Consider the following 55591-nt stretch of genomic DNA (forward strand, 5'->3'; position numbering starts at 1 on the left):
CCCGCGGAGCGGGATGTGGAGCGGCAAGCCAATCCACAGAGCACGCCGCGCGCAAGCGCGCGGCGAATTCCCCCGCAAGCGGGGGAATTGAATTCCGCAAGCGGAATTCAAAAAAACCCAATTCGCGCAAGCGCGAATTGGGGGCACCCGCGCAAGCGCGGGTGCTGAGGCTGACTGTGAGGGGTGGGTGCGTCGTGCTCGCGTCTGTGTAGGGTTTGGGTTTCTCCACCACTACCGGGCGACAGGATGTGACGAGCCATCGGCCTGACGGGGTGCCGGCTTCACTGCAGTGACGGGCTCCGCTGCGCTCCACCCGAACCCCTCCCCCGGTCTCGAAACTGTCCCCGACACGTCACTGAGGCCCTGTAAGAATATGGGACGATCAGCCTTTCATCGGTGGGATTGGGTCAGTTTTCACCCTGCAGTCGAAGCAGATGCGTAGCGATGCATCACTTACTATTGCTGTGTAGAGTCTGGAGTTAGACACAACATCCACGGCGCCGCCCACGTCGTACAGGGATTCCCTGTCTTATTTACGCGTGGCATTCCGCGAGAAGGAGAGCACGGGGCATGGCCGTGAAACTGCATGACCACCAGATCGAGGCCGTTGCCGCCATCGTGCGCGGTCTCGATGTCCCGCCGGGCGGCATTCCTGTCGATGGCCTGCGCGGGCAGGTGAACGCCGCGTGCGGGACGGGAAAGACTATCATCGCGGCGGCGTCGGCAAAGCGTCTTGTCCCCAGGGGGCGCGTTCTCGTGCTGGTGCCGACGCTGGACCTTCTGACCCAGACGGTGCAGGCGTGGCGCGCGGCCGGGCATGCGGGGCCGGCGGTTGCTGTGTGCTCGCTCCGGGACGATCCGGAGCTGTGGAACCTGAAGGTGCGCTCCACGACGAACCCGGTGCAGTTGGCGCTGTGGCACGGGTCTGGGCCTGTGACCGTCTTCGGGACGTACGCCTCGCTCGGTGTGCTGGCGGAGGCATTCGAGGGCGTCTACGGGCAGCAGCTGGGTCCGATGGACCTCACGGTGGTGGATGAGGCACACAGGACTTCGGGCTCGATGGGTAAGGCGTGGGCCGACGTCCACAACCAAACCGCCATCCCCTCACTGCGCCGGCTGTACCTGACCGCGACACCGCGGATCTGGCAGGAGCGGCCCGACTGGGAAGTCGCGGAGGGGGTGCGGGAGGCGCTGCCGCGGGAGATGGCGGCCTCCATGGACGACAAGGCCGTGTTCGGGCCCGTCCTTTACAAGCTGTCGCTGGCGTCGGCCGTCTCGCGTGGGTTGCTCGCCCGCTACCAGATCATCGTGCTGGAGCTGAAGGACCCCGTCGTCACCCCGGAGCGGCTGATGGGCGGGGAGCGGCATGGTGAGGAGGTGCGCGGGCAGCGGCTCGGGGCGCTCCAGGCTGCGCTGCTGCACGCCATGGCGGAGCACGGGCTGTCGACGTGCATCACGTTCCATCACCGGACGATGGAGGCGCAGGCGTATGCGGAGGGGTTGGAGCGGGTCGCGGAGCGGCTGCACGCCGACCAGCCGGAGAAGTACCCCGCTGGGATCTGGGCGGACTGGCTGTGTGGCGAGCATGCCCCGGAGCGCCGGCAGGAGGTCCTGGGTGGTTTCGGGACCACGGCGCGGCGTGCGGTGCTGTCGAACTGCCGGGTCCTGGGCGAGGGCGTCGACATCCGGGCCGTGGACAGTGTGGCTTTGCTGGACCCGAAGGGCGCGCCGCATGACATCGTCCAGGCCATCGGCCGGGCGCTGCGGCAGAAGCCGGGTGAGGGCAAGCTCGCGTCGTTGATCGTTCCGGTGTTTCTTCAGCCTGGTGAGAAGCCGGAGGACATGTTCACCTCGGGGTCGTATCGGCCCTTGGTAAAGGTGTTGGAAGGTCTGCGGGCTCATGATGAAGAGGCCGTGGAATTGCTGGCGATTCCGCAGGAGCCTCAGAAGGGCTGGGCGCAGCCGTCCGTCAATATTGGTGCGGTTCCTGAGGAGGGTGCGGACGAATCTCGTCTGCTGCTGCGTTTCGCGGTTCCGCGTGATCCGGTGATGGTCGCGGAGTGGGTGTCGTTCAACGTGATCGACACCGAGCGGCAGGACTGGGCACGCGGCTGGGCAAAGCTGAAGGCATACGTCGAGCGGGTCGGGAACGCGAGGGTGCCCTACGGGCATCGGGAGGGTGCGACACCGCTCGGGCAGTGGGTCGCTGAGCAGCGACGCGCGTACGGGGCCGGGCAGATGAGCGGCCAGCGTGCGCAGCGGCTGGAACAGTTGGGCATGGTCTGGTCGGTGGCTGATGAACGGTTCCAGGAGAACCTGGAAGCCGCGAAGGCGTACTACGAGGAACACTGGACGCTGTGCGCGCCAAGGACGGCGTCCGCGCTCGGCAAGCCGGTCGGGCAATGGCTCGCGAACCTCCGCCGGCCCGGCGCCCTGGACGGCAAGACCGAGTGGCAGACCGCGTTGGAGGGTGTCGATGCGGACTGGAACCCGGCGTGGCCTGCGCAGTGGCAACGCCACTACGCCGTGGTACGGGAAATGCTCGCCGAGGAAACCATCCTCGCCTACATCGAACCCGGCGTCACCGTCCACGGGATGGACATCGGCAAATGGCTGACCCGGCAACGCTGGCCAGACGTGTGGGCGGGCCTGTCCGACGGGCAACGCGAACGCCTGCAGGCCATCGGCATCCACCCCCACGCCCCTGAGCCGGAAGCGGTCGCTACGCCGTCCACAGCACCCGTGAGCGCTTTCGAGAAGGGCGTGACAGCCCTGGCGCAGTACCTGGCCCGCGAAGGGCACCTGCGGGTGCCAAGGGGGCACGTCGAGCAGCTGGAGAACGGGGCGGAGGTGAAGCTCGGAGTGTTCCTGAGTAACTGCAAGAGCAGGCGAGGGAAACTCGCCGCTGACAGGCTCGCCGCACTCGCCGCACTCGGACTCGACTGGGCCGTGGCGGTCTAAGCCGCATGCGGACGAGGCCGGGGCCGGGGCTGTATCCCGCCGCCGCTCCGGACTCATGCTGCCGGGCCATCACCGGCTCACGGAACGGCGCAGCACCGGTCGCTGCGGGAAGGGAGCCGTGCCGCTCGGGGGTTGGCACGGCTTCCCGGCAAAGGGGCGCAGCCGGGCCGTTCACGCCATCGGATGCGGCTGTTCTTCCATGTTTATGGCCCGCATCCGGTGCGGGCGAGGGGCGCTGGGCGAGTTGGTGACCGGGCTCCCTCGAACGGATGGTTCTCCCCCGGTCGGTGAACCACGGTCCGGGCCAGGCCGTCGGTGAGGGCACGTGGATCGGCAGGCAACACATCGACGAGCCCGGCCTGGCTGTCCTGGACATCGCAGCCGCGGATGAGGAGGCCAACGGCACGGTGATGTCGCCCTCCAGCAGCAATGGGCGGCCTACCTCTGGCATCACGGCCGTGGTGGCGTGGGCCAAGCTCACCGCAGACAGGCTCACCGGACTCGCCGATCTCGGCAGCGGACTGACGTCGCCATCGTCAAGACGGGCTGTGCTGGCAGCGGGTCGACAGGGCCCCCTTCGGGCATCGCGCTCCAGTCACTCACCGGATGAGACCTCTCGCTTTCGCGTCAGTACGTCACCTGCGGATCTGATCTCTCACTCGATGACAGTGGAAAGCTCCTGTCTTCTCACTTCCATGACGGTGAGCACGAAGAGCAGAACCTCGGTCCGACTTGCGCCTCCGTCCAACACGGGAGAGAGCCAGTACTGTCATTCACCGCACTGACACGAAACCGAGAGATCGCAGCTTGCGAAGCAGATCCGCGAGGTGTGTCAGGTGCGCTTCTCGGAGGTGGTGCGGAACTGCAGGGCGATTTCGGCGGCACCGGGAAGAGTCCTCTCGTCCGTCAGCATCACGCTGCCGGAGGTACCGCCGTCGGTCCAGGCGCACACGATCAGGCGGCCCCCAGCGTTCGGCGCGATGAAGCCGCAGCTCAACTGGCCGCCCCAGGGGCCTGCCTCGAAGGCGGTGACCTCACTCGCCTTCGCCCCGGCGAAGAAGTTGCGCAGCTCTTGCGTCATGGTGTCCGAGCGCTTCTCCTCGGCCAGTCCCGCGTCCCATTCGACGGCGTTGATCTGGAGCAATGCGCCCATCGGCCCTTGGCCGGGACCGTCGTAGAACCAGCGCTTGCCCGACGGTGTCTTCCCGGACGTCATCATTCGCTCGTGCTCGGCTGCCTCCTCGCCGGTGAGCAGCCGGTAAGCGCCGACGCGCGGAGCGGCGGCGATGACACGCTCCTGCGCTACGGGAGCCTCCTCGGCGGTGGGCGACTGCCCCTCGTAGCTGCATGCCCGTGCCAGGCCCGCGGCGGCAACGGTGAGCAGTATGCCGACGACGATGTTGCGCCGGCGCAAGGCAGCCGAGAAGGCTTGGTCAGCTTCGACCGCACCAGTCGGTACCGGACCACGTCGCCACGTCCGGGTAGCGAACCAGATGACGGCTATGACCGCGGCCGTGACGAGAAGCGCCCCCAACGCCTGGCCAGCGGCGAAGCTCTGTGAGGTGGGGTCGACAGACAACGTGATCATGCCGGAATCATAAACACCCTCGCATGCGTGTTCGTATCAGTCGGCTGTCACCTGACCTCCTGCGCCTGAGTTCAGTCCGGGCAGATGCGGCCGCTGTCACCCGCCCTCCTGACATGAAGCCGAGAGATCGCACCCAGCCGATCGCGCTCGATGGGGGTCGTCCCCGCGTGTGGGGAGAGCAGCCGAGCCGGTCTCGCAGGTCCACGCCGTTCTGGGGGCCATCCCCGCGTGCGCGGGGAGCAGACTTCGTGAGCTGCGGTTTTACCTCAACTCTGGTCCCGTCTGGACCACCTTCACCGAAGCCGGCAAACGGGGCAATACATGCTGGGGTCGTGCGGCCTGCATCTGTGGGGTCAAGTCCCGGAGCCGCCCTGCTCACTTTCAGCCGGCCGCGACATCGGTCGTCGCACGACGCCCAGCATGTCCACGCCCCATCTGCCTTCCTCGTACATGGGCCACGAGGTTGGGGGCGGGAGGTGCCGCCGACGGCCACTCCGGAGGGTGTCCACCGGCGGCACCTTCTACCCAGCCGCTCCCGGGCCCGCCGCATCCTGGGAGCCGGCACCAGTTGGTGGAGCCGATGTCAGAGAGTGAGGCCGTCGCCGGGGAGGTGGCCGCCCACGCCGTCTTCTGTCTCGTACGGCTACCGCCCTGGCCTTTGGCAGGTCCTGGTCGGCCGGAGCGGTCTTGATGGCTCCGAAGGTGTGGAAGGTCCCCGGCGAGGGCCTTGTCGACGGCCTTGGCCTTGGCATGGGGTCGTAGCGCGGCCCCGCGCAGTGCGGGGCCGTGAGGGTCGTCGGGTCCAGGAGCACGTATCAAGTGGTTGCCTGGGTGGAGGCGTGGGTCTACAGCAGTCCGATCACGTCGGCCAGCCATGTCGCGCCGGGCTGGTCCACGAGTGAGGACAGGACGGCGCTGATGAACTGCGCGGCGACGCCGAGGCAGACCAGGGACAGCGGTCCGTTTCCTCCCGTCCTCCGTCGCCTTTGTACCGCCCCGCCGATCACGAAGGCGTCATTGAGGAGACCTAAGCCCGCGAAGAGCAGGAGGTGCGCTGCGGATGGTCCCGGGTCGGCCCGAAGGGCGGCGCCGTATGCGGTTCCGAATCCGGTCAGGAGACTGACGAGCAGGAGGCATCCGACGAGCATGCCCAGCGCCTGTGCGCTGTCCCGGGCATCTTGGAAGCGGCGGATGAGCGGGGCGGGGTCTTCCGTCGGGGGCGGCGCTTGCTCGGTCACGGTGGTCCCGGGTTGGGCGGGCCGCAGCCCGGAGCCGGAATGGTTCGCAAGGCCGGGGCGGGCGGAGTGTGCTGGGAGAACGGGGGGCGGGGTCGAGGTGGCGGCATCGGCAGGGCGGGGGGCTGTCGTGTTCTCGTGCCGGTCGCTGCTTTCCCGGCCATGGTTCCTGCCATCGTCGCCGGTGGTGGTGACGGTGCTGGTTTCGTGCTTGTCCAAGGCGGGGTTGGACAAGTCCTGGACAGGCCGAGATGGCACCGGCCCGTCGTCCGGGCGGGTTTCCTGCCGTGCGGGCGGCGCGGCTCCGAACTCGGCTTGGTCTTGCTCGCCCTCCGCCGTGATGTGTTCGAGGCGGATGAGGAATTCGGTGTCGTCCATGCTGTCCCCGGCGACCGGGGCGTCGGCCCTCTCCGGCAGGGCGATGTCCTGGACCTGGCCCTCCAGGTAGGCGATCTCCTCCTGCGCGGCCAGAACCTCGCCCATCCAGAACTGCTGATGTTCTTCCGCCGTGAGCCGTCGAGTGCGAGCACGCTCCTGCTGTTCCTGTACCCGGCCCAGGCGTTCCCTGGCCAGGCCGAGCTGGTCCTGAAGCCGGGCCCGCTCCCGCTCGCCGGCGTGCTGCAGCTGAAGCTGTGCGTTCTCCAGCCGGACCCTGCTGTAGGCGAGCATGGGCCGTAGCTCCGCAACGTGCTTCTCTGCCTTTGCCGCCAGCCCCTGGTACTTGATCACCTGCTCCAGCGCGTCCTCGAGGCGCTGGTGCTGACGCACCAGACCGCCACCCGCCAGGGCCACTCGGCGCTCCTGGTCTGCGGCGCTCCACAGCTCGCTGGCTCGTCGCACCGCGGCGTTGCGGGCCGGGCCCTCGGCCGTGTACGCCACGATCAGCCGTCCCAGTTCGGGTTTCGGAATCACCTGCGAGCCGTTGAGGTAGTTCCCCCATGCCGAAGTACTCCGGCCGAACTGCTTCGCCAGCTCGCGGAGCGTCGCGCCTTTCACCAGGCCGACCAGGTACAGCGCCAGCGCGCCGGCGGCCGTGCTCTCGTCAATCACCCGCCTCGGAGCCAAGCTCCCCCTCCCCCCGGGTCGCCCTGTCCAACGACGACCACCCGCTGACCAACCCCATACCCACCGTGAGCAGGCACAAGGCCTTTCCCCTGCTCTGGCATGCACCGTTCTACGTCACGGTCCCCTCAGCAGCACGACCAGTGACCACTTGGGGAGACCATGACGCTGTCCACGCTCTACGACTTCCTCCGCAACGACCTCCTCGGCAACCTCCTCGCCACGCTACTCGTCGCCGGTACCGGCTACACAGCCAAAATGATCCGGACCCGCCTCGGCCACCGCAACAACGACACCGACCAGCCCGACAACTAGGGCGTTTCTTACCGATCATCGGATCGTTGGTCTGGCCGTGCCGTTGACTGACGCGCAGTGGGCGCGGATAGAGCCGTTGTTGCCGGACCGGACACCGAGGCGGGGCGGGCGGTGGCGCGATCACCGACAGGTGATCGACGCGATCGCCTGGAAGTTCCAGACCGGCTCGCAATGGGTGCACCTCCCCGCGGAGTACGGCTCGTGGAAAGGCGTATACACACGGTTGAGGAACTGGGCGATCGATGGCACCTGGGATCGCGTCTTCACTGCCCTGCTCGCCCAGGCCGATGCGGACGGCGAGCTGGACTGGGTCGTCGCGGTCGACTCCACGATTGTGCGCGTGCACCAGAACGGCGCCGGGGCCCGTAGAAAGGGGCCCCGGCTGATGAGCCCGCCGACCACGCGATCGGACGGTCGCGTGGTGGGCTGACCACGAAGGTCCATCTCGCCGCTGACAGTCGCTGTCGCCCGCTGTGTTTCGTGCTCACGCCCGGCCAGGCCGGAGACGCGCCGGCGTTCGATCGCGTGATGGCTGCCATCCGGATCCCACGTCGTATCGGCAGGCCCAGGACCAGGCCCTTCATGGTGCTGGCCGACAAGGCGTATTCGTCACGAGCCATCCGGGACCTTCTGCGAAGGCGCGGAGTACGGACTGTGATCCCGCAGCCTGCCGACCAGATCGCCAACCGCAAGCGCAAGGGTCGCAGCGGCGGGCGCCCGCCCGGATTCGACCGCGAAGCCTACAAGCAGCGCAACACCGTCGAGCGCTGCATCAATCGCCTCAAGCAGTGGCGCGGCCTGGCTACCCGCTACGAGAAAACCGCCACGGTCTACCGCGCCGGTCTCCTCCTTGCGGGCATCTTCCTCTGGTCCGCCCGCTGATGAACAGCCAGCTCAGGGGCGGAGACATTCGCCCTGCGGATCGAAGCAGACGAGGCCGTGCTCGCGGGCCAGTTCAGCGGCGTACTCGGACACTTCCTCGGCCTTGGCGTAAGACATGACCAAGTACACGATCGGGCCCGACGCCTCATCGATGACCGGTGTCGACGCCCACACGACGTTGTGGTCGACGTCATCCGGGTACCGCGCGACGAGGGCATCCACGTACGCCACGATGCGCGGCGCCGGAGGCACAACGACATCGTCCGACTCCAGGTAGCGCTCGTAGAACCCGTCATACATCGAGCCCGCTTGGCGGTCATCGACTGGACGGTCACCGTCCCATACAGCAAGGTCATAGCTCACAGACGCATCGTTGCAGGCGGCAGTTCTGCCAACGCGAGCAGGTCTGCACTCGGATCTCCGCTCATGATCCGTAAGAGAGCTCCTAGGCCATCCGCTGCCTCTGAGCGACATCCCGCGCCTTCAGCCACTTCCGCAACACTCCCCGACGAGGTCGTGCACGGTTGGCGGTCGAACCGTGCACGAACTCGTCAGGTGCGCTCCTACGCCGAGTCTCTTCTGAGCACTTGGCCGCAGGTTCGATTCCTGCCGGGGTCGCACGACGGTCCCTGGCGAGGCAGGGGCACGTCCGCTCGCCGTGACGGCTCGGCCGGCCGGCCGGGGGTCAGGAGCTCACGGGCCTCGGGGTCACTTCGTGCACCGGACCGTGGCGTTCGACCAGTACATGTACTGGCTGGTCTGCCGCGTGTACGGGATGCCGGACTGGAAGCACGTGTAGCGGGGGTAGCCGGCGAACGACGCCTTCGTGTAGGCGTCGTTGTAGGCGGACGACTCGGCCGTCCACGCGCTCGACCCGGTGCCGAAGCCGGAGAAGTACTCGGTCGTGACGGCCGCCGTGTCGGTCGCCGCCGGGACCGCCGCGGCCGTGCCCACGCTGCCGAGGCCCGTCAGGCCGAGCACTGCGGTGAAGGCGAGCGTCAGGCGTACGAAGGATCGCTTCATTCTTCCGTCTCCCTGTTCTGGAGCGTGCCTCGCCCCGCAGGAGAAACTAGCGACGCATCGGGGGCTCGATGGGCAGTCCTCCAGGAACTGCCCATCGAACCGGGGACGGAGTCGGCCGGTCCCGCTCTCACCGTCCGGGGCTTTCCGGGGGTGCCGCGGGTGGGGGAAGCGGGCCAAGGCGGCCGGGTCGCGGTCGGTCGCCTGCACGGGGGCCAGGCCCGGTGCTGGACGGGCGTGTCGGTGGGGCGGGTGAAGCGGATGGCGCCCCGGGTCCCCTCGACGTCACGCGGAGCCACACTCCTACCGCGCTGCTGCGAGGAGCGATGTACGGGCGAAGCCGAAGGCCTCCCCTCCCCCGGCCCACAGCGGCAGTGGTGCGCGGCGCACGAAGGGTGCCGCACACGGGGCGCCCTCACAAGCGGCAGCCTCGCTCCACACGCTGGAACCTCGGTAGACGACGGAGCCGAGCTCGTCGTCCAGGTGGCTGCTGGTTGCCGCTGCCACGCGTTGCCGCCAGGAAGTAGGCGTGATTGTTTCTGAGTGATTCCTGATGGCGCACAGTGCCGGTGCCAACAAGCGTGCGGTGTCCGCGTACTCCGTCGAATGCCCAGGCAGGTTTGGACGAACGCACGTGCTCAGCTCGACATTCTGGAACGCGGGGGCTTGGAGGAATTCGGGAGGCCACGAGGTGCGACGATCTAGCCGTTTCCGAGGAGCTGTCGGGCTGATTTCGAGGCCGCCTGGTGGTGGGGCCGTTCAGGCCGTTCGAAGTCGGTGAACTTGCAGGCCTCGCAAGGGAGATCGCTCCGCCACTGCCACCTTCCTACCACTCGTTCCTGGAGGCGGCTGGCGGGAAGAGCTTCACAAACTCTGTCCGATTGCCGGTCTGCGACCCGGAGCCGCTCCAGAGTTTCGACGACCTCTATCAGCTCGGCCATGATGACGACGGCGAATAAGGGTGCGGCACCTTGCTCGGCGAGTACCGTCGCAGCCGTGATGGGTGGCTCGCCCATGAGGTCTCACTGGCCGGCCTTCTCCCGATCGCCAGCAACGGCGGGAGCGACACCCGTTCCTGGGCCTGACCCCGGTCACCCATGGCCAGCTCCATGCATGCGTGCACGCCATCCCTGACCCGGGATACCTGCCGAAGGGGTCTTCACCAAAGTCGTTGACGCCTTCGACGCCTACCTCGACAACCTCGTCGTCGATCCGGACGTCGCTGAAGGCACTTGGACCGATGTCGTGGACAGTGACTCCACCGACGCTTGGCGGCGCACCGTCGAGGAATGGCCGGACAAGGAACTGCGGGGCCGGCGTGCTGAGCCGTGGGCAGCGGCCTGAGTGGCCGGGCTGGGCGATCGATCACGCGACGTTGGTGTCGGGTGCGATCGCGGCGAGCCGGTTCTTCACCCGATAGCTCGAGCCGACCGGCGTAGTGGTCCACTCATCGCACCGGCGCCCCGGAGGGGCCAAGCCCACTGCAGCCAATTCTGTGCGCGCAGGGAACACCTGGACGGCGCTACCGGACAAGCATCGTTTGCAGAAACCCGTAACTCCTACCCCGCAAGGGGCCCGTCTGCAACTGACGGTCCCGCGCGCTGTACCAAGGGAGTGAGTCATGAGTTCTCAGGTGAAGGCATTCGGGTTCGGCATGCCGTGGGAGTCGTTGTACAGCTACAGTCAGGCCACCCAGGTCGGTGACACGGTTTATGTGCCGGGGCCGCTTTCTCATGACCGTCACGGCAATTTCGTGGGTGCCGACGACTTCGAACTACAGGTCCGCACCACGTTGAAGAATCTCGACCTGGTGCTGCAACAGTTCGGGGCCAGGCGTAGCCAGATAGTAGAGACCACGGTTCTGGTGAGGAACCTACGGGAGAACTTCGACACGACGGCACGCCTCCACGCCGAGTACTTCGGGGAGCACCGGCCCGCCAGCACGGTTATGGGCGTTTCCGACTTGGCGCTGCCGGACCAACTCATGGAGATCGGCGCGCTCGTCCGTCTCGACGTAAAAGCATAGGTGAGGAGATCGGCCCGAGCCGCTAACCGGCGGCGAAGCCCGACGTCGTCGGGGCGGCCGAGGGGGTGCGCGTACTACGCCGTGAACTTCGTGACGATCGGATCGGCCCGGGGGTGAGGCCGGGTCGATACCTGCGGTCGGGGCCGGGCCGGCCTGGTCACGGACGACTGTCGTGGTGTCGCGGCGCGGGACCGTCACGTCGCTTCGGGTCGCCCGGCCGTCTCCTCCTCGGCCATCCGCCGCCCGGGGGCGTGCAAAGTCGGCGTCGTACCGCTGGGCTCGGCGGGCTCCAGAATGTCGGCGGCCAGCGCCCTCCCGGCGCAGACACCGGGAGCCGCTGCAGCCGTACCCGCTCGGCGGACTGCTATGCGCCAGGCGCCCGATACCGGATCTGCTCAGCTCTGCGCAGGGCATCCAGCGTTTCCTGCACGCTCAGGAGAACGGTCGTCTCGAACGAGCTGAGGGCGCCACCTCCACTGATCGCCAGCGCAACCGAGGCCATGGACACGTTGTCAGGAGCTTCCCAGAGGTTGTAGCCGTCGTGCGTACCGAAGGCGTACCAGAAGCCGTGGAGCTTCCCGCCGACGGACTCGATGTACGACTGAGCGGCCTTCGCACGGTCCTCGGGGTGGCCCATCAGCCTGGCCCACGTCTCCGGTGTGTAGCTGAACCTTGATAGATAGAGCGGCATCGTGTCCCTCTTTTCGTTTCATCCATCGATGCCCGCGCTCGGGGAGAGGAGCCTGGCGTGGCCCCCGGTTCCCCCCAATAGCCGGAGACACTGACCGCCATGGCCCAACGATGACCGGACCGCCCGGTAAAGGCCGTTCTTTCGGCTGTCGCGCCCTGCGCCGCCGCCCGCCTTCAGGCGTCGTTGTCACGGAGGAGCGGTCGGAACCCGATGGCGCGCTCCGTCACACGGCCGGCCGCGACCACGAGGACATGCCACGTTCGTGAGACTGGGCGGCTGTGCCATCGACCTGAGGCTGCGCAGGAGCTGCTGGTCAGCAGGCACCTCGTGTGTCACGGACAGCGGGAATCACACGGGGATGGGCATGACATTGCGTGCGCTTATCGGTGCGTCAGCCTTACGCCGGCGCCATCAGCCACGGGGCGAAGCGCTGCGAGAGTCGCAGCCCCCGATCCCCGGGGCCGCCCTGGGCACCACCATCCTCATCCACGCCGCACAGCAGGCCCACCCGTACGGCTTCACCGTCGCCGGCCTCGACGGGCATGCCGCCGCCCGGCGGTGCACGACGCGTGCGGCCGGCCCCCAAAGTCCGGCCGCACGCGGCAGTGAACCGGCGGCGGGACACACGCCGCGTACAGCGCCACACCCGCAGCCGGGAGGCGTCGAGAAGCTGCGCCAGGCGTTCCAGGTGCTCCGGGGAGAGAAGCGACCGGCTGGACCGTGGAGACCTCGGTGCGTCGGGAACCGGCCCTTGCACCCTTGCCCCTTCTCCGGCCGTCTACGGACCGCGGGCGCCGGTTGCCTCCCGGGCGATGCCCAGCGACTTCGCGCGGCGTCCCGCCGGGAGAAACCCGATACCCGCCCCTCCCGGCAGTAGACCCCAGCGCCCAAGGGGGCTCCCCTGCCCCGGCCGGGTCCGGGAGCCGGAACTTCTGCTGTCAGGCCGACCAGGCTCAACCCTGCTCGCCACGGGCGGTCCAGGGAGGCGGCGCCGTCGAGGCGGTCCAGGCAGCCAGCTCCGTACCATCGACGCAGACGATCCCGCAGGACGCCGCGTACTCCAGGGCCGGGCCGGTGAAGGAGCTGGTGGTGACGAGGACGGCGACGTCGGCCTCGTGCACGGCGTAGCAGGTGCCGCCGAAGCGCTGAAGGTCCGGGGAGCCGACCCGGTGGCCTTCCGCGTACTGCTTGCACTGCAGGACCACACGGACGCCGTCGGGGGTCGTCGCGATGACGTCCGCGCCCAGATCGCCCGCGCCGCCGACCACCTCCACCGGGGAGCAGCCGTCCCGGGCACACAGCGCGGCGACGGTGTGCTCAAAGCCGTCCGGGTCGACCGCCAGATGGTCCAAGGCCTCGGCATCGACGGCCGGCGGGGCCGTGCACGGGGCGGCGACCGCCCCGGCGCCGGCCGCCGGGACAGGAGCACCGCCGTCCAGCAGGAAGGTGGGCACAGTGCCGTCGGAGCCCTGCACAGCCGGCGCGGCGCGGGCGGCCCGGACACGGCCGCGCGGCCCCTCGGCACCGCGCCGCCAGGCGGCCAGCGTGCCGACACCCACCAGGAGAACAAGGCCTGCGAGGACCAGCGGGAGGTACGAGCCGGCCGCGCGGGCTGTCCTGAACAGAAGGACCGCACCGCCGATCAGCACGCCCGCGAGCCCCACCGCAAGGAACAGATCCCGCCCGAATCCAGACGGGATCTTCCTTCCCGGCGCACCTTCACCATGGTCGTCGACCGCCGCCATGAGCCCTCCCTGGACCTGATGCGCATCCCGCCGCACGGCGGGCCTCCCCCTGACAGGGACCCACCTCACCCCGAACAACCCCACCGAAACCCCGACCGGGCCACGAAGAACCACACCACCCGCCAGACCGGAGGCCGGCCCACAGGCGCAGCAGACGTGCTCCACCGCAGCCAGGAGCAGACCCGTGAGGACGGTGGTCATGCGGTGTCTCCCACACCGGCAGGGCCATGAGGATGTGCGGCACCGGCGAAGAGACACCGCATGACCACCGCCCTGCACGACCGCTACCCGACCAACCTCCAGGCCGTCGTCGATGCCGACTCACGCCCTGTCGTCTCCAGCAGCCTCGAAGATGCCGAAGGTGTCGAAGGTGTCGATGGTGTCGAAGGCCCAGCTGGGGAGTGCCTCCAGAGCGCGGGAGGCCACGCCCCGCCCGCGAGCGTGCACCGCGGTCCAGCAGCCCACCGCGCCTGCCGGTTTGCCACACGTGACTTCCTTCAGAACCCCGTTGCCCACCAACTGTGCACGAACTGAACCGGGTTGTGCCTCAAAGACGGCGTACCGGTCCCCCGCTGCCCGACGCTGCTGCTGAGCCTGCACCCAGCGCGTCCCGTCGGCATCGTTGTCCACGACAGAGCTCGCCGACTGGCTCAGTGCGGGATCCCGGCTCAACTCAACCCATGCGGCAACGTCCTCCATGAGCCAGGGGCGGAGAACGAAAGCGGGAGAGACCAGCAACGCGGCCACCTGAAGTACGACCGGGGCACTCATCAACCGATCGTATGTAGCGGCGCTTTCACCCGACGCCGGCCGCGTCCGCCCACCGGCCGCGTCCGCCCCATGCCGCCATGCGACCGCCGCGTCATTGCTGTGTCCGGACGCGCAGAGCCCGGACGGACCAGTCGAGCACCGGCGCCAGACTCTCCGGGGCCAGCCAGCCATTGACCACAGCGAGCAGCTGCAGGTACCGCTGCCTGCGGGGATCGTTCACGCTCTCCAGCCGAGCCGCCAGCCGGCGGCGAAGCCCGACGTCGTCGGGGCGGCCGAGGAGGTACGCGTAGTGCGCCGTGAACTCCGCGACGATCGCATCGGCCTGAGGTGAGGCCGGGTCGATACCTGCGGTCAGCGCCGGGCCGGCCTGGTCACGGACGGCTGCCGTGATGTCGCGGCGCGGGACCGTCATGTCGCTTCGGGTCTGCTCAGCCGCCTCCTCCTCGGTCATCCGCCGCACCACGGCGCGGAAACCCGGGTCCAAGGACATTTCGGCCAGCTCCACCCACGCCCGGACCTGCTCCGCCTCCGGGATATCGGGCAACTCGGGGGTCATCGAGCGCATGACCCCCGCGAATGCAGGGGCGGCGTCGAGACCGCCGAAAACGGCGTCGAGGAAACCGCCGATCAGACGTCGGCGTTCGTCCTCGGAAAACTGGGCCAGCCGGTGCATGAGTTCCATCTCCTCAGGTGTCGACCCGCGCTCGGCCACCGCCGTCAGCACCGCGCGCCGCAAACGCAGGACGCGGATCTGCACCGCCAGCGCTTCGGCGTGCGCCGCGGCAACCTCGGGGAGCGAGAGCTCGCGATCCACGACCTTACGGATCGTGGAAAGGTCCAGCCCCAGCTCACGCAGAGTCCGCACAAGGTCCAGACGTGCAACGGCATCGATGCTGTAAAGGCGGTAGCCGGCCGGGCTACGGTCCGCCGGCGCCACGATCCCACGATCGGAATAGAACCGAATCGTCTTGACCGTAAGACCGGTCCGCCGAGCAAGCTCACCAATCGAGTAAAGCGCGTCACCATCCATGCCCCCCACCATCGCGTCTCCCCCTACAGGAGACACAAGCCCCCCACTCCCGCCAGCAACCAACCACACCTCACCCACACACCCCCGACAACTCATCCCGCTTCAAGCGGGCGGCGTACAACCCTCATCCAGCCGTCGGGCAGCTGCCGAGAGCGTGCAGGCGGCATTCGATTTCCTGCTCACCGTCCGGCAGGAGAACCCTCTCCAGCGTCGTATCGGAGGGCTCTGGGGAGGGTCAGCGATCGGCGCCCTCCCGGCGTAGGCATCAGGATCCGCTACGGCCGTACCGCCTCACGCACACACGGGCGCGTCCCTCCTGAGATCACCAGTAGCCAGTGGGCGGCGCAGGGAGAGGCATGAGGTATGGGAGGCAGGCTGGCGGTGCTGGTATCGGCCGCTCTGGGCGCGAGAGGCGTGCCCGTTATCTTGGCCCGAGCTGCGCGCAGGGAGACAGAGAAGGAGAAAGCTCGCCCGGCGGAGTACTGCGAGTCGAAGGGCAGCGGGACAGCACCATGGGAGTTCGTACGCGTTTCCTGTCCTGGCGACCCCCAACGCCTCCGGGACACGGCCGTGGCCCGATGCCTGCTGCACCTCGCGGAGAACCGACATCTGACCAAGGTCGACGGACAGGTACGTGCTGCTGACGAGGCAGCACTGCGGCGGTTCGCCTCTGTGCTGCCCGAGAGCTCCGACTACCTCGCCAAGACACCACCGCTGACGCTGGAGGTACCCGAGGACACCGCCGAGCAGACCTTTGAGGAGGCGTTTCGTAGGGGTGCTGGGCGATGCTCCGGTGGGAGGCAGGGCATGGTCGGCCGGGTCCTTCGGCTGCCTGGACATGCCGCCCGCGCGTGTGCTGGCGGAGCTGGCCGGGGCGCTGCGAATGGGCGCCGGACCCGGCATGGTGATGGGTGAAGGGCGGTTTGGTGGTACTGCTCCCAGACAGGCTGAGCACCGGGCCTCACCCACGCACGCCATATCGGCGTGGGCTGTCGCTGACCCTGTCTGCCGGCTTCCTCCGTCAACAGGGGCGGAAGGCGGGGGCGCCCTGTAGCGCAGGTGTAGCAACCGGTTGGCCCGAATAGCCACATCAGGGTCGTCCGGCAGGTGCCGCGAGTGGACCGGTCCGGCGAACGCTTGCCGCATACCAGGCGTCGGCGCTACTGGACGGTGAGCCGACTCACGCCGATCTGAGTCGGGTAGGAGGTGAGGAGTTCCTCGGCGAAGGCCGTCTCGGCGTAGGTGTTGACGACCGACTCGGCCATGATCGTCTTTGCTGTGGCGTTCGGGGTGAAGACGTGGCCCGGTGGGTCGTCTGCCTCCCGGTTCCCCCGGTTCGCCCAGTACCCGTCGGACCAGGAGGACTGGGGGTCATGCCCGGGGGTTTTGGAATGCCACGTCGGGCAGGCGTCGTTGAGCCCCAGGCAAACTGGCGGTAGTGAGTACCGCCCCCGAGGTCGTTTGCCCGCGACGGACTTTCTCCACCTCGACACCATCGGCCTGCACCGCTTGTACGCCCTACTCGTCAAGGCATCGTGCGAGCCATACCGACGGCAGCCCTTCGGCATCGGAGTCCGCCGATCATTCCGGGCGACAGTCCGGACCAGCGGGTGGCACCATTCGGCCATGCGCGAAGACTGCCTAGCCGGCTACACACGCTGTGTCCACGTCACCGCTGACGCCGCCGACGCGTACCGCCAGGCCATGCGGCTGTGGGCGCTGATGGAACACCGCGGCGAGGAGACGGAACTGCTGACGCACCTGGAGAGCGTCGACGAGGTCCGTCGCATGGCGGCGGCACTGCCGAACTCCCGCTTTGTGCACCGCCCTTACCCTGGCGCCCGACCCTCTTGCGGCGCCGACGGCTGCGAACCGGACGTGCCGGTCATGGACGACCGTGAACTGGAGGCACACCTGCCGCTCGAGATGTCGGCACGGTTCGCACCGGGGACGGCCGAGAACCGGGTCATCGCGGCACTGGGCGACAACGGCAACGCGGTCTTCCTCGTATGGCCGGGCCGCTGGCCGGACAGACCCGAGCACGGCCTGCACGGCTTCCGCCACGACGCGGTACAGGTCGCCTTCCACGGCGACCACTCCGACCCTGCACTGCCGTCCGGCCGGCACGCGGTCCACGTCCACGTGTCCAAGGAGTCCGGCTACCGCGGCGTCGAGTATCTGACTGCGCAGGCGGGCGTCCACCCATGACCAACTCGGCGCTCGTGCACGCCGCCGTCCGGTCCGCATCACCGCACTCGTCCAAGCAGTCCTCGCCCTACACCTGACCAGCTCAGCGTGAAGTTGGAAAGAGCTCGATGTCGAAACCGGCAACCAAACAGTGGGGCGCTAGATTTGCACGATGACCGCCCGAGTGTTTGAATGGTAACAGAAAGTGCAAGTCTTGCACCGCGCGCCTAACACTTTCGAGAGTGCTCAGAGTCCTTGGTGAAACACTCTGGCACCTCGCCTTCTTCAATCCACCAACGCGCCGGTCACGCACCTTCCATCAAGCAAGGTTGCCGGCCACTCAGTCGTCTCGCGTTTCATCACGTCAAGAAACCCCTCTAGTCATGCCTAGCATGCGATCTGACGGAGCGGTACGAAGTCGGCTTCGGGTGTCCCCTCATTGATGGCACGTTGGAACAGGCCACACCGGAAGGTAAGCAGGTCATGCCAACGTCCGCCCCCTTCCCTGTTGCGTTCAACGGAACTCTCGACAGATTCGTCGTCACTGGGAGTACTAGTACCATCTTCCCGTTCTTCCGTGCCCTCATCGTCATCACGCGAGACGGCAGGGTGTTCGGGCACGACGTCACCAGCGGCACCGTCGGCCCAGGCTTCGCATTCAGTGGGTCGAAGGTTGCATACAACGGTGACATCGACCGATTCGTGGTCACCATGGGCAACCGCATCATCGTCATCACACGGGACGGCAGGGTCTACGGCCACGACATCTCCGGCGGCACGATCGGCCCAGGCTTCGCATTCAGCGGGTCGAAGGTTGCATACAACGGTGACATCGACCGATTCGTCGTCACCATGGGCAACCGCATCATCGTCATCACACGGGACGGCAGGGTCTACGGCCACGACGTCACCGGGACCAACGTCGGCCCAGGCTTCGCATTCAGCGGGTCGAAGGTTGCATACAACGGTGACATCGACCGATTCGTCGTCACTTCAGGCAACCGCATCATCGTCATCACACAGGACGGCAGGGTCTACGGCCACAACGTCACCGGGACCAACGTCGGCCCAGGCTTCGCATTCAGCGGGTCAAAGGTCGCGTACAACGGTGCATGGGACCGGTTCGTCGTCACTTCAGGCAACCGCATCATCGTCACCACGCAGGACGGCAGTGCCTATGCCCACGACATCCTTGGCACCAACGTCGGCCCAGGCTATCCGATGAACTTCGTGCTCTCGCACTTCACTTTCGCCGGAGACATCTCTGCGGCAAACCGAAACAGAACGCTCGAGCGACACAGGTTTGCGCTGACCCGCATCGCGGGGTGCAACAACCTTTCAGCACAAGAAAAGGGGAAGCTCTACCAGGCCTACGATCGTGCCATCCACCATACGACCAGCACCGAGCCCAACACGAACGCGAGCGCGAACGTCGGGGGATCTCAGATCAACATCAACTTTGGGGTGCTTTTCCCGCAGGGCGACCGAGAGATCTCCCAGACACTCATTCACGAGATGATGCACTGCGCAGGTTTCGACCATCCAGAGAAGCGCCGCCCTCCCACGGGGAGCAGCTGCGCGTCGCCCAACCCTGCTGTATTCGACTGCCCCGGAGACAATGGGGTGTACTTCGGCACGCCTCCACTGAGGGCGGAGACCTGTATAGCGGGTGTGCAGAGTGATGTGCGCGCTCGGATTGAACGTAAGGAATCCGTCGAGAGCTGCGTGGTAGACGAAAACGGAGCGGCCACGCTCTACACGGACGCTGCCAACGTAGGCCACGTCCGAACTTGACCGTGATCCGATGCCATCACGGCCTGGCGCCGGTCCCGCAAAGTCTTGCCCATCCGGCCCGGCGCCAGCCGCGGAGCGATCGACACCCACGAGTCGTCCGTCACAGTTCATGTCGACGTATTGCGGACGCGGTTCAGAGTTCCCGTGGACCGGTCGCCCCCTTCCTTTCGCGTGTCGTCGCGAGAGCCAGGATCAGGGCCAGCCGCCGGAGGTACTCAACTTGATTGGGTGATGTCGGGTGGCGTGCGCCATCGGTCACCTGCGCCGGTGACCGCCGACCCACATGGGCCGGCCCTCGGTGTGCATACTGTGACCGGCAGAGGGCCGTCGTCCGACCGACCGGCGATGGGTGGAGCCGATAGGCACCGGGCCGGACCGGACGATCAGGGAGACCAGTGATGGATGTCGAGGAATGCTGGCGCCGCTATGGGCTGCGTCCCGTCGACGCGGACCTCGACGAGATCCGTACACTCCTCCGGGAGCACACGGCGCGTGAGCGACGCTCCCAGGGCGAGGGCGACACCGAGCTGATGAGGCTCTGCTGCTTCTATCTGTTCAACAGCGGCGACGTCGACGACGTGCTCCTGATCTGGAGTGCGAAGCAAGCCAGCTTCGACGCAGCGTGCTCGATCGACATCGAATTCCTACTCGGGCACGGGCTCGACGCGACGAAGGCCCACCTCTCGGCCAACTGTGCACCTGCTGCGGCAGCGGCTCTGGATCGACTGCGCGAGCTCGAGGCAGAAGGTGAATTCGAGGGCTTCTCAGTGGAGGAGCGCTCCGCCTCCTACGACCGGTACTACGGCGACTGACGAATCCGCAGCGCCGGTCAGTCGTCCGTGATGAGGCCGGTGCCCGCAAGGCAGCTGTCGACGAGATCCGGGCGGTACTGGATCTGCTTGAGCCTGTGCTTCACGGCCCTGGTGATCTGGCCCAGGTCGGCTGCGGCGAGGTTGCCGATGTCGCGTTTGACCAGCGACCAAATGCCCTCCTGCGGGTTCAGGTCTGGCGTGTAGGTGGGGAGTTGGAACACGGTGAGCCAGGCGGCATTCGCGGCGATGAACTCCCGCATCCCGGCGGTCAGGTGGAGGCGGACGTTGTCCCAGACCAGCACGATCGGTCCGCCGAGCTGGATGCGGGCACGCACCAAGAGGTCGCGGAGGTCCCGCCAGCCGAAGCCCTTCGGCTCGCCCCTGCGCCCTCGGTACTCGCGGATGGCGTAGATCAGCCGGGACCGCTCGCCCGGCTTGTAGCAGGTCATACCCGCCATCGACACCCGTCCGGAGCCTCGGCCGCGAACCCGGACGACCGGGGTTCGGCCGATCCGTCCCCAGGTGCGAGAGCGCGGCGGCGTCATCGACTGGCCGGCTTCATCCTCAAAGACGATCCAGCCGTTGCACGCCGCCGCACAGCTCTTACCCGTGGCCAGACCTCTTTCTTCCACAGGTCAACCGCCGCATCGTCGCGCTCGATCGCCCGGCGGGTGGGCTGCTGCCATGACCAGCCGTGCCGCTTCAGTAGCCGCCACGTGCCTTCCACCGTGTAGGAAACGTGGAACAGTCGACCGATCAGCGTCTTGACTCGCGCCAGCGTCCACCGCTGATCGGCCCAGCCGTGGGGAAATGGTCCACGCTCCAACTCCCGCTCCAGCCGCGCGATCTGAACGCAGCTGAGCCTGGGACGTCCGGGCGATCCCTTCGACAGGATCCCGGCCTCGCCTCGCTCGCGCCAAGCCCGGCGCCACCGCTCCACCGACCGCTCGCTCACTCGCAGCGCGACAGCGGCTCCGTGGCCGGGGCCGCGGGGGTGGGGAGTGCGGGCTCACCCGTGGCGAGGATGGTGATGTGCGCGATGTTCTGGGGGCAGGTCTGGCAGACCTCGGCCAGGGTCCAGACCTGGCCGAGCAGCCGGGTTGTCGGCTTGGATTCGGTCACGCCCCCCGCCACCGCCTGGCCGAGTCGCCGGAAGCCGGTGTGCGGCCGCGACTGCACGAGGTTCTCCCGGCGAAGCAGCGGGGCGCGAACACGCGGGACTTCAGCCGGACGGTGGTCAACGGCTCCCACATCCGGGCGCTGGAACGGGGAGGCAAGTCGGGACGAAGCCCTGTCGACCGGGGAGTCCATGTGGTGGTGGCGCCTCCCAGCGGGAGCCGGGGAACACCGGCGACCGACGACAACGCGGTGAGCAGGCGGGCCAGACGTCGTGAGTTCGGCGAGACACGAGCGGCACCCCTCAGCCGGGGCGTCAGGTCCCGCTCGGGGTGACGCAGTGGCCGGGGCCGCTCGCAAGGACCCGATTCTCGTCGTACAGATCGGCTTGGGCTACCTGAGTCCCCTTGGCCGCCTGGGCTGCCTTCCACCGCCCTTCGGCGAAGAGTGGGTGGAGGTAGCCGTCCTTCGGTGCCGAGCAGTCGTGGTTGGCGACCTCGCTCGCGTAGGCGCCGAGCATGAGCTTCCCGTCAGTCGACGTCACCGTGAACTGACGCCGTACGGCGATCCGTGCCACCTCCGGGGCGCCGGGGACCACCTCGTGACCAGCCTCGGCCCGCACCAGCGGGTAGACGAAGACCCAGTCGACGCGCACCATCAGCTTCCCCGCCTCCGAAACCCGGTAGGTCATCGTGCCCCGACTCCGGATGCCGCTCTCGTCCAGGTACGCCTCCTCAGGGTCAAAGCGGGTGACCAGGTCCTTCCGAACTGCCTCGCCGGCTCCGCGCGGGTCGAGCAGGGCGAGCGCCGCCGTAGGCTCGGCGCCGGCCAGGGTGTCCTCCGACACATTGGTCCCGACGAGCAGGGTCCTCACGTCCTCCAGTACGGCAGCGATCTCCTTCGCGGTGAAGTCGCCGGAAGCCATCGGCACGGGGGCATAGACACCGTCGGCGCCCTCCGCCCAGCCGGAGGCGGGCGAATTCCGGAACGGCATGTCAACCGTGTACGGCCATTCCAGCGGCCAGACCTCCTCGTGGATCACCTTTGCGCCGTAGGGCTCGTACGGCGGCCGCTCCCCCGTCACATCGGTCAGCCAGAACCCGAACCCGCCGAGGACCACCCCACCGGCAGCGGTCACGAGCCCGATCTTGAGGCGCCTCGCCCTCCTGTCCCGCCGCAGCGCCTCCTCGCGTCCCGGATCGCTCGCCTGAGCGCGCAGCCGGGCGACGTAATCCCTGGGTTCCACCGACACTTCTCATCCCTCCCCTGCTCCGCCAAGGTCGACGGAGCGGAGCGGAGCCTCTCACATCGACGCACCCGGCGTCATCGTGGATTTCGCTCAGATGCAAGGCCTCCAGGCCTAAATGGTGGTATAGGAGCTCGTCGCGGAACGCGGCTGCGGGGTGACGAGCGCGAGTACGCCCAAGGCGTCGGGTTCGGGCGGGGTGCCCAAGCTGTCGCTGATCGCGCGGTCGGCAGAGACGAGGTCACCTCGGTGGCAGACCGCACGGTCCCTCAATCTCGGTGCGCGCCACGGCAGGAAGCCGGAGAATCCGGGTCCATGAAACCGGCGACCGACGTAGCGGCATCTCCCGGAGGCCCGCGTGATCGAGGCGCGCCCTGCACCCGGGAAATCCGGACGAGAACATCGGCGGCGCGGGCTAGGGTGCGCTACGGGACTGTTCGAGGGGGGCGTGTGGGGCAGCGGGTGCGGGTGTCTGAGGTCCGCTTGGGTGGGGTTGGGGTCAGGGTGGTCCGGCCGGAGGTGGTGCCGGGGCGGGTCGTGTTGCGCGACGACGGCCACTGGCTGTCGATGTATGTCGATCGTGACGGGGCTGAGTGTCTCACCGGTCTGTGGGCGTTGGCCGCTCGCTCCGCCCGATCTCTGGTGCACTTGCCGATACGGGGCAATCCGGTGCCTGGTGGTGTGGCCGGTGAGGGTGAGCCGGTCGCGCTGGACCTGGTTCTGGCTCATCACCGTCTGCAGTTCCGTACTTCCTCGTGGAAGGAGGTGCGGGCGCGGCTCGGGCGCGGACAGCTGCAAACGGCGGCCACCCCGGTTGGTGACTTTCCTGATGTCGGGGAGATCGACTACGAGCGTCGGTACCACCGGTCGTATCGTGATCATCTGGGGTTCGATATTGCTGCTCACACGTTGTTCGTTGTGGGCAGCGCGACGGCTTTCCGTGAACACGGCACGGTGCTGCGGGGCCTCGTCGACGAGGCCCCGTCGCACGGGAGGCGGTATCCCGGGGACCGGCATTACTGCGTGGAGTTGACGTCGGGGTTGTGGTCGCGGCCGCGGACCCGGCGGAACGTGCCGGGCTCCCTGCACATCGAGTACTGCGACAGCTGGAACGACTGACCGTCACCGTCACGCGTCCGGGGCGAACGCCGGGAGGGACCGGGACTCCTCATGGGGCGGAAAGTCCCGCCGCGGACAAGGCCGCTGGGCAGTGTCCGGCGGATCATGAGGCCATAGTGCCTGACCGTGATTGACCTCCAGGTCCGAGGCGAGAACGGCACGATCGAGGCTCTCGCGAAGCACGGTGTGGTCTGGGGTCCTGAGCTGGCTGACCTTGATCAGTCAGTGCTCCCCATGCTGGGACACCTGCCGCCGCACGCGGACACCGTTTTCAACCACCGGCAGGTGTCGACCCTGTTGGAGGAGGTGCCACGGCTGCCTGCAGGCGTACTGACTGATGAGTTCACACGCGAGCTGATCGAGAGGGGTCAGGCAGTTGTTGACGGGCAGGGCCTGTACTTGTGGTCCTTAGAACTGCTAACAGAATGCGTCGTGTGGACGTGGCTGGTTCCTTCGTGGCCCGAAACCGAGGTGCCCTAGAGTCGCCGCATGCGGCGACGGACGGGATTGGCGATAGCTGGAGTTGCAGCCCTGGCCTGGGGTGAGTGGTTGAACTGGCGCTGGTCTCGAGCGCTCGTGGGGAGTAGCGAGGGCCCCTCCGCGGCCGTGGTGGTGTTGGGGTACCGAAATCCCCAAGTGACGGCGAACTTGATCAACCGATGGCGAGTCCGTGCTGGAATCAGGTCCATCGCCGCTGACGGTGCGCATGAGACCTGCGTGATCTTCAGCGGCGGTGCAACCAGTAGCGGCGCCACTGAGGCCCAGCTGATGGCTGGCTACGCGAAGTCGGTGCTTGCGTTCGACGGCACGGTGCTCCTCGAAGACCAAAGCGCGACGACGTGGGAGAACATCACGAACGTGATCCCATTGCTTGAGGACGTGGATCGCATCAAGATTGCCTCCCAGCCAGCTCATGCGCTCAAGGCCCGTGCGTACCTGCGGCGGCAGCGGCCCGATCTTGCAGAGAAGCTGGTGCGCGCGGACGACTACCGTCCTGGCGAGTGGATGGTCGTCAAACCGTTGTTGGCTCTGTACGGACTTTGGACACTCCGCGGCCTCAAGGCCGAAGAGCGGAAGATCTCGCTGTAGACAGCCGCTGTCGCCTGGGCTCAAGCCTGATGGTTCTTGAGCCGGCGCCAGCAGATGATGCTGCACCCCAGAGTGAGGAAGGCTTCGTGGATGTCGTCGCGGATCTCCCAGCGGATCCGCAGACGGCGGAACCAGTGCAGGTGAGCGAACGCGCGCTCCACCACCCAGCGTTGGGCGCCCAGACCGGAGCCGTGCTCGATGCCGCGGCGGGCGATCAGCGGCTTCACGCCGAGATCCCAGACAAGACGGCGGTACTTGTCGTGGTCGTAGCCGCGGTCGCCCAGCACCACGTCCGGGCGGCGCCGGGGGCGGCCGCGCTTGCCTCGTACCGGCGGCACGGCTTGGAGGAGTGGGATCAGCTGGGTGACGTCGTTGCGGTTGCCGCCGGTCAAGGTGGCGGCGAGCGGTATGCCGGTGGCGTCAGTGATCAGGTGATGCTTACTGCCCGTCCTGCCCCGGTCGACAGGGCTTCGTCCCGTCTTGGGACCCCCTTTAATGCCCGGATGTGCGAGCCGTCGACCGCCGCCCAGGAGAAGTCCAGGGCGTTCGCGCTGCGGAGCTTGGCGAGGAGAACCTCATGCAGCCGGGGCCACACCGCCACCTCAGTCCACTCGGCCAGACGGCGCCAGCAGGTCATACCCGAGCCGAAGCCGAGTTCCTGCGGCAGGTGTTCCCAGGCGATCCCGGTATGCAGCACGAACAGGATGCCCTGGAACACCAGCCGATCCGGATGCCGCTTACGCCCGGTATGGCGGGCCCGCCGTTCAATCTTCGGCAGCAACGGCTCGATCACCGCCCACAGCTCGTCGTCAACTTCCCACGGCTTCGACCGCGCCACCCCGCACCCCCAGATCATCAGTTTGGGAGTGATCCAACCACCTCGAAGATCATTTCGTTAGGAGTTCTTAGGAGACTGAGGCTCCAGGCCGGCTCAGCCCCGGAGCCATAGCCGGACCGCGGCGGTGGTGACGGCGCCGTGGAAGACGTAGGCCCTCTCGTCGTAGCGGGCGGGTGGCCGCGGCTCGGGAGTTCTTGCGCCGGTTGACGGTCCGCTCGACTTCGTTGCGGCGTTTGCAGATCTCGCGGTCGAAGCCGGTGGGCCGGCCACCCCCACTGCCGCGGCATTTGCGGTTGGCCCGCTGGACCTTCGGTTCGGGAATGGCGTGTTCGGTCTGGCATCTGCGCAGGTAGCGCCGGTTCCGACGAGAGCTGTACGCCATTGTCCCGTGTGTCCCACTTCAAGCGCCAAAGGCCCGGGAACGCCGTTACCGGAGCAGGCCGAAAAGACAGCCAGGCGCCGAGGAAAGGCAGCAGGGCTGCAGCAGTCAGAGTCAGGGTCGTGTTGATGACAGCGAAGGCCGGCCGGGTTTGGTGCAAGGCCTGATCGGGGCGGCTGGGGTCGTAGGTGACGGGGAGCGTGGGGGCACCCGATCCACCCGAGTACTGGTGGGGGACGCCTTCGGCGTCGTTGTCGTAGTAGAGGGCCCGACCCACTACGCCCGACCCGTTCGGCGTCCACGGTGACGCCGTACCGGGCGAGACGGACTCGGAGAGCTCCCTTCGCCACTGCCATGGCGCACACGGCCAAGCCGACGAAGTCGGCCGTCGAGGCCGCGCCGACCCCTTCGATGTGGTGCCTCTCCCCGTCCGTGAGCACGATCTCCATGTCACGGGTGTCTTGTGCGGAGACGCGGACGTCCCCGATGACCGCGAGAGGGATGGCGAACACACTCGTGGCCCGGCTGATCCGGAGTGCGCCGGTGCCAAGCGTCAGATACACCCGGCGGCCGTCGAACTTATGTATGGAGCGCATGCAGTTGCTCATGATGCAACCAGGTGCGGCCCCGCCTGCTGCGAGAGGAATCGATGACGTGACGATTCCCGTACAGCCCTGCGCTCTTCATGGGATCGCGGTCCGCGGTGATCCGGAAGACAGGCCCCGGCTCCGGATGCGGTCTCGCGGTTGTGCAGTTGTGCGGTTGTGCAGTTGTGCGGTTGTGCGGTGGGAACAGTGGCCTTGCTTTCAATGACGGACCAGGCAGAACGGATGGCCTGCGGGATCGGCGTAGATGCGCCAGGTCCGACCGTCGGGGCCGTTGTCCAGCACGGCCGCGCCCAGAGCCAGGACCTGTTCCTGGGCCTGGGCGAGGTCCGGAACACTGAAGTCGAGATGGAACTGCTGGGGGCGGGCGGGGTCCGGCCACGCAGGCGGCCGGTAGTCCGCTGACCGCTGGAAAGCCAGCACGAGACCGGAAGGCGTGTGCAGGGTCGCCCAGTCGTCACCGACCGCCCATCGCCGATCCTGCCGGTTGACAGTCCCGCCGAGCACCGATCGGTAGAACCCGGCAAGGGCTGCCGGGTCCGGGCAGTCCAGCACCACACATTCAAGAGCAGCGATCATGCACGGATTTTAGACAGCCCACCCCTACAACCTCCCGCCGGATTCCACGACCGGCCGGACACGTCCTCATGCATCAGCTCGAAATGGGGGTGCTCGGGTGCTGCCGGGCAGACGTAGAGCGCTGCCTGTAGCCGCTGCCGATCTGCACCGTGGTAGGCGTGCGGGACCCGAAGTGACCGAAGCCCGGATGTGATTCACCTGCCGGTCCCTCGTGAGGCTTTGTTCATGAGAACGGGTTCTGGCTCAGCTTTTGTGCACGGGGCGGGAAGAGATCGTCCCACTCGGCTACACAGGCAGCCATCAGCGCGTCCGCGCCTACCTGCACAAGAAGCGCACGTCGCAGCGGCCGGTGACCACACGGCCGCACTCACCCCGAGCCGTCGCCCGATGGATCCTCCGGCACCCGGACACCCTCACCGAATCCGAGCAGCTACAGCTCAAGAGTGTGCGGACACACTGCCCCGAACTCGACGCGCTCACCAGGCATGTACGGTCCCTCGCGGCCGTGCTTCCCGGGCGTCAAGGCGAATGCCTGCCGGATTGGCTCGACGCCGTCCGACAGGACGAGCTGCCCAGCCTCCACACTCTGGCTGCTGGCATCGACCGAGAACGCGACGCCGTCATCGCCGGCATCACCCTGCCCTGGAGCTCAGGTGTGGTCGAAGATCAAGATGCTGAAGCGTCAGATGCTCGGCCGCGCGCCGGCTTCGACCTCCTGCGCAAGCGAGTCCTGCTGGCGTGACGACCTATACCGGCTCCTCGTACACGTCGATCTCGGAGGGCACACGAGCCAGCAGCGGTTCGAGGTGCCCCTCCATGGCAGCAAGCCACTCGTCCAGGCCCGCGTTGGCGTCGTGGAGGAACCAGGAGTTGAAGCTTCCCAGGACGTCCAGGGCGGGTTCGCACTCGTAGCGGAGTTCGCAGTGAATCTGCACATAGTGGCCGTGCTCACCGCCGTCGTCACTGATGTCGAACTGTCGCGTGAGGTCCACAGTGAACATCGGACGCCCGCTGAAGGCGTACGTGCCGTACTGGAAGAGCCAGCCGTCTGAGTCGGGCGTCGGCGCGGTGGCAAAGCGCCGTCGCGCGAATCGCCTGAAGGCCAGCCACGCAGCCCGAGTGGCCAACTCCGTCGTCGACCGCCCGACCTCCAGTTCGGCACGTAGGGCATCAAGGGCTTCCTCGAACCGCGGTCTGTCGTACACGCCAGCTCTCCTCGGTGCGGTGAATCAGCACCCTAACCTCATCGAGCCGAATCAAATCCAGCCCTGACCAGCGAGGCAACCGCCTCCCGGCCCGCGACGCTCAGTCACTGCTGCACGGAGCCTGTGCCAGAACCCCGAAGTCGTGAACATCCGCCGTCCGTTCTCGGTTCTGACACAGATCTTGCGGAGCCGTCGCGGAGCGTAACCTCACTGTTCGAACGTGCTCGTTGATCGGCTACTCAAGGGCTAGGTAGCCAGGTGACGGATGAACCAGCTCGGGGTGTTCCACTGCGTACCGATCGCCGTGGATCGACAGCATTGCCCAGTGCCATGACTCGTCGTGAAAGATCAGCCCGCGGAGCGACGTCTCAGCCGACTCGTACGGATAGTGCGCCAGGGCGGCCTCCCTCGCCTCCTCCGGCGCCAGCCCGCCGTGATGCTGCATTACCCATGCATAGCCACGCCGCTCGGACTGCAGGTTGTCGAGATATTCGGCTTCGTTCCATGTCACGGCGTAGGGGTAGACCGGTCGCCGAAGGGGCGGCGCATGACTGAAGCAGGATCATTTTTCGGAGCAGGTCGAATCCGGCTCGTCCGTAGAGCTGCCACTTGATCTTTTTGATGCGGTTCACGCGCCCTCGATGCGGCTGCCGGAGCTCCGGTGGAGGGTGAATCCGGCTGTCAAGGCGTCGAGGTCCCGGAGCAGGTGGAGTGCGAAGCCGGTGAGGCCGGGCAGTTGGCTGGCGTCGACCGCCTCGATCCAAGCAAGGAGCCTGGCACCGAGGCGGCCGCTGAGGATCTCGCCGAAGTCGCGGACATGCCCGGCGACCGTGCCCAGTTCGGGGCAGCGGGCCAGGACGTTCTTCAGGGCGGCGTGGTCGTCTTCGGTCAGCGCGGTGGGGCGCCGGGTGAGCCGGCCGGTCACTGCCGCACTGTCGGAGGCCGGGGCGGCGCGTCGACCGGAGCCGTCCGCAGGCTGGCGATGTGGGCGCGGCCAGTCTGGTAGGTGACTGGCGCGCTGTCGGCCAGGAACTCGCGGTGGAGGTGGGTGACGCTGGTGCATCCCTCGGCGAGTCGCCGTTCCAGGTAGGGCTTGTAGGGGTCCAGCCTGCTGGGACGGGGCCGGTTCCCGCGGATGGTGTCCTGCCGTCGTGCGGCGGTCGCGTACCGGAGCACGGTGTTGAGGCCCCAGCCCAGGTGCTGGGCGATCGCCCGGCGTGAGTGGCGCTCACCGATACATCCGAAAAGTGGATCAAGGCAACGCACAGCGACAAGCCGTTCTACTACGACGATCTGAACGACACGTTCTCGTCACACGTGCACCCCGTCTTCTGGCGTTTGCATGGCTGGGTCGACGACCGCATCGAGGATTGGTACGCCGCGCACGCCGCCACGCATCCGGGGCAGGTCGCCCGCAAGACCGTGGGGGACGTTCCGTGGTTTGCCAAGGGACCACAGGTCAGCGTCGAGACACCGTGGGTGGGGCCGGTAGTCACCGGCCATGACCGGGTGACCACGCCGGCGATCACGAACACGGAGGACACGGAGGACACGGTCGCCCCGGACACGACGTCGCCGTCATGCAGCGGGTCTACGATCTGATCTTCAAGCCCGAGACGACAGCCGCGGTTGTGACGTCAGGAACGATGGGAACGCGCAGCGTCCAGTTCACGGCCAAGATCAGTGGTGGGATTCAGGTTGGCGGCCAGCGGGGGTGACCATCCCCTCGGCAGTCACGTGGCGTTTGCTCGGTAGCCTCGGCGTTCTGGAGGCGGTCGGACGGTCGTGCGCCTCCATCCGAGACGTGCGGGGTGCCGATGAGCCTGCGCAGGCCGAGCAGGGGTGTCCTGCACCGGACCACCCGGGCATCAGGTCGACGCCTTGCACCGGTCGCTCACCGGCTGCCCCCCCCTCTGCCACTTCAAGACAAGGTGCTCCGTCCCCTCGTTTTGCCTCAAGCGGCTCCATGGTCCAGTCCGGTTCGCGTGTGGTGTCACGCGTTGAGCCGCAGGATCAGTAGGCGAGGGTCACGCGCAGGAGCGCCCGATGGGCGGGAGGATAGCCGCCCATGTAGATGCACGCGTAAGAGACCCTGTATCCCCGCGACGCGTAGTAGTACCGGTAGTACTCGCCGCGGACCAGGCATGACGGCCACAGGTACACGCCGACGTTGTACGTCCGCGTACGGGTGAAGGACGCGGCCCTGGGCGCGGCTGTCGAGGCAGCCGAGACGCTCAGCGTGGTGGCTGACTGGATTACGGACGCCGGTGCGGCTTCAGCGCTGCCGGCGGTGCTGATGGTGCCGAGGGCCAGCGCGGTCGCGAGCGTCGCGACTGTGGCCGCGTTTCGCAGGCTCAGTCTCATCGGGTCTCCTCTGATCTCGGGACGTGATGGTGTAAGGCGGGGTGTCGCGATGGCCTACCAGGTGGGCCCGGAGTGGGGGCGCTCTTCCGCGCGCCGTCGAGCCTCCTCTTCCGCGATCCGGGCCTGGTGGTCGGCCTCCTGCTCGGCGCGGAACTGGGCGTGCTCCTGCTCGGCGCGCCGTCGGTCCTCCTCGATGATGCGTACTTCGTCGTCGCTCAACGGCATGACGTCGTCCTCTCTGCCGGGAGGCGCTGTTCGGCCCCGCTGCCTCGAGTTTTCGCTGCGAGGAGGTTGTTGCGCAGGCCGGTTCCGGCGGGGAAACAATCCCGCCGCGGCTCTGCCGCGCGGCGTGAAAGCGTCTTGTCGTGCGGCAGCGGGACCGGTTGGGTGCGTGATCGGCAGATCAAGGACAGATGGTGCCGTCGCACTGGACGGGGGTGGGTTATGGGGCGTCAGGAGAAGCCGCTCGATCCTGAGCAGGGCCTGGTGGCGCGGCCGGCCCATGCGGGGAGGGCGGCGGTGGTCCAGGTCGCGACGGCTCCGTCGGCGAGGAGGCCGCGGCGGCGTCCGTAGAGCCCCCCCGAGATCAGGTCGCTGGTGGGCCACTGCTTCATTAATGGCGACAGAGGATGTCGGGTTTACGGCCGACGATGGACTTATGCGCGAAACCCCAGAAGAGCTCGACAAGCTCCAGTCCCTCCTCGACTCCTCCCTCTCCGGCTCGACCACACACCTCCGCTCGATCGTCGAGGGCCGCACCATCACGGCGGCGCAGCTCACCGGGATCCTCACCGGCATGTGCACGCTCAGCCTCTCCACAGTGACCGCAAAGGGCGAACCACGGATCAGCGGCGCCGACGGCCACTTCCTGCACGGCCGATGGCACTTCGGCACGGCGCGCAACGCCGCCAAGGCCCGTCATCTCGCGGCCCGTCCGGCCGTCAGCGTCGCGCACATGCGCGGCGAGGACCTCGGCGTGTTCACCCACGGCACGGTGGAGGAGCTGAACCCCGAGGACGCCCAGACCACGGCCGACTGGCAGGAACTCCTCGCCTACTTGAAGGGCTTCTACGGCAACGACGACGCCTTCGACTGGAACCGCGAGGTTGTCTACTACCGGCTAAACCCGCACTGGATGACCGTCTACGCCGCTGACCTGGACAAGCTCACCGGCCCGTGACGCTGGGCCCGTCGACGAGGTCCTGCAACCGCGCGTACGTGGGTGCGCAGCCGGTCGACGGCGCCGTGGCCACGGCCTCGCCCAGCGCCCGCCGGTACAGCAGCGACCGGAGGCTGCCCCGACACCAAGCTCTCAACTCGCTTCGCTGCGTTCGAGCAGGGCGCACGCCCTTCGCCGAGGTCGAGCAGCTGCCTGTGATGCGCTCGTCGCCGGCCTCGACACCCCCGGCCTTCGAATGCTCCCCGCCTGCACGCGCGCCGAGGCGGGCTACGACGTCCTCGGACCGGCTTCCTGCAGCACTCGACGAACTCCGCCTCGTCTACTCTATCCGGTCGGCAGCGAGGCCGGTCAGGAAGCCGCCGCCCGAGCCCTCGCACGATGCATGCTCGCCGGAGAGCTCACACCTCGGGAGTTCACCTTCCGGATTCACCAACGCCATGGACATGAGCTGTCCCTGACCGAGCGCCTCGCTGAACTCGACGACGAGTACGACATCCTCGAAGACGGGGACAGAACCTTGGACCAGGTCGATGCCGAGGTCACCGACCGAAGCCCGCCGCCTCGCAGCCCACCCCACGGTTCCCGTCGAACCCACGGATTCGCCCAGCTGATGCACACGGACTGACCCGCGAGTTCCCGCTGAACAGACCTCGGTTTCCCTGAACCCACGGGCCTCGACGACCTCGGGGAACATCGCTACAGCGGTTGACGCTGAGATCGATCATCGTCAGGCCGTGAGGGCGCTGACCCGATTCTCGTACTCGCGGCGGGCCTTGCGCTGGGCCTGGACTGCGGGCACTCCGCGGCCGCCATCGAGCGAGCAGCTGGCGGCGGGCAAGGAGTCGGCGGTGTACGGCGGGGACGGCGTTGCCTCGCAGAGCTCACGGGCGGGGCCGGGGGTCTGCCGCCGGCCCCGTCCGCGTCGCTGACGCGCAGGGCGGTAGCGCTCGGTGGCTCATCGGTCGTCACTGGATCAGGACGAGGTACGGGTGTTCCAGAGACGTCGGGCACGCGTAGAGGTGGAGGTTGTTGCCGTCCGCGATCTGAACCTTGGTCGGCTGTTCAGGGTAAGGGTTGAGGCTGGATGCCGAGACGTCTCGGTCCTCGTGGGGGATCCAGGACTTGCTCGTCTCGCCCCATTCGGACGAGGCGACGGTCAGCAGTGAATCCATCTGAGCACCGCAGGCACCGCAGAGCCGCGGGTGCGGGTCGGTCAGGCCCCAGCGGGTCCAGCCGCCGATCTTCCAGCCGGGTGCTACTGACAACGACGAGTTGTAGACGTCCTCCGGAGTGAGCTCGTCCTCGTCCCACTCATCCGGCTCCGCGGCTACCTGCCAGGTGCGGCACGTCTCCATCTGTCGATGTACCGCATGCTCCAAGTCCTCCGAGTCGGGATACTCCGTCACGACCTCAGGCGAGAGCAGGCACGGCTGCGGAAGGTAGTCGGCGGACTGGATCACGGAAGGCTCTGGCGGCGTGGTCAGCACATCGGTGACCGAGGCAGCAGTTCGCCAGAACACCGCTGTCCTGGGCAGTGCGGGGTGATCGAAGGGGCACCACAACACCTGGAGCAGGTCGGCTGGGCCCGGCGGGCGCAGCGAGGGGACGTCGCGCAGGTGGATCTGGGCCACGGGAAGCAGGGGGATCGGCCCGTCGGGCCAGGGGTGGCCCGACGGGCTCGCTGGAAATCCGCCAGTTCCTCGGGGGTGTACCGGAGGGAAGCAGGGTCGCCGTCCGCCCGGCGGACCGCGTCTTCCGTGATGCGTCGCTGCAACCGAACGTCATCCGGCGATGGCGCCGGATTGTGCTGGTCCCATACGTGCGGACCGTCGCAGTGCGGCCACGGCTCGTCGGCGGGCCACAGCAACGGTCCGCCGATGGAACTGTTGCGGTGACGGAAACCCGGGGCGGGGGTGCAACCGGGTCGCCGTGCGTGCCAGTGGAGCCAGTTACGGGAAGACTGCGGTGACGTCGAACGGCCGCGGTGGAGTGGTCGGGGTGCTGGTCATGGCCGCGATCTTGCCAAGTGACTCTGACAACGGGTCTCGCGGGCACCTCGGGGCAGCCCTCCTCGCCGAGCTTTAGTTCCTCGTTCGGCTGACGCCGGGCTGTCCCGCCGTGGACCCGCTGCCAGTCTCCGGCTGACCGGGCGCAAGACGGATCTGCTCGACCGGATCGCCATCGAGGAGGGCCGCCCCGAAGCAGCCGTCCAGGCGGAGGAGGCCCGGGCCCTCGCCGCCCTGCTCAGGGCCGAGATCGAGGGCACCGCGTAGCCGCGAACACGTCTCGCCGTCGTCGTCCGCGTCCAGCTCCGGTGTGTCCGGGTCGCGCAGCGGGCGCAGAGCACCGGCGGCCGGGACGCGGGCGGTGAAACTGTAGCGGCCGAGCAGGTTCAGGTTGCGGCCTGAGTAGGGACAGTCGGCGATGTCCTCGTCCCGGATCTCGTGGCCCTCGGCGCGGAGCTGGGCGACAACGGCGTCGATGACAGCCTCAACCTACCGAGCCGGTACGCGCCGATCTCGTCCGCCCGCTCCAGCGCACGGGCGAACGCCGTCCCCGTCGCCCGCGTCGGCGGCCGGCGCAGCCGCTCCGGCTCCGAGAACCGCGAGCCCTCCGACGTCTTCAATTTCGCCACCAGATGCCCGGGCAGCGCCGGGTCCGCGCGGCGGGCGGCGCCCGCGACCGTGGCGTGCAGCCGCCTGTCCGCGACCTTCCGCGCCTCCGCCACCTGCCGGGCCAGCACGGACACCCCGGGCAGCAGTACCCGGTGACGGCGAAGCCAGCCCACCGCGGGGTCGAACAGCGCCTTCGGGCCCTCCGCGTGCGTCCACGCCCGCCCGTGCAGGAACGTACGAAGCCGCCTGTCCCACGCGGCGTCCTCATAGGAGTGGTAGCCGTAGGCGTCCCGGATCTCCCACTCGTGGTCGTACTGGGTCCGGCGCCGCTCCGTGTACCGCTTGACCACCGACGGGTCCTCGATGCCTCGAACGTGAACCTGCGGTCGGGTGCCGGGAACCGTCACGCCTCGCTCGGGTACCTGACCTGCGGGGACCAGGTCGACGTCGACCGGAAGTCAGCCGGCTGGTACCGGGTGACGCTCTCGGCACGGTCGCACTCCGGCATCCGGGCGGGACCGTCGGACGGGTCGCCGAGCGGTAGCTCAAACCCTCGGTTTGCATGCAGCTCAACGACTGGGCCGAGCGCCGCCGCGCTCCTCGACTCGGGCCCTGCCCTCCGTCGCCCGAGCGGAACGCAAGGGGACATAGACCCCTCAAACGATGGGAGCGCGGCCGTCGCACCGAGGGGCGGCACAAGGGGAGGGGGCCTCCTCCCCCTGCCCGATGTGAAGATTGGCCGGAGCAACACTCGGCGAGGAGATCGACACCCGAGGTGTCGATCGGACTCCGAGCGCCGCTCCGGCGAAGAGACCACTACCAGGACAGCGGCTAGGACACCGGCTCCTTCTCGGGAGCAGAGGCGACGGCCGACTGCGTCCCCACAGCCGGGTCGGTCGCCGCGCGCGCCCGCAGGCCCAGGCCCGCGATCACCGCGACCAGGGCGAAGGCCGTGGCCCCGATCCAGAAGGTGAGGGTGAAGCCCGACTCCGTCGGCAGCGGCGGGACGTCGGCCGGGAGGTGCTCGATGGTCTGCGAGGCGAGGATCGTGGTGACGACCGCGCTGCCGATCGCGCTGCCCGTGGAGCGGGAGATGGAGTTGATGCCGTTGGCGATGCCGCTCTGGTGGTGCGGGACGCTTGACATGATGACGGCCGGCATGGCCGCGTAACCGAAGCTGACGGCCGCGCCGACGACGATCCCCGCCCCGATCACCGACGCCGTGTGGCCGTGACCGAGGGCGAGCCAGGCGAAGCCGGCGGCGCCGAGGCCCGCGGCCAGGGCGAGTGCCGTGCGCGGTCCGCGGTGGCGGACCAGCTGGCCGCCGATCGGTGAGGCGAGCAGCGAGACGATCGCACCGGGCAGCAGGAACTGCACGGAGGCACGCAGGATGGACGCGTCGAAGCCGTAGCCAGTGAGGGCCTCGGGCATCTGGACGAGGTAGGAGACGCCCAGGAAGTTCGCGAACATGCCGAAGCCGACGAGGATGCCGGCCAGGTTGGCCATGAGGACAGGGCGGTGGACGAACATCTTCATGTCGACGAGCGGTTCGCGGACCTTCCGCTCCACGAGGACCCACACGACGGCCATGACGGCAGCTCCGGCGAAGCTGCCGAGCGTCCGGGCCGAGGCCCAGCCCCACTCATGGCCCTGCGAGATGGGCAGCAGGAGCAGCAGCAGCGTGATGCCGAGGGTCAGCGCGCCGAGGAAGTCGGTCCGGCCGCCCGTCTTGTGGCGGGTCGCGGGGACGAGGAACACGACCGCGAGCAGGGCGAGCGCGGCAAAGCCGGTCGCCATCCAGAAGGCGCTGCGGTAGTCGGCGTCGGAGCCCGAGGTGAGCAGGCCGGTCGCGACGAGCGCGAGGCCGCTGCCGAAGGCGAGGGTGCCGCTGACCAGGGACATGGCGCCGGGCAGCTTCTGCGGCCTGACCTCTTCACGCAGGACGGAGAGGGCGAGCGGGAAGATCGCGGTGGCGGCGCCCTGGAGGACGCGGCCCAGGATCAGCAGGGGCAGCGAGGTGGCGAGGGCGGCGACGACGGAGCCGACGACCATGACGCCGAGGACGGCGACGAGGGTGGGCTTCTTGCCGTGCTGGTCGCCGAAGCGGCCGAGCAGCGGGGTGAAGACGGCGGCGGAGAGCAGCGTGGCGGTGGTCACCCAGCTCACGTTGGCCGTGGAGGTGCCGAGGTCGGTGCGGATGAGGCCGAGGATCGGGACCGGCAGGGTCTGCATCATCGAGACGACCATGGCGGCGAGACTCAGGGCGAAGACGATGACCGTCTCGCGCCGGGCATCGGCGGCGGGCGGTGCGGGGGCATGACTCATGGCAGGGAGGGCCTTTTCCGGTGATGCAGGAGCTTCAGATCATCGATGTTTGATGTCATCAAGTACTCCGCCGAAGGTAGACCCGGATACTTGAGGTAGTCAAGTAAACAATTGATAATGTCAAGCATTCTGAGTAGGCTCGCCCCATGAGCACGACGACCTCCGGGACCCCCACCAAGCTCCAGCTCATGGAGCTCCTCTCCGCCATCGGCACGGCCCAGTGGCGCGACTTCGCGGCCGCCGCGGCCCACCACGGTCTGACCTCCACCCAGGCGAAGGTCCTCGCACAGCTCAACGGCCCGCTGCCGATGCGCGCCCTCGCCACCCTGCTCGTGTGCGACGCGTCCAACGTCACCGGCATCATCGACCGCCTGGAGGCCCGCTCCCTGGTCCGCCGCGAGCCCGATCCCTCCGACCGCCGCGTCAAGAACGTCGTGGCGACCGACGAGGGCCGGGACATCATCCGCCGCGTCCGCGAGGAGATGCAGGCCACCAGCGGCGCACTCGACACCCTCGACGCGACCGAGAGCACGACCCTCTACGACCTGCTCGCCCGGCTGCGCCCGGGCATGGAGAAGAGCGCCTGACCGGGGCGGCCCAGTCATGCCGCGGCATGCGAGCCCGATGCCTCAGCAGAGCGTCCGGAAGCGCTCCCCCGAAGCCGCGTCCTGCCACTGGCGGGCGGTCATCGAACCGCCAGTGATCGAGCACACAGCGCCGTCAGCCAGCTACGCGGGCCCACCGACACAGACGACACGTCCCCGGGGCTTCGCCTGGCTGCACCAGTTCAAACGGCTCCGCACCCGCTGCGAGTGACGCGCCGATCTCCATCAGTGCCTTCTCGAACCGGCCTGCAGCCTCATATGCCCGCGCCGCCTGCGCACCTCATCCTGAAGCGATCAGGTGGCGACGCTGAACCATCCCGGTCGAACCCCGGTCAGAAGCGGTTGCATGGACCGCACCGCGCTCTGCAGGTCCTGATCCGTGACCTCAAGAGACTCCGGCAGGCTCAGCCCGTGACAGCGCAGCCGCCAGAGGTCGAAGACTTCGCTCCCGTCGGCTGCGAAATCGACATCTACCTCGGTGCCGTTTTCGCTGACGAAGCGGTCGTGAGATGCGCGCAGGGCGGTGGGCTGACCGACGCCGAGAGAGCCACACGCGAGCGGTTACGGCTCCGGGCCGTTGAGCGTTTCGGGGGCGGGCAGAAGAATGCGGGGATTGCCGCTGACTTGCGAATCAGCGTGCGGTCCGTCGAGCCGGTGCGCCGAGCCTGGCGCGAGAACGGCGAGGCCAGGGTCCTGTCGCAAGGGGTCTCCGGGAAGACCGCGGCTCAGGGAAGCCCAGACCACCAGGCTGGAGCGCGAGTTGGAGCCCGGACCGCTGGCGCACGGCTGGGCGGACCAGCGGTGGACGCTGGCACGAATCAAGACACTGATCGGTCGGCTGTTCCATACCTCCTACGCGGTCGAGGGCAGTGGCGACTGCTGAAGCGACACGGCTGGAGCTGGCAGCAGCCCACTCGCCGGGCGATCGGCCGCGATGACAACGCCATCGAGGTCTGGAAGATGGAGACCTGGCCGCGGGTAAGACCACCGCGGCGGAGCGCCGGGCCTGGATCGTCTTCGAGGACGAAGCCGGGCAGTCGATGACTCCGCCGCGCGCCAGGACCTGGGGCCGGATAGAAGCTCCTATAGATCGTCAAGCCAGGCTGCCAGGTCCATAGGATGCGTTTGTGGCTCGGTTTGATGAGGTTAAGGCGACGTTCTGAGGCGAGGGTCTGTATGGGGTTCAGCCACCGCTGACCGACGCGGTCGTTCAGGATGCCGAGCACCAGCTCGGTGTCCGTCTGCCGGCCTTGTTGCTGGACATCCTGCAAGTGCAGAACGGCGGTCTGGTAGCGGAGCTGTGGAACGCGTTCCCGACGGACGTGCCGGCGTCGTGGAGCGAGAACCACGTTCCGCTCGACGACATGATGGGCATCGGTCGTCACGACGGTCAGCCGTCGTTGCTGGAATCGCCCTACTTGGTTGAGGAGTGGGGTCTTCCGTCTCCTCTGGTTCTGCTTTCCGGTGATGGTCACTGCTGGATAGCTCTCGACTACCGGGTCTGCGGAGAACGCGGGGAGCCGTCCGTGACGTGGTTCGACGTGGACGGCGACACGGAGATCCCGCTGGCCGCGGACTTCCCGACGTTCATCGAGCGGCTGACTGCGGCCGCTTCGTTCGACCTCGATGACGCGGACGGAAGCCGGTCGGTGTCATGATCTGGCGTCGGCCGAGCCTGCCGTGTTCAGGATGCCTGTGGTCCTGAGGTGCCTGTAGACCTCGCGGGCGACGAACCGCTTGAGGCAGCGCATGATGTCCTTGGTGGACATGCCCTCGGTGGTGCGTCTGGCGACGTAGTTCCGGGTTCGTTGGTCGTGTTGCATGCGGACCAGAACGATGGTGTAGAGGGCACTGTTGGCGTTGCGGTCCCCGCCGCGGTTGATGCGATGCCGGTTGGTCCGGCCGGACGAGGCGGGGATCGGGGCGGCCCCGCACAGGTGCGCGAATGACGCTTCGGACCGGAGCCGGTCGGGGTTGTCTCCCGCGGTGATCAGTAGCTGGCCGGCCGTCTCCGCACCCACCCCGGGCAATGCGACGAGGCTGGGTGCCGCCCGGGTCACGAGGGGACCCAGGTCCGCGTCGGCCTCTTTGATCTCCTGTTGAAGGGCCTGATAGCGCCGGGCCAGGCGGCGAAGTGCCGTCTTGGCCGCGCAGGCCGGGTCCGTGAGATCACCGGCAGGCCTGGTCCGGGCGAGGGTGTCGATCAGCATGCTGGTGGGCAGCCCACGCAGCTTGTCTCGCAGGGCGGAGGGGGCCGTGACCATCAGAGCGCGGATCTGGTTGATGGTCTGCGTTCGGGCCTTGACTGCGCTCTTGCGGACCACACGCAGGGCGCGGATGGCCCCCACGATCCCGTCCCGGCTCTTCGGTGTTCCGCTCGCTCGGCCGGACAGGACGGCGGTGGCCGCCGCGTAGGCGTCGATCGGGTCGGACTTGCCGTGGGCCCGCCTGGCCTTTCGGTCCGGCCGGTCGACCTCGACGACCGTGACGCCGCTGGCCGTGAGGAACCGGGCGAGTTCAGCGCCGTAGGCGCCGGTGCCCTCCATCCCGACCGCGATGACGTCACCCTGAGCCCGCAGCCAGGCCAGCAGCTGCTCGTAGCCGGCCGAGTTCGTTTCGAACGGCCCCGTGTCCAGGTGACGGCCGACCGAGTCGATCACTGCAGCCTGGTGGGTGTCCGTGTGCGTGTCGATTCCGCCGATCACCGCTATCTCGGGCGCTGTCATGCTCGGCTCCGCCGTCCTTCCGTCTGAGACGTGTGAACAGCGCGTGCTGCCCGGGCCGACGGACAAGACAATGATGAGGCTGGTGGCCAAGCTCCTATGAGGTCACGGACACCCGCGAGCACACGCGGTGGCATCCCTCGAAGGCCGACGATTCAATCCACGGACAGCCAAAACGTCAGTCAGACCCAGAGTCAGGCCCCCGAGGAACGCCGAGTACATCCTCACTGTCAGACCCCGGTCGTGAGGGCCGGGGCTCTGGGCGGGTGCGATGGCGGGCATGGCCTGCTACAAGCCCGGCGAGAGGACCCGGCTGTTCTACACGATCCGCAAGTACCGGGGCCTCAAGGACGAACCGAAGGGCTTCGGCTGGCGCGACTTCCGCGACCTGATCGTCCGCGCCCGCGTCCAGCTCGGCGGCCCGATCGTGCTTGTCTGGGACCACGTCCGCCTGCACCTCCCTGCCGACATGCGGGAGTTCATCGACGCGTACGCCGAGTGGCTCACTGTGTTCCGGCTGCCCACGTACGCACCGGACCTCAACCCGACCGAGGGCGTCTGGTCGGTGGTCAAGCGCGACATCTGCCGCGGCCGACCTCGGTCAGATCACCCGGGCCGTGAAGCGCCGGCTCAAACAGATCCAGTACCGGCCGCACGGGGTCGACGGCTGCCTCGCCGGCACGGGCCTTGACTTCGGTACGGACGACCCGGAGAACCACGGTTAGCGGCCACCCCGCCGCCCTCGGACGAGCGCGCCACTGCGATCAGTTTGCTGCGCTTGTATAGGCGCCGTGAGCCCAGAACCCGCCTTCGAAGATGTAGCCAATCCAACGTCTGAGGAGATGACCGCCTGGGCCTACGCGCCCGGAGCGCAGTCCCCGGTCTCCCAGGACTGGGACATCCTCGCAACACGCCCAGCCTTCGGCTCACTGTTCGTGACCCTGGCCGCCGACGGGCAGTGCCCCACCGCCAGTTCTTCCTCGCTTGCCTGTGCTTCCTAGCTGGCGACACCGTGCGCACGCGCTTCCGGAGGATGCCTGAAGTAAGCCTGCGCGCACTGCCCGACGAGGCGACGTCGACCGCAGAAGCCTGGGTCAGCACCTGGGCGGCACGCACCCGAGCCCTGGTTCGTACCCCTGAGTCCTTCGACTACGAGGACTGGTGCGACTCACACGGTCTGGCCAACACGCCATCGTGATCAACTCGGCGCCGACATCACCAGTTCAACCTCAGTAGCGGGCCGTGTTGCTGTACTCGGACAGTGCGGGCATCCGGAGTGCGGCGTAGATCACTATCGGCTTGTCTCCGTTCCACGCCATTCCCGCCCTGGCTCTGCTTGGCTGATGACTCTGACGATCACAGGAGGTCGATACGTATGGCGCTCACACACTGGGGGTTCATCTACACGGCGAACGGCAGCGCGGCGGGTGGCGATGTCAGCGTCGTGGACACGGGTACGTGCCGCAGTGTGTTCGTCGGGGTGGAGAAGCCCGAGGAGGTCATCGAGGCCGCGCGCCGCCTGGTGGGCGAGGGCGTGCAGCTGATCGAACTGTGCGGGGGATTCGGGCCGGTATGGGCCGGGCGTGTGATCGAGGCGATCAACGGCGCAGTCCCCGTGGGCACGGTTGGCTACGGACCCGAAGCGGTCGATCAGGTGCACGCGATTTTCTCGTGACGGGTGCCGGCTCCTTCGCACCGACAGACAGGGACCGGGGCCAGAGCCGAATGGCTGCGACGGTGACGTGCCGTTGACGATGTAGGCCCTCTTGTCGTATCTCCTCGTGACCACCCGGGAGTTCTTGAGCGCGTTGATGGTGCGTTCCACGCCGTGCGTTTGTAGATCGTCGTGTCGAAGCCGGTGGGCCGACCGTCCGCGCTGCCGCGGCGCTGGCGGTTGGCCTGCTGGTTCTTCGGTTCGGGGATGGTGTGCTTGGTCTGGCGTCGACGCAGGTAGCGGCGGTTCCGCCGGGATGAATACGCTTTGTCACCGCCGAGATGACCGGGCCAGGTCCGGGGGCGCCCACCGTCCGGGCGGGCAACACGGACACACGACCAGCCAGTCGACCTCCGCACGTGTCTGTGCCGCGGCCAGGAGGCGGCCGAAGTTGCCGTTGGCGGCCCAGCGGGCGAAGCGTCCGTGGACGGTCTGCCACGGGCCGAACCGCTCGGGCAGGTCCCTCCAGGCCAGCCCTGTGCGGAACTTGAACACGATGCCCTCGAGGACCTGGCGGTGATCCCGTCATCGGCACCGCCCCATGAGGGCGGTCAGCGGCTTCAGTAGAATCGTTGCCCGAGCGCTCCGGGCCGCCACACCGGTGGGTGCGGCGGCCGAGGGTGGGATCGGCTCGTGGTTCGAGTCGATCCGGAGCGCGGCACATCAGCCCGGCTTCACCGCACCCTCTGGCACTCCGAACCACTCCTCCAGGGCTTTCGCCAGCCCGGCAGTCGGCGCCTGCGCCCCCGTGTCGGCCGCCCAGGCCGTGATGCCGTCCGGACGGACAAGGACCGCCGCCAGGTCCGGGCGGTACGGGCAGCCGGTCGTCAGGGTGTCGACCCGGCCGGCATACCCCTCAGCCAGGGCCCGGACATCCGGGTCGTCGGTGAGATCGAGCAGGAGCGCCCGGCCGCCGTGGAGGTGGTCCGCGAGGCGACCGCCGTCGGCGAGTTCGAGGTCCGGGGTGCTGCGGCCGGTCAGCGGGTGTTCGCCCGGCAGCTCGTACCGCACCCCTGCGCTGTTGAGCCGCGCGGTGAGGTACGTGGTGCCCGCGACCGTCCCTGCCAGGTCGCTGACGATCTCGCGCAGGGCCCGGGACTGCGGGTCCGGGCGCATGGCCGCGACCTGGGACCGGGTCCAGTCCAGGACCCACGCACCAACCGGGTGCCGCTCGGAGGTGTACGTGTCCAGCAGCCCTTCCGGGGCCCGGCCGCCGATCACCGCCGCGAGCTTCCAGCCGAGGTTCATCGCGTCCCCGATACCCAGGCTCAGGCCCTGACTCCCGAACGCTGAGTGCACATGCGCCGCGTCGCCCGCCAGCAGAATGCGGCCCTTGCGGTACTCGGTGACCTGGCGGGCGTGGTCGGTGAAGCGGGTCGCGGTCCGCACCCCGGTGATCGTGACGTCCACGCCGGATACGCGGCGCAGCCGAGCCTGGAGGTCCTCGGCGGTGACCGGCGCGTCCCGGTCGGTCGGCGGGCCGTCGAACTCCACGGTGACGACGCGGCCCGGCATCGGCCCATAGGCGTACACCCCGGTGTCCGTGGCGGTCCAGCCGACCTTCAGGTCCTCGGCGCCGATCATCTCCACGACCGCCTGGTGACAGGTGATCTCCGGGTCCGTACCGGGAAAGTCAAACCCTGCGAGCTTGCGGACCGCGCTGCGGCCGCCGTCGCAGCCCACGAGCCAGCCAGCACGTATGGCCCCGTGGCTGGTCTGCACGGTGACGGCTCCCTCGTCCACGTCGAAGCCGGTCAACTCCACTCCCCTGCGCACGTCGACGCCGAGCTCGTCCGCCCGCCCGCCGAGCAGCCGCTCGATGTCCTGCTGCGCCACGAAAGCGATGTCGGCGGCGGGTCCGGCGTCGCCGAGGCCCGGTTCCGTACGATCGACAAGTTCGGCGCGCAGCATGATTCCGGCGAAGTGCCCGACGATCCCGAGCCCTTGACCCTCGGCCCCGCCGTCTCGCTCGCGCATGAATGCCTGGAAGCGGTCCATCGCCTGCCGCTGCACCTCCGCCAGCGCGGGCAACATGCCCCTGCGGTAGAGCGCCTCGGCGCTGGGCGTGGTGATCGCCCCACCCTTGATCGTCGGGTTCACCTCGGTGAGGCGCTCCAGGACCGCCACCCGCGCGCCTCCGAGCCGAAGTTCGCAGGCCAGCATCAGTCCGACCGGGCCGCCTCCGGCCACCACTACGTCTACGTCATAGTCCATGGCGCCGACTATGACCGAGGGGCAAAGAGGCCAAAAAGGCGCCGAGGTGTCAAGAGACCGGCCCCACGCAGAGAATGAGGCCAGCACAGTCGACGCCGAGAACGATCACGCGCCCAGTGTGACGGTGCCGATCTCGGAGGCAGCCGGTCCCTGCTCGCGGAGTCGCCTGGCAGCGTGAAACGCGGTTGGCCAAATGCGCCGGGCTCGTGCCCGCCCGACCGGCGCGGCCGACCGTAGAGCCGTCGAGCCTCACTCTCCTCGGGTTGGTCCGGCCCATGGCAGAGGTGGAGCGATGGTGGTTCCGGCGCAGCTTCGCGGGTGAGGATGTCGGCCATGTCTTCACCGGGGGGGCAGATGGCACTGAGGGACTCGACAGAGTGTGCTTCAACCGACACGGAGAGGGATTTCGCGCTGTTCCGGACTGAGCCCGACGGATGCCACGCTGCAGTGGCTGGGCATGACCTCGACGAGACCTTCATGTCCCCTCGTAGAGTCTCCCTCAGCCTGCGCCGGGTCTACGTCTTGATGATCCAGGAGTACACCCGCCACAACGGCCACACCGACTTCCTCCAGGAACGGGACGACGGCGCGACGGGCGACTGAGCTTCGAGACGAGCAGTGCGCCCCGCTTCGAGACGGCGATGGCGGTCCTGGCAACCGGCGGTGCCGGGCAGACGTCCCGCCTCGGTGCGCGCCTCTTTCGACTAACGGCTTGCCTGTGAATTGCTCTGGGCACCACGTGCCGGGTGCCCTCGGTGATCGGCACGGTGGGCTTCACCAAGGTGTACTGGAGCACATCGCCAGTGTTCGCATCGGCGACGGCGATCTCGATCGTCTCCCCGCAGGACAGCGTCAGCTCCACGTGGTCATCCTCCCGCAGGCCAGGTCCGCGGTTGCGGGGGTGAAGTCGGGGGTTTGTGCGGGCGGACTTGGCCCCCATGCTGTAAGGGAGCTTGCGACTCGCCGGGCGCTTCTGCGCCCTTCCTACGCGCCCCCAACACGTGCCTGAATGAGTGATGCGCCCGCCAAACGTCGGGCCACCTTAGGGAGGCGCTATGTCCGAGCCCTGGTACGAAAATGCCGAGAAGGTCAACGAACGCTATCGGGAAGACCATGATCTCCCAGCGCCCACGCTGAAGGACGAGCTGACTGCCGGCGGGGTGGCCGTCTACGCGACACTCGGCGGCCCGCACGCACGCCGCCAGCTTCGCAAATCCCTCAAGAAGGCCATCGACGAGTCCTGAGCGAGCTGCCGCAGGGCCGCTTCCTCCTTGCTCCGAGAGGTGGCGGATCAGCGGCTGGCGAGCTCGTGCACGGTAAGCGGTGAGACGTCGAGGTCCTCAACGGGGCCCGGCTGGCTGCCGGGCCGCAGACACAACCTGACCGCCGCCTGCACCCACCGCATCATCCGGATCTGCGAGCGCCAGGGCGTTCCCGTCCTGGCCGATCTCGCCTACCAAGGCGCAGGACCGTGGCTGACGACCGGCAAAAGACACAAGCCGCTCCAGGAACTCACTCCCACCGAGAAGAACCTCAACCGGGCGCTGGCCGCAGCACGAGCCCCCGTTGAATGTGGTGTCGCGAGCCTGAAGTCCTGGCGGATCTTCCGCGGGGCCCGATGCAGCCCAACCGCCGCCAATCGTCAAGGCATCCTCACAACCCATGAAGCGCTCGCCCGGAACCGAAACCCCAGGGTTCAGTCCTGATCTTGGCTGTACTGGGCCGCGTACCAACTGGAGTCGATGGCGGGGTTGCGCAGCGCTCCCCAGAATCGGTCGTCAGGTATGGGTGGCAGGGGCTGACTGCCCAGGTCCGCATGTAGGTCCGCACGCCAGTCGAGAGTGAAGTGACTCCGGGTCTCCGCGCTCTCGCACACGGTCCTGTAAGGGGACCCCCAGATCCCGAGGGCTATTTTCTCTGCGGCCCACCTGCGTGTGGGGTTTCGGCCGGCGTCGGCCTGTGCGAGCACCGCGCGGAGTCGCAAGGCAAGCGGGCCGGTCTGGTCCGGCTGTGGCGGGGCCACACCGCGTTCCCACGCGTCCAGGGCTGTCTTGACCTCCGGGTAGTTGTTCAGGCCCGTTTCGACTGCCAGTCTGCGTAGCTGCTTCCGCGCGGCGTCGACCACCTGCTCATACGGCAGGACTGCGATCAGTGCACCGAGTTCCTCATGCCCGTCCAGGTGGCTCACGTGGAGGAGGTCGGTGGGACTGTAGGACAGGTCCAGCTCTGGCAGCTGCTCATCCGGTGCGGGAAGGGGCTCGTCGGCTCTGTACTGCGGTCTGGCAGGCGGGCGCCCTTCCCAGAACAGCCGACCGTTGAACGTGACGACACCGGCGTCCTGGCCGCGCTCAAGCATGCCCGCCAGTTCGGCCAGATACTCCCCCAGCGAATCGGCCTGGCCGAAACTGGTGCCGGTCTCGTCGAAGAACCGTCCGATCACACCGAAGGAGTCCCGCCCGGTACGGCAATCCATCAGAAGACCGTCCGACGTCACGTCGTAAGAACCGAACTTCACGTAATCGTGAAGCCAGTAGCCCTCGGTCTCCCCGTCGAGGCCTTGGTCGATGCCGCGCAAGAACTCGGTGTCCTTGAGAATTCCGCTCACTCCGAGCAGCCGGTCGCCCGTGCTGAAGCGGAAGGCCTCAGGTCCCTCCAGCGCCCCGTTGTGCCGGAGGAGTGAAGCGACCAGGTCGGGAGGAAAGGTGACCCCAAGTTCCTGTTGCGCTGCGGCGATCTCCTCGTCTCCTGCGGGCGGCCGAAGCGTGGCAAACGTGCGAGGCGCGTACTCGCGCAGCCAGGCGTCGATGCGAGTCCATGAGTCCTGGACCAGGTCTGATGTCATAGGGCCGACCTTAGAACCAGCCGCTGACAACAGCTTGATCGCCGCTCACCAGCCTTACCGCCGGGTTGGCGCTCAGGTCGGCAAGCTTCGACTGGCCCCCCTTGGCCCGGCCCACCGTGCTCGCACCGGACACTGCAGCTGCCCACTCGACACTGAAGCGCTCAGTCGCAATCACCCGATCGGTGGCCAACTCGAAGAAGCTCCTTCCGTGAGGAGATCTTCGTGCTGGAGCATGGCCGGCACCGCACTCCTGACTACGGTCGGCTCGGGACCCGCGGTCGCGGCCATCAGGGGGTGGCTTTGTTCTTGAGAGCGGGCTCTGGCACCATTTCTGTGCACCTGCGGCAGCCGTTGCGGGCGACTCAGATAAGGATTCCTGCGCAGAAAGCGGTGTCTCTGCGCTCGCTCAGAGCGTAGGTGCGCCCGTTTCCGCAGGTTGCGGTGGGGTTGACGGAGCGGTTTCCCGCGATCGCCGTGGGCGAGGTCCCTCCCCCCGGCGACAGAGAGGGGCGGGGCGGGACCTGCTCTCTACTCTCTCTCGATTTCACATCCCGTCGGCACCGCAGCCGACCAGGACACAGTGCCACGCACAGACCCGCCTGCTGCCTCGCCCCAGGCCCACGAAAGTTGTGCCAGAGCCTTGGGAACGGACAGCAGATGTTCCCGCTTACTGGTCGTTTCAGCTTGAGTTGACCTGGGTGGTCTTGTGCTCGGCGATCTTGGTTGGCAGGGTGTCCGGGATGAGCGCCCCCGACCTAGGGTCCGGGGGCTGACGCCGATAGCGGCGGCCACAGTGAGCAGGCGGCAGGTTTGACGGCTTGGGGGAATGGGATGCTGACCGGGGTCGTGTTCGACGCGGTGGATGTCGCCCGCATGGACCGCTTTTGGATGGATGCGACGCGGGGCGAGACGGGCGGCCTGCAACTGCGGTTCATGCCGACCGTCAAGCCGAAGACGGCGCACAAGAACCGACTCCATCTCGACCTGGCCGGAGGGCCGGACTGGGAGGCCGAGGTGGCGCGCCTGCTCGGACTCGGTGCGACACGGGTCGACATCGGCCAGGGGGACGTCCCGTGGGACGTGCTGGCCGATCCGGAGGGAAACGAGTTCTGCGTGCTGCGTCCCGGGCACCCCGGCGTACTCGCCGACACGGGTCTCGTCGCGATCTGCCTTGACGTTGCAGAGGAGGACCGCTACGCACAGGTGTCCTTCTGGCAGTCTCAGGCCGACTGGCACACGGTCGAGTCCCATGACTGGGGTGTCCGGCTGCGCCGCAGTCCCGGCAGTACGGTCTCCCTGGTGATGGGACCGCCGGCAGCGCCAAAAGAAGCCCGGAACAGGCTCCGGCTCGAGGTCACCCAACCCGACCCGGACACCGGCGAGTTCAACGACCCTGCCGGAAACGAGTACCACGTCACGAGGTAACCCTCCTCAGGCCAGCTCCTGTTGCACCGATCCATCAGAATGAGTCGAGCTGTCGGGCCTTGGCGATCTTGGCCGGCAGGGCAGCCCGGGGTGCGTGCCGGTCTTGGTCCAGACGACCTGTGGGAGCGGGTGGCTCCGGTGGTGCCGCCCGCTCCCGAACGGCACGTAGCCGCCGCGGGCGGCTACGTGCCCCCGACCAAGGTGCACGGGCCGGGGCGTCATGGATGCGCTGCGGACCGGTGTCACCTGGCGCGACATCCCCGCAGAGACCGTGAGCTGCTCAGGGACGAGCCGCGCCGAACGCGAACGGCTCTCCTATCGGAGGTTCCTGGCCGAGCTGCTGATGTCCGAGAGCGAGGACCGGGGCCGCGAACGGGCGGAGCGACGGATCCGGGCGGTCGGCCTTCCCCGCCAGAGCCGGCTCCCGGACTCGACTACAGCGGCAGCCTCAACGTCGTTCCGGCTGTGGTCAACAACTTCGCCACCTGCGACGGGGGCAAGAACGGCGATCCGCTCTGTCTGATTGGGGACTCCCGCACCGGAAAGTCCCACCCGCTGGTCGGCCTCGGGACGGCCGGCGGCCATGATCGACCGGGACGACCCGCAGAACTCGACGGGCCGGTGGAAGGTGCACGGCCACGTGTCTCTTAGCCGAGGCCAGCGGGTCAGATGCCGAACTCCGCCGCCGACAGGCCAAGCGCAGCGCACGCCTCGCGGATGATCTGCTCCTCGGCAGGCTCGATGAAGCCGTCCGCACCCGCGACCACGATGCCGGTCTGGATGACAGCCCGTGCCTCGGTGGGCTTCTTCGCCACCTTGACAACCTCCTGAAGCACTGACGCCTTACCCATGACGAAGCCGGCCGACAGCTGGTCGACGTGCTTGTTGAAACGCTGGCGGAGCTGGTCGGCGGGGAAGTTCTGAAGGACGTCGTTGGTGAGGATGAGCGACTCGACGTGCTGACGCTCGGCCGGATCGATCCGTCCGTCAGCGGCGGCCACCAACGCGCACATGGCCATGCTGGCGTCCCGGAAGGCGCCGCTCTTCAGCTCCGTCTTCAGCGTTGTGAGCTGCAACTTCAGCGCGCTCACGAGCTCGGCCCTGGAACCGCCCGCGGACCGTGCGCCGGACGGCCCATGGCCGCCGGAGCCGCCGCGCACACCTTGGGCCTGCTGCAGACCTCTGGTCGCCTGGTCCTTGATCCGATCCCACATCGCCACTCGTGCCACCTCAGCTTCTGTCGCGTCGTCCCTCGTTGGACACGCATCATCGTGCTAACGCATGCCGCACACTGTGAAGTTCCACCACCACGATTGACACGGCGCCTTCAGTACACATGCCCCCGACGCAGGCGCAGGCCGGAGCGACGCAGCACGAGGACGACCGAGACGGGAGGCCGGGCAGGACCGGCGCCCCGCCGAGGAGGTCGAGTACCGCCAGGGCAGGCTCGAGGGCGGTGCCGCGGGGCCTTGCGTGGAGGGTGGGTCCGGCTTTTCCACCGAGATGCGGCAGACGACGGTCTCGTCATGGCGACCAGGGCGCCGATGGTGTGCAGCCCGTACCTCCGGAGCTGGGCGGTCTGGGCGGGCCGATGCCGTGCAGGGCCTGGATGGGGAGGGGGTCGAGGAAGTGTGCGACCGCGCGGTGGTCGGGGAGGTGGAGCACTCCGAACCGGCCGACGCGGGCGGAGGCGGTGGTTCGGTCGCCCAGGTGTCGGCGACGCCGATGTGCGTGTCGACGCTGGTCTGTGCGAGCGCCTGCACGCTCCGATGATTCGTGATTTGCAGGAAACAGGGCCGGGCTTCGTGCACTACGGGCAGTCGTCACGGTGTGTGAAAGGACGCGCAGGGCAGACGTGGCACTCAAAGAAGTAGACACCACCAAGGTCGCCCAGCACCAAGCCTGGACCCGCCGAGGGAGTGTGCCCCACTTCGACCGGAGTCCAGGCGCGCCGAGACACGGCGTCGGCTTCCGTGCTCTCCACTGTCAGCAGGTGTTCCATTCGATTGCCACGTTCGACGCGTTCCGGCCACTGCGGGTCCTGGCACCAGCCGGGGTATCCAACCAGTTTTGTCCCGGGTGCGGTGGAGAGGTGGCTCTGGTAGTCCCAGCCCGTCTCCTGGTCCAGGTCCAGCAGCGGAACTCCAACTCGTCCCGCATGTCATCATGAAGATCCCAGTAGGGGTACTCCGTGTGGAACCTCGCAGCCCATGAGGCCGAACGCCGGGCTCTCCTCGGTCTTGCCGAAGACTGCGCTGCGGCTCTCGCCAGCTGCGAGCCCGTTCCGTAGGGCGAACGCCCGATTCACGGGCCATGGACCCAGCTCCTGCCCGTCGTGTCCGCCAACGCAACGGTTAGGAGCTGGTGTTCAGGGAGGCCTGAAGCCATCGGCGACGACTTGCTCAGGAGGCGAGCGACACGCTCGCGGCGGCCTTGCTCCTGTCAGCAAGCGTGGCAAGGTAGCGCTCCGCGTCGAGTACCGCCGACAGCCGGAACCCGCAGCGGTGATGGCCTACCGGTAGGTGTGGTCGACGACGTCACCCGCGGCGAAGATTCCTGGCGGGTTCGTACGGGTGGAGGGCGCCTCCACCATGATGTGACCCACGCCATCGAGATCGACCTGGCCGGTGATCAGTTCGGTGCGCGGTTCGTGGCCGATGGCAATGAAGAGACCGGTGGCGTCGAGGTCGCGGGGTCCTGCCGGTGAAGGCAGGCCGGGTCCTCCACGGGCCCGGTCGAGGTACTTCTTGCCGGGGAAGATCGGGCAGGCGCCGCCGCAGCCCATGGTGATGACGTACTGATCGTCAAAGAATGGCGACGTGCGACCCTGCTCCACATGACGTCGAATCGGGGCTGCACCCACGCTGCTTACCGGGACCGCGGCGAGTCCTTGCGGAGGAGCTCATCTGCAGTGCAGGACTGGTCGAGATCCAGGACAAGGCAGATGTTGAACCCTTGGCCATCACGCTGGACCTGGCCTTGGAGGTCGCACCAGCCGGCTACGAAGCTCGTCGGCGGGCCGTGCTGCGTCCAGAACTGCCACGCACCAGCTATTTCCGTAGGGGCACTCGTAGTCGGGGACGGCATGCTTGAGTCCGCTTGCCGAGAAGTTATGTCCAGCCGACACGTGCACTCTGGCGCCGTTGGCTGGCTATGTAGGTGAGTTCCGGCTCTGGTCCACTTTTTGCGATCGCGTACGCAGCGTGACTGTCATTCGTCGTCCGATGCCAGCCGAGGTCGCCCGAAAACCGTCCCAGCTGGGTGGGGGTGGGTCGACAGTTCTGCGTCGTGAACACAGTGAGACCGCAGCTGGATGAGCTGCTGTTCTGGTCGGTGGAGAACCTGTCGGTGGAGTCGGTCGCGGTGGCTGACACCGTCGTGCGAGTGGAAGCGAGGGCACTGGCCAGTGGGGCGGCCTGTCCAAGCTGCGGGTGTTGGTCGGCGCAAATACACGGCTCCTACCTGCGGTTTCCCCGCGACCTGCCAACGGCGGGCAAGCTTGTCGTGCTGTCGTTACGCGTGCGCCGGTTCGTCTGCTCGGAGGAGTCCTGCCCACGCAAGACGTTTGTTGAGCAGGTGCCGGGGCTCACGCGTCGGTTCGGTCGGCGAACGGAGCGACTGCGATCGACGCTGATCTCGGTCGGGCTTGCGCTCGCGGGCCGGGCCGGCGCCCGGCTCTCGGACGCCTTCGGGGTGCGGGTGAGCCGGAACGCCCTGCTGAGGCTGATCACCTCGCTGCCGGATCCGCCCGCCCCCACGCCCCGAGTGGTCGGCGTGGACGAATACGCTCAGCGCAAGGGCCGAATCTACGGAACGGTGCTCGTCGACGTCGAGACACGTCGTCCCGTGGACCTCCTGCCCGATCGGGAGGCGGACACCCTTGCGGCCTGGCTGTCCGAACGGCCCGGGATCGAGATCATCTGCCGTGACCGCGCTCTCTTCTACGCCGAAGGCGCCACCCGCGGTGCCCCGCAAGCCCTCCAGGTCGCGGACAGATGGCACCTCTGGCACAACCTCAGCGAAGCGGCCGAGAAATGCGTCTACCGGCACCGCGCCTGCCTGCGGCCGACACCGGCTTCGCTGGCGGAACCACAGCCGATGCCGGAATCACCCCCGTCGTCGCCGTGGCCGACCGGGCACCGATTCGCTGAGCGGACCCGCGCCAAGCACGCCACCGTCCACGCGCTTCTGGCCGCAGGCCACAGCAAGCGGTCCATCGCCCGGCAGCTCGGCATGGGGCTCACCACCCTCCTCCGCTCCTCCCGCGCCACCGAGCCGGAGCAGCTATTCACCGGCCAGTGGCAAAGCCGCCCCACCAAGCTCGACGCCTTCAAGCCCTACCTCGACCAGCGATGGCAGGAGGGCTGCACCAACGCCTGGAAGCTGTGGGAGGAGATCAAGGAACAGGGTTACCCGGACGGCTACGGCAACGTCCGCGCCTATGTCAGCCGGAACCTACGGGGCAAACCCCAGCCGGTCGGCCCCCGGCCGCCGTCCGCCCGCGCGGTCACCCGCTGGATCCTTACTCACCCCGACGCCCTGGCCGAGGGCGACCGCCTCCAGCTCAAGGGCGTACTGGCGAACTGCCCCGAGCTGGACGCACTCGCCGGGCACATCCGCTCCTTCGCCCACATGCTCACCCAGCTGCAAGGCAACCAACTGCCGGCATGGATCAAAGCCGCAACCACCGCCGACCTGCCCAGCCTCCAGCGATTCGCCCGGCACCTAGAACGCGATCTCGACGCCGTCACCGCCGGACTCACGCAGCCGTGGAACTCCGGAGTCGTCGAAGGCCACGTCAACCGGACCAAGATGCTCAAGCGCCAAATGTAGGGTCGCGCTGGCTTCGACCTGCTACGGAAGCGGGTCCTACTCGCCAGCTGAGCGGTCGGCTCCTGAGCGCAAATCGTGAATCGGGAACGTCGCAGGTGAGGGATGCGCCTCGCATCCTTCTCCGTGTAGTTCCTCTGCTCGCAATGCCCAGCCGATGGCCTCCCCCGGACCGAAGTACGAGGGATCGAGGTGGAACGTGGTCCTGGTTCCGAACGGCCTGCGCGCGCAAAACTCCTGCCAGGCGCCCGTAGGAGCCGCCCCGACCAACTCCTGGCGGTAGCCACGGTTGTCCAGCCAGACCTCAATGACCGTTCGGACGCTGAGTGCAGCGGCTGCTGCAGGAGCCCATCGATCCTTGTCGAGCAGAGATTCGTAGAACCCGGGAAGGGGTCTTTGCTGCTCGTCGGCGCTGTGAGGTTGATCGTCCTCCACCGTGAAACTCAGGTCAGATGTGATCTCCACACTGATCAGCCCATGCGTGCCGTCACGGCGGTGTAGCGCATCCCAGACCACCCGCTGAAGCACCTCAGTGGGAAGCTCGGGGCTGTCCCGCTCAAGACGGAAGTACATAGCCGGACGGGCCCGCACGTGCTCCTCGAACGCAATCACTCGAAGCTGATCGGCTGTGTAGCGCTCCACTCGCCCTCCCCATCACCGCCTCGTTCGCCAAGGGCACGATCATTGCACCTCCTTCACGTCATGCTCGGCGCTGCCCACTCGCTCGAACCCGTGACGGTCTGTAACGCATCACAAGATGTGGACCAGAGCCTGAGTTGGTTCTGGCACAAATTCTGTGGAGCATCCACGCTCCGTGACTGTTGATCTTCATATTGGCTCTCGCTCGAACGTCTTGAAATGCCCCGTGGCTGCTGTGCCGTGCCTGAGAGTTCGGGGCCGTGAACGAAGTGCTGCTGCGTCTGGAAGAGCTCCTGTTCCTGTCGGACCCTGAAGTCGTGGTGATGTCAGCGGAGGACGACGGCGAGGCGATCTGGATCGGAATCGCCCGCAAGTCGGCTGGTGCTGAGTGTCCGGGTTGTGGAAGGTGGTCGAACCGGCTTCATGGGTCCTACCTGCGGTTTCCTGCCGATCTACCCAGCGCGGGAAGACGTGTGGTGCTGCGCCTGCAGGTCCGCCGGTTCATCTGCGCGGACACCTCCTGTGGACGGCAGACCTTCGCTGAGCAGATCCCGGGACTGACCCGCCGTCACGCTCAGCGGACTGACCGGCTGCGTTCGCACAGCCCTCTTACGTCACGGCCCTCAGAAACTGCCGAGCGCGCCCACGGCCGCACGGATGTGGCCCGACCCCTCCCCCGGCCGCCTCCCGGAGCACCACCAGGACAGCAGCCCCTCCACGTCGCGCGTATGCATGCCCAGGTTGTGTTCGGCACACAGGGGCCACGCCTGCCACAGAAGCTCAGCAACGGTGTCCTGGGCGGCGTCGGCGACGATCGCCAAGGCCTCACCAGAGTCCTCCGGCGTCTTCGGATCCAAATGATTGCCGTGCCACTCGCCGTTGGCCATAGCAACGTAGACACGCTCCGGCTCGCCCGCCTCGTAGGAAGGCTGGGCCAGCAGTTGCAGAGGTTCCTGCTCAGGAAGGGTCACGGCCAAGTCCTGGTTGAGGACGGCGAGAGCCTCGTCCCACAAGGGGTACTCGCCTCGCGAGACCCGACGGGCTTCAGGTTGATCGATAGAAACATGCATAAGGCCATACTCGGCTACGAACCCGGACCTCAACCACGCATAACCTCGTCAGCCGACAAGCAGGCCAGCGTGATCACCTGATGCTCGCGCAGACGAGCAGCCGCACCCGCCACCAGCCAACCTCACCCAGCCCAGCCCTGAAACGGACGATCACTCGCGAACCGCCCCCTCGAAGAGGGGGATCACCTCGGCTTCTCGCTTGTCGACCGCCCGTCCCGCCTCCAAGCGCCATGTGATCGTTGACCGCCGCGGAACCCCACCCGCTGCCGCTCACCGGCAGGAACCGGCACGATGTCACCCAGCTCCTGCCGCTGCTGGATGCTGCCCCATCGATGCGAGGGTCTGCGGGACTCCCCCGCCGCAAGCCCCGGGCGTGTGTACGCCTGCCGGGGCAACCGCTTCGACACGGACCGTCGTCTGCTGTGGGAACGCGGCGTCGCCCACGGTTCCGGGCTGGGCACGGTGCGCTGGGTGGTCGAGCGCACCTTCGCATGGCTGCACCCGTTCAACCGGCTCCGCATCCGCTACGCACAACGCGCTGATCGGCGCCCGGGACTGGTCGAACCGGCCTGCAGCCTGGTGTGCCTTCGCCGCCTGCGGACCTCCTTGGGAAGCGATCAGTCAGGGAGGCGTCTGAGCCCCGTTCTGTTCGTTGGTCGCTGCTGCGGGTGTTGCTGGCCGCCGGGGAGGACCAGGCCTGTCTCGTAGGCGAGGATGACCAGTTGGGCGCGGTCACGGACGCCGAGCTTG

At 67.8% G+C, this 55591-nt stretch carries 53 protein-coding genes and 11 pseudogenes (1 of these 64 cut by a window edge); 29 read left to right on the forward strand and 35 right to left on the reverse strand.

Annotated elements, in window-relative coordinates:
• Window positions 1–570: 570 nt before the first annotated feature.
• Entirely contained in the window at window positions 571–2961 is a 2391-nt protein-coding gene (locus ACF08F_RS33255) for a Helicase associated domain protein (protein WP_392302260.1), read from the forward strand.
• Window positions 2962–3793: 832 nt separating this feature from the next.
• Here ACF08F_RS33255 and ACF08F_RS33260 read toward each other — a convergent pair.
• The gene (locus ACF08F_RS33260) at window positions 3794–4549 is read right to left on the reverse strand and encodes a hypothetical protein (protein ID WP_392302261.1); all 756 of its coding nucleotides are present in this window, start codon (window positions 4547–4549) and stop codon (window positions 3794–3796) included.
• A gap of 845 nt (window positions 4550–5394) precedes the next feature.
• The gene (locus ACF08F_RS33265) at window positions 5395–6834 is read right to left on the reverse strand and encodes a hypothetical protein (RefSeq protein WP_392302262.1); all 1440 of its coding nucleotides are present in this window, start codon (window positions 6832–6834) and stop codon (window positions 5395–5397) included.
• 174 nt (window positions 6835–7008) lie between these two features.
• On the opposite strand from ACF08F_RS33265, the gene ACF08F_RS33270 reads away from it, so the two are divergent.
• Both ACF08F_RS33270 and ACF08F_RS33275 read left to right on the forward strand, forming a co-directional pair.
• The gene (locus ACF08F_RS33270) at window positions 7009–7161 is read left to right on the forward strand and encodes a hypothetical protein (RefSeq protein ID WP_392302263.1); all 153 of its coding nucleotides are present in this window, start codon (window positions 7009–7011) and stop codon (window positions 7159–7161) included.
• A 22-nt stretch (window positions 7162–7183) separates the two neighbouring features.
• Window positions 7184–8043 (forward strand): IS5 family transposase gene (locus tag ACF08F_RS33275; RefSeq protein WP_392302353.1). Its coding sequence is split into 2 segments (ribosomal slippage): window positions 7184–7555 and window positions 7558–8043, totalling 858 coding nucleotides; the frame shifts between segments, so codons are not numbered across the junction.
• Window positions 8044–8055: 12 nt separating this feature from the next.
• Here the strand turns inward: ACF08F_RS33275 and ACF08F_RS33280 are convergent.
• The gene (locus ACF08F_RS33280) at window positions 8056–8406 is read right to left on the reverse strand and encodes a hypothetical protein (RefSeq protein WP_136234426.1); all 351 of its coding nucleotides are present in this window, start codon (window positions 8404–8406) and stop codon (window positions 8056–8058) included.
• A gap of 345 nt (window positions 8407–8751) precedes the next feature.
• Window positions 8752–9066, reverse strand: a complete 315-nt coding sequence (locus ACF08F_RS33285; protein ID WP_392302264.1) for a hypothetical protein — start codon at window positions 9064–9066, stop codon at window positions 8752–8754.
• 1618 nt (window positions 9067–10684) lie between these two features.
• Between ACF08F_RS33285 and ACF08F_RS33290 the strand changes: the two genes are divergently transcribed.
• Complete coding sequence (locus tag ACF08F_RS33290) at window positions 10685–11089, forward strand: RidA family protein (RefSeq protein WP_392302265.1); 405 nt, start codon at window positions 10685–10687, stop codon at window positions 11087–11089.
• 364 nt (window positions 11090–11453) lie between these two features.
• Here ACF08F_RS33290 and ACF08F_RS33295 read toward each other — a convergent pair whose 3' ends face one another.
• The 4 genes from ACF08F_RS33295 to ACF08F_RS33310 form a co-directional block, all read right to left on the reverse strand.
• Window positions 11454–11780: a GYD domain-containing protein gene (locus tag ACF08F_RS33295; protein WP_392302266.1), complete on the reverse strand. Its 327-nt coding sequence runs from the start codon at window positions 11778–11780 to the stop codon at window positions 11454–11456.
• 953 nt (window positions 11781–12733) lie between these two features.
• Window positions 12734–13444, reverse strand: a complete 711-nt coding sequence (locus ACF08F_RS33300; protein ID WP_392302267.1) for a restriction endonuclease — start codon at window positions 13442–13444, stop codon at window positions 12734–12736.
• Between the two features lie 402 nt (window positions 13445–13846).
• Window positions 13847–14296, reverse strand: a complete 450-nt coding sequence (locus ACF08F_RS33305) for a GNAT family N-acetyltransferase (protein WP_392302268.1) — start codon at window positions 14294–14296, stop codon at window positions 13847–13849.
• Window positions 14297–14387: 91 nt separating this feature from the next.
• Entirely contained in the window at window positions 14388–15326 is a 939-nt protein-coding gene (locus ACF08F_RS33310) for a MerR family transcriptional regulator (RefSeq protein WP_392302269.1), read from the reverse strand.
• A gap of 1626 nt (window positions 15327–16952) precedes the next feature.
• Here ACF08F_RS33310 and ACF08F_RS33315 point away from each other — a divergent pair.
• From ACF08F_RS33315 to ACF08F_RS33325, 3 genes are all read left to right on the forward strand, one after another.
• Window positions 16953–17534: a hypothetical protein gene (locus ACF08F_RS33315; protein ID WP_392302270.1), complete on the forward strand. Its 582-nt coding sequence runs from the start codon at window positions 16953–16955 to the stop codon at window positions 17532–17534.
• 462 nt (window positions 17535–17996) lie between these two features.
• Entirely contained in the window at window positions 17997–19307 is a 1311-nt protein-coding gene (locus ACF08F_RS33320; RefSeq protein ID WP_392302271.1) for a hypothetical protein, read from the forward strand.
• A gap of 398 nt (window positions 19308–19705) precedes the next feature.
• Window positions 19706–20119, forward strand: a complete 414-nt coding sequence (locus ACF08F_RS33325) for a hypothetical protein (RefSeq protein WP_392302272.1) — start codon at window positions 19706–19708, stop codon at window positions 20117–20119.
• Window positions 20120–20136: 17 nt separating this feature from the next.
• Here ACF08F_RS33325 and ACF08F_RS33330 read toward each other — a convergent pair whose 3' ends face one another.
• The 4 genes from ACF08F_RS33330 to ACF08F_RS33345 form a co-directional block, all read right to left on the reverse strand.
• Window positions 20137–20664 carry a transposase gene (locus tag ACF08F_RS33330; protein WP_392302273.1) on the reverse strand — a complete coding sequence of 176 codons (528 nt, stop codon included), beginning with the start codon at window positions 20662–20664 and terminating at the stop codon, window positions 20137–20139.
• The gene (locus ACF08F_RS33335) at window positions 20661–21074 is read right to left on the reverse strand and encodes a winged helix-turn-helix domain-containing protein (protein WP_392302274.1); all 414 of its coding nucleotides are present in this window, start codon (window positions 21072–21074) and stop codon (window positions 20661–20663) included. Before ACF08F_RS33335 ends, ACF08F_RS33330 begins: the two co-directional genes overlap by 4 nt.
• Window positions 21071–21241 (reverse strand): hypothetical protein, encoded by a 171-nt coding sequence (locus ACF08F_RS33340; RefSeq protein ID WP_392302275.1) that lies wholly within the window; start codon window positions 21239–21241, stop codon window positions 21071–21073. The genes ACF08F_RS33335 and ACF08F_RS33340 overlap by 4 nt, the downstream gene beginning before the upstream one ends.
• Window positions 21242–21551: 310 nt before the next feature.
• Complete coding sequence (locus ACF08F_RS33345; RefSeq protein WP_392302276.1) at window positions 21552–22481, reverse strand: hypothetical protein; 930 nt, start codon at window positions 22479–22481, stop codon at window positions 21552–21554.
• 537 nt (window positions 22482–23018) lie between these two features.
• On the opposite strand from ACF08F_RS33345, the gene ACF08F_RS33350 reads away from it, so the two are divergent.
• The 3 genes from ACF08F_RS33350 (at window position 23019) to ACF08F_RS33360 (ending at window position 24689) form a co-directional block, all read left to right on the forward strand.
• A complete protein-coding gene (locus ACF08F_RS33350; RefSeq protein WP_392302277.1) occupies window positions 23019–23600 on the forward strand; it encodes a hypothetical protein in 582 nt (193 codons plus the stop codon).
• Between the two features lie 126 nt (window positions 23601–23726).
• Window positions 23727–24080: a hypothetical protein gene (locus ACF08F_RS33355; protein ID WP_392302278.1), complete on the forward strand. Its 354-nt coding sequence runs from the start codon at window positions 23727–23729 to the stop codon at window positions 24078–24080.
• A 9-nt stretch (window positions 24081–24089) separates the two neighbouring features.
• Window positions 24090–24689, forward strand: a complete 600-nt coding sequence (locus ACF08F_RS33360; protein ID WP_392302279.1) for a YdcF family protein — start codon at window positions 24090–24092, stop codon at window positions 24687–24689.
• Between the two features lie 20 nt (window positions 24690–24709).
• On the opposite strand, the gene ACF08F_RS33365 is transcribed toward ACF08F_RS33360, so the two are convergent.
• From ACF08F_RS33365 to ACF08F_RS33375, 3 genes and pseudogenes are all read right to left on the reverse strand, one after another.
• A protein-coding gene (locus ACF08F_RS33365; protein ID WP_392302280.1) for an IS5 family transposase occupies window positions 24710–25545 on the reverse strand; the annotation gives its coding sequence in 2 pieces (ribosomal slippage) (window positions 24710–25185 and window positions 25185–25545; 837 coding nt in all).
• 75 nt (window positions 25546–25620) lie between these two features.
• Window positions 25621–25915 (reverse strand): annotated as a pseudogene (locus tag ACF08F_RS33370) (IS5/IS1182 family transposase); the annotation flags it as partial.
• Window positions 25916–26712: 797 nt separating this feature from the next.
• Window positions 26713–27090 carry a VOC family protein gene (locus ACF08F_RS33375; RefSeq protein WP_392302281.1) on the reverse strand — a complete coding sequence of 126 codons (378 nt, stop codon included), beginning with the start codon at window positions 27088–27090 and terminating at the stop codon, window positions 26713–26715.
• Window positions 27091–27595: 505 nt separating this feature from the next.
• Between ACF08F_RS33375 and ACF08F_RS33380 the strand changes: the two genes are divergently transcribed.
• Window positions 27596–27832 carry a hypothetical protein gene (locus ACF08F_RS33380; protein ID WP_392302282.1) on the forward strand — a complete coding sequence of 79 codons (237 nt, stop codon included), beginning with the start codon at window positions 27596–27598 and terminating at the stop codon, window positions 27830–27832.
• Window positions 27833–27836: 4 nt separating this feature from the next.
• On the opposite strand, the gene ACF08F_RS33385 is transcribed toward ACF08F_RS33380, so the two are convergent.
• From ACF08F_RS33385 to ACF08F_RS33395, 3 genes are all read right to left on the reverse strand, one after another.
• Window positions 27837–28295 (reverse strand): hypothetical protein, encoded by a 459-nt coding sequence (locus ACF08F_RS33385; protein ID WP_392302283.1) that lies wholly within the window; start codon window positions 28293–28295, stop codon window positions 27837–27839.
• A 235-nt stretch (window positions 28296–28530) separates the two neighbouring features.
• Entirely contained in the window at window positions 28531–28806 is a 276-nt protein-coding gene (locus ACF08F_RS33390; protein WP_392302284.1) for a hypothetical protein, read from the reverse strand.
• A gap of 117 nt (window positions 28807–28923) precedes the next feature.
• Entirely contained in the window at window positions 28924–29220 is a 297-nt protein-coding gene (locus tag ACF08F_RS33395; RefSeq protein ID WP_392302285.1) for a hypothetical protein, read from the reverse strand.
• Window positions 29221–29516: 296 nt separating this feature from the next.
• Between ACF08F_RS33395 and ACF08F_RS33400 the strand changes: the two genes are divergently transcribed.
• Window positions 29517–29897, forward strand: a complete 381-nt coding sequence (locus ACF08F_RS33400) for a hypothetical protein (RefSeq protein WP_392302286.1) — start codon at window positions 29517–29519, stop codon at window positions 29895–29897.
• Between the two features lie 411 nt (window positions 29898–30308).
• On the opposite strand, the gene ACF08F_RS33405 is transcribed toward ACF08F_RS33400, so the two are convergent.
• The 3 genes from ACF08F_RS33405 to ACF08F_RS33415 form a co-directional block, all read right to left on the reverse strand.
• On the reverse strand, window positions 30309–30659 hold the full coding sequence (locus ACF08F_RS33405; RefSeq protein WP_392302287.1) for a hypothetical protein: 351 nt from the start codon (window positions 30657–30659) through the stop codon (window positions 30309–30311).
• A 54-nt stretch (window positions 30660–30713) separates the two neighbouring features.
• Entirely contained in the window at window positions 30714–30884 is a 171-nt protein-coding gene (locus ACF08F_RS33410) for a hypothetical protein (RefSeq protein WP_392302288.1), read from the reverse strand.
• Window positions 30885–31111: 227 nt separating this feature from the next.
• Window positions 31112–31273 (reverse strand): hypothetical protein, encoded by a 162-nt coding sequence (locus ACF08F_RS33415; RefSeq protein WP_392302289.1) that lies wholly within the window; start codon window positions 31271–31273, stop codon window positions 31112–31114.
• Between the two features lie 44 nt (window positions 31274–31317).
• On the opposite strand from ACF08F_RS33415, the gene ACF08F_RS33420 reads away from it, so the two are divergent.
• The gene (locus ACF08F_RS33420) at window positions 31318–31839 is read left to right on the forward strand and encodes a pyridoxamine 5'-phosphate oxidase family protein (protein WP_392302290.1); all 522 of its coding nucleotides are present in this window, start codon (window positions 31318–31320) and stop codon (window positions 31837–31839) included.
• Window positions 31840–32158: 319 nt separating this feature from the next.
• Here the strand turns inward: ACF08F_RS33420 and ACF08F_RS33425 are convergent, their stop codons facing one another.
• From ACF08F_RS33425 to ACF08F_RS33435, 3 genes and pseudogenes are all read right to left on the reverse strand, one after another.
• Window positions 32159–32533 (reverse strand): hypothetical protein, encoded by a 375-nt coding sequence (locus tag ACF08F_RS33425; protein WP_392302291.1) that lies wholly within the window; start codon window positions 32531–32533, stop codon window positions 32159–32161.
• 271 nt (window positions 32534–32804) lie between these two features.
• Window positions 32805–33470, reverse strand: a complete 666-nt coding sequence (locus ACF08F_RS33430) for a non-ribosomal peptide synthetase (protein ID WP_392302292.1) — start codon at window positions 33468–33470, stop codon at window positions 32805–32807.
• Window positions 33471–34312: 842 nt separating this feature from the next.
• Window positions 34313–34822 (reverse strand): annotated as a pseudogene (locus tag ACF08F_RS33435) (DUF4158 domain-containing protein); the annotation flags it as partial.
• A gap of 6 nt (window positions 34823–34828) precedes the next feature.
• On the opposite strand from ACF08F_RS33435, the pseudogene ACF08F_RS33440 reads away from it, so the two are divergent.
• A pseudogene (locus tag ACF08F_RS33440) lies at window positions 34829–34948 on the forward strand (SH3 domain-containing protein); the annotation flags it as partial.
• 337 nt (window positions 34949–35285) lie between these two features.
• Here ACF08F_RS33440 and ACF08F_RS33445 read toward each other — a convergent pair.
• Window positions 35286–36779, reverse strand: coding sequence for an MFS transporter (locus ACF08F_RS33445; protein ID WP_392302293.1), 1494 nt, complete (start codon window positions 36777–36779; stop codon window positions 35286–35288).
• Window positions 36780–36925: 146 nt separating this feature from the next.
• Here ACF08F_RS33445 and ACF08F_RS33450 point away from each other — a divergent pair, with 146 nt between their 5' ends.
• Complete coding sequence (locus ACF08F_RS33450) at window positions 36926–37366, forward strand: MarR family winged helix-turn-helix transcriptional regulator (RefSeq protein WP_392302294.1); 441 nt, start codon at window positions 36926–36928, stop codon at window positions 37364–37366.
• Between the two features lie 175 nt (window positions 37367–37541).
• Window positions 37542–37673 (forward strand): annotated as a pseudogene (locus tag ACF08F_RS33455) (IS5/IS1182 family transposase); the annotation flags it as partial.
• Window positions 37674–37678: 5 nt separating this feature from the next.
• Here the strand turns inward: ACF08F_RS33455 and ACF08F_RS33460 are convergent.
• Window positions 37679–37903, reverse strand: a complete 225-nt coding sequence (locus ACF08F_RS33460) for a DUF6896 domain-containing protein (protein WP_392302354.1) — start codon at window positions 37901–37903, stop codon at window positions 37679–37681.
• On the opposite strand from ACF08F_RS33460, the pseudogene ACF08F_RS33465 reads away from it, so the two are divergent.
• A pseudogene (locus ACF08F_RS33465) lies at window positions 37889–38428 on the forward strand (winged helix-turn-helix domain-containing protein). The gene ACF08F_RS33460 and the pseudogene ACF08F_RS33465 overlap by 15 nt on opposite strands.
• 149 nt (window positions 38429–38577) lie before the next feature.
• Window positions 38578–39042: an SMI1/KNR4 family protein gene (locus ACF08F_RS33470; protein WP_392302355.1), complete on the forward strand. Its 465-nt coding sequence runs from the start codon at window positions 38578–38580 to the stop codon at window positions 39040–39042.
• Here the strand turns inward: ACF08F_RS33470 and ACF08F_RS33475 are convergent.
• Window positions 39037–40110 (reverse strand): IS110 family transposase, encoded by a 1074-nt coding sequence (locus ACF08F_RS33475; RefSeq protein ID WP_392302356.1) that lies wholly within the window; start codon window positions 40108–40110, stop codon window positions 39037–39039. The two genes, ACF08F_RS33470 and ACF08F_RS33475, sit on opposite strands and share 6 nt — an antisense overlap.
• Window positions 40111–40387: 277 nt before the next feature.
• Here ACF08F_RS33475 and ACF08F_RS33480 point away from each other — a divergent pair, with 277 nt between their 5' ends.
• A complete protein-coding gene (locus ACF08F_RS33480) occupies window positions 40388–40798 on the forward strand; it encodes a transposase (protein WP_392302295.1) in 411 nt (136 codons plus the stop codon).
• A 684-nt stretch (window positions 40799–41482) separates the two neighbouring features.
• Entirely contained in the window at window positions 41483–41782 is a 300-nt protein-coding gene (locus ACF08F_RS33485; RefSeq protein ID WP_392302296.1) for a DUF6506 family protein, read from the forward strand.
• Window positions 41783–41816: 34 nt separating this feature from the next.
• Here ACF08F_RS33485 and ACF08F_RS33490 read toward each other — a convergent pair.
• A pseudogene (locus tag ACF08F_RS33490) lies at window positions 41817–42340 on the reverse strand (transposase); the annotation flags it as partial.
• A 144-nt stretch (window positions 42341–42484) separates the two neighbouring features.
• Window positions 42485–44035 (reverse strand): FAD-dependent oxidoreductase, encoded by a 1551-nt coding sequence (locus tag ACF08F_RS33495; protein ID WP_392302297.1) that lies wholly within the window; start codon window positions 44033–44035, stop codon window positions 42485–42487.
• 206 nt (window positions 44036–44241) lie between these two features.
• Between ACF08F_RS33495 and ACF08F_RS33500 the strand changes: the two genes are divergently transcribed.
• The 4 genes and pseudogenes from ACF08F_RS33500 to ACF08F_RS33515 form a co-directional block, all read left to right on the forward strand.
• The gene (locus ACF08F_RS33500; RefSeq protein WP_392302298.1) at window positions 44242–44460 is read left to right on the forward strand and encodes a DUF664 domain-containing protein; all 219 of its coding nucleotides are present in this window, start codon (window positions 44242–44244) and stop codon (window positions 44458–44460) included.
• Window positions 44390–44638 (forward strand): DUF664 domain-containing protein, encoded by a 249-nt coding sequence (locus tag ACF08F_RS33505; RefSeq protein WP_392302299.1) that lies wholly within the window; start codon window positions 44390–44392, stop codon window positions 44636–44638. The genes ACF08F_RS33500 and ACF08F_RS33505 overlap by 71 nt, the downstream gene beginning before the upstream one ends.
• Before the next feature lie 452 nt (window positions 44639–45090).
• Window positions 45091–45279 carry a hypothetical protein gene (locus ACF08F_RS33510; RefSeq protein ID WP_392302300.1) on the forward strand — a complete coding sequence of 63 codons (189 nt, stop codon included), beginning with the start codon at window positions 45091–45093 and terminating at the stop codon, window positions 45277–45279.
• 114 nt (window positions 45280–45393) lie between these two features.
• Window positions 45394–45741 (forward strand): annotated as a pseudogene (locus ACF08F_RS33515) (transposase family protein); the annotation flags it as partial.
• On the opposite strand, the gene ACF08F_RS33520 reads toward ACF08F_RS33515, so the two are convergent.
• The gene (locus tag ACF08F_RS33520) at window positions 45732–46877 is read right to left on the reverse strand and encodes an SMI1/KNR4 family protein (protein ID WP_392302301.1); all 1146 of its coding nucleotides are present in this window, start codon (window positions 46875–46877) and stop codon (window positions 45732–45734) included. The pseudogene ACF08F_RS33515 and the gene ACF08F_RS33520 sit on opposite strands and share 10 nt — an antisense overlap.
• 831 nt (window positions 46878–47708) lie before the next feature.
• Here ACF08F_RS33520 and ACF08F_RS33525 point away from each other — a divergent pair.
• Together ACF08F_RS33525 and ACF08F_RS33530 are read left to right on the forward strand one after the other, a co-directional pair.
• Window positions 47709–48302, forward strand: a complete 594-nt coding sequence (locus ACF08F_RS33525) for a VOC family protein (protein ID WP_392302302.1) — start codon at window positions 47709–47711, stop codon at window positions 48300–48302.
• Between the two features lie 39 nt (window positions 48303–48341).
• Window positions 48342–48715: pseudogene (locus ACF08F_RS33530) on the forward strand (transposase); the annotation flags it as partial.
• Between the two features lie 252 nt (window positions 48716–48967).
• Here ACF08F_RS33530 and ACF08F_RS33535 read toward each other — a convergent pair.
• Together ACF08F_RS33535 and ACF08F_RS33540 are read right to left on the reverse strand one after the other, a co-directional pair.
• Window positions 48968–49522: a tellurite resistance TerB family protein gene (locus ACF08F_RS33535; protein ID WP_392302303.1), complete on the reverse strand. Its 555-nt coding sequence runs from the start codon at window positions 49520–49522 to the stop codon at window positions 48968–48970.
• A gap of 1182 nt (window positions 49523–50704) precedes the next feature.
• A pseudogene (locus tag ACF08F_RS33540) lies at window positions 50705–50991 on the reverse strand (NAD(P)/FAD-dependent oxidoreductase); the annotation flags it as partial.
• A 599-nt stretch (window positions 50992–51590) separates the two neighbouring features.
• Here ACF08F_RS33540 and ACF08F_RS33545 point away from each other — a divergent pair.
• Window positions 51591–53135 (forward strand): ISL3 family transposase, encoded by a 1545-nt coding sequence (locus tag ACF08F_RS33545; protein WP_392302304.1) that lies wholly within the window; start codon window positions 51591–51593, stop codon window positions 53133–53135.
• A 36-nt stretch (window positions 53136–53171) separates the two neighbouring features.
• Here the strand turns inward: ACF08F_RS33545 and ACF08F_RS33550 are convergent, their stop codons facing one another.
• A complete protein-coding gene (locus tag ACF08F_RS33550) occupies window positions 53172–53774 on the reverse strand; it encodes a hypothetical protein (RefSeq protein WP_392302305.1) in 603 nt (200 codons plus the stop codon).
• Between the two features lie 320 nt (window positions 53775–54094).
• On the opposite strand from ACF08F_RS33550, the pseudogene ACF08F_RS33555 reads away from it, so the two are divergent.
• A pseudogene (locus tag ACF08F_RS33555) lies at window positions 54095–54274 on the forward strand (transposase family protein); the annotation flags it as partial.
• A 120-nt stretch (window positions 54275–54394) separates the two neighbouring features.
• On the opposite strand, the gene ACF08F_RS33560 reads toward ACF08F_RS33555, so the two are convergent.
• Window positions 54395–54742 (reverse strand): hypothetical protein, encoded by a 348-nt coding sequence (locus ACF08F_RS33560; protein WP_392302360.1) that lies wholly within the window; start codon window positions 54740–54742, stop codon window positions 54395–54397.
• A 261-nt stretch (window positions 54743–55003) separates the two neighbouring features.
• Between ACF08F_RS33560 and ACF08F_RS33565 the strand changes: the two are divergent.
• Window positions 55004–55444, forward strand: a pseudogene (locus tag ACF08F_RS33565) (IS5/IS1182 family transposase); the annotation flags it as partial.
• Between the two features lie 14 nt (window positions 55445–55458).
• Here the strand turns inward: ACF08F_RS33565 and ACF08F_RS33570 are convergent.
• Window positions 55459–55591, reverse strand: the final stretch of a protein-coding gene (locus ACF08F_RS33570; protein ID WP_392302306.1) for a response regulator. Its footprint extends 590 nt past the window's final position; 133 of the gene's 723 nt are visible here — the last part of the coding sequence; its start codon lies off the right edge, out of view; it ends in the stop codon at window positions 55459–55461.

The organism is Streptomyces sp. NPDC015130, assembly GCF_043080005.1.
Taxonomy (GTDB): Bacteria; Actinomycetota; Actinomycetes; order Streptomycetales; family Streptomycetaceae; genus Streptomyces.

Bases quoted from the DNA above. Each gene is read 5' to 3' on its own strand.
- ACF08F_RS33255 (WP_392302260.1), top strand. From the start codon at position 571: ATGGCCGTGAAACTGCATGACCACCAGATCGAGGCCGTTGCCGCCATC.
- ACF08F_RS33260 (WP_392302261.1), bottom strand. From the start codon at position 4,549: ATGATCACGTTGTCTGTCGACCCCACCTCACAGAGCTTCGCCGCTGGC.
- ACF08F_RS33270 (WP_392302263.1), top strand. From the start codon at position 7,009: ATGACGCTGTCCACGCTCTACGACTTCCTCCGCAACGACCTCCTCGGC.
- ACF08F_RS33285 (WP_392302264.1), bottom strand. From the start codon at position 9,066: ATGAAGCGATCCTTCGTACGCCTGACGCTCGCCTTCACCGCAGTGCTC.
- ACF08F_RS33290 (WP_392302265.1), top strand. From the start codon at position 10,685: ATGAGTTCTCAGGTGAAGGCATTCGGGTTCGGCATGCCGTGGGAGTCG.
- ACF08F_RS33295 (WP_392302266.1), bottom strand. From the start codon at position 11,780: ATGCCGCTCTATCTATCAAGGTTCAGCTACACACCGGAGACGTGGGCC.
- ACF08F_RS33305 (WP_392302268.1), bottom strand. From the start codon at position 14,296: ATGAGTGCCCCGGTCGTACTTCAGGTGGCCGCGTTGCTGGTCTCTCCC.
- ACF08F_RS33310 (WP_392302269.1), bottom strand. From the start codon at position 15,326: ATGGATGGTGACGCGCTTTACTCGATTGGTGAGCTTGCTCGGCGGACC.
- ACF08F_RS33315 (WP_392302270.1), top strand. From the start codon at position 16,953: ATGCGCGAAGACTGCCTAGCCGGCTACACACGCTGTGTCCACGTCACC.
- ACF08F_RS33320 (WP_392302271.1), top strand. From the start codon at position 17,997: ATGCCAACGTCCGCCCCCTTCCCTGTTGCGTTCAACGGAACTCTCGAC.
- ACF08F_RS33325 (WP_392302272.1), top strand. From the start codon at position 19,706: ATGGATGTCGAGGAATGCTGGCGCCGCTATGGGCTGCGTCCCGTCGAC.
- ACF08F_RS33330 (WP_392302273.1), bottom strand. From the start codon at position 20,664: ATGACGCCGCCGCGCTCTCGCACCTGGGGACGGATCGGCCGAACCCCG.
- ACF08F_RS33360 (WP_392302279.1), top strand. From the start codon at position 24,090: ATGCGGCGACGGACGGGATTGGCGATAGCTGGAGTTGCAGCCCTGGCC.
- ACF08F_RS33375 (WP_392302281.1), bottom strand. From the start codon at position 27,090: ATGATCGCTGCTCTTGAATGTGTGGTGCTGGACTGCCCGGACCCGGCA.
- ACF08F_RS33405 (WP_392302287.1), bottom strand. From the start codon at position 30,659: ATGAGACTGAGCCTGCGAAACGCGGCCACAGTCGCGACGCTCGCGACC.
- ACF08F_RS33410 (WP_392302288.1), bottom strand. From the start codon at position 30,884: ATGCCGTTGAGCGACGACGAAGTACGCATCATCGAGGAGGACCGACGG.
- ACF08F_RS33415 (WP_392302289.1), bottom strand. From the start codon at position 31,273: ATGAAGCAGTGGCCCACCAGCGACCTGATCTCGGGGGGGCTCTACGGA.
- ACF08F_RS33420 (WP_392302290.1), top strand. From the start codon at position 31,318: ATGCGCGAAACCCCAGAAGAGCTCGACAAGCTCCAGTCCCTCCTCGAC.
- ACF08F_RS33425 (WP_392302291.1), bottom strand. From the start codon at position 32,533: ATGTTCCCCGAGGTCGTCGAGGCCCGTGGGTTCAGGGAAACCGAGGTC.
- ACF08F_RS33445 (WP_392302293.1), bottom strand. From the start codon at position 36,779: ATGAGTCATGCCCCCGCACCGCCCGCCGCCGATGCCCGGCGCGAGACG.
- ACF08F_RS33450 (WP_392302294.1), top strand. From the start codon at position 36,926: ATGAGCACGACGACCTCCGGGACCCCCACCAAGCTCCAGCTCATGGAG.
- ACF08F_RS33475 (WP_392302356.1), bottom strand. From the start codon at position 40,110: ATGACAGCGCCCGAGATAGCGGTGATCGGCGGAATCGACACGCACACG.
- ACF08F_RS33480 (WP_392302295.1), top strand. From the start codon at position 40,388: ATGGCCTGCTACAAGCCCGGCGAGAGGACCCGGCTGTTCTACACGATC.
- ACF08F_RS33485 (WP_392302296.1), top strand. From the start codon at position 41,483: ATGGCGCTCACACACTGGGGGTTCATCTACACGGCGAACGGCAGCGCG.
- ACF08F_RS33495 (WP_392302297.1), bottom strand. From the start codon at position 44,035: ATGGACTATGACGTAGACGTAGTGGTGGCCGGAGGCGGCCCGGTCGGA.
- ACF08F_RS33505 (WP_392302299.1), top strand. From the start codon at position 44,390: ATGGCACTGAGGGACTCGACAGAGTGTGCTTCAACCGACACGGAGAGG.
- ACF08F_RS33510 (WP_392302300.1), top strand. From the start codon at position 45,091: ATGTCCGAGCCCTGGTACGAAAATGCCGAGAAGGTCAACGAACGCTAT.
- ACF08F_RS33520 (WP_392302301.1), bottom strand. From the start codon at position 46,877: ATGACATCAGACCTGGTCCAGGACTCATGGACTCGCATCGACGCCTGG.
- ACF08F_RS33525 (WP_392302302.1), top strand. From the start codon at position 47,709: ATGCTGACCGGGGTCGTGTTCGACGCGGTGGATGTCGCCCGCATGGAC.